This window comes from Lysobacter spongiicola DSM 21749, from assembly GCF_900167055.1.
Lineage (GTDB): Bacteria > Pseudomonadota > Gammaproteobacteria > Xanthomonadales > Xanthomonadaceae > Novilysobacter > Novilysobacter spongiicola.
Map to the genome: position 1 here is coordinate 1 of NZ_FUXP01000014.1, position 56621 is coordinate 56621.

General features: G+C 66.7%; 51 protein-coding genes and 2 pseudogenes (1 of these 53 running past the window's edge). 10 read left to right on the top strand and 43 right to left on the bottom strand.

The genetic code is table 11. The annotated features are described in order from the left end of the window. Together B5D37_RS12755 and B5D37_RS12760 are read right to left on the bottom strand one after the other, a co-directional pair. The coding region (locus B5D37_RS12755) for a leucine zipper domain-containing protein (RefSeq protein WP_143814316.1) at positions 1-215 on the bottom strand (215 nt) is incomplete at its 3' end. Positions 216-298: 83 nt separating this feature from the next. Beyond that, positions 299-1642, bottom strand: a complete 1344-nt coding sequence (locus B5D37_RS12760) for a formimidoylglutamate deiminase (RefSeq protein ID WP_078759126.1) — start codon at positions 1640-1642, stop codon at positions 299-301. A 53-nt stretch (positions 1643-1695) separates the two neighbouring features. On the opposite strand from B5D37_RS12760, the gene hutI reads away from it, so the two are divergent. Beyond that, entirely contained in the window at positions 1696-2934 is a 1239-nt protein-coding gene (hutI, locus tag B5D37_RS12765) for an imidazolonepropionase (protein WP_078759184.1), read from the top strand. Between the two features lie 2 nt (positions 2935-2936). Here hutI and B5D37_RS12770 read toward each other — a convergent pair whose 3' ends face one another. From B5D37_RS12770 to B5D37_RS12780, 3 genes are all read right to left on the bottom strand, one after another. Beyond that, a complete protein-coding gene (locus tag B5D37_RS12770; protein ID WP_078759127.1) occupies positions 2937-3650 on the bottom strand; it encodes a hypothetical protein in 714 nt (237 codons plus the stop codon). A gap of 113 nt (positions 3651-3763) precedes the next feature. Then, positions 3764-3946: a 30S ribosomal protein THX gene (locus B5D37_RS12775; RefSeq protein ID WP_078759128.1), complete on the bottom strand. Its 183-nt coding sequence runs from the start codon at positions 3944-3946 to the stop codon at positions 3764-3766. A 91-nt stretch (positions 3947-4037) separates the two neighbouring features. Next, complete coding sequence (locus B5D37_RS12780) at positions 4038-4448, bottom strand: MerC domain-containing protein (RefSeq protein ID WP_078759129.1); 411 nt, start codon at positions 4446-4448, stop codon at positions 4038-4040. A 75-nt stretch (positions 4449-4523) separates the two neighbouring features. Between B5D37_RS12780 and B5D37_RS12785 the strand changes: the two genes are divergently transcribed. Further along, entirely contained in the window at positions 4524-6731 is a 2208-nt protein-coding gene (locus B5D37_RS12785; protein ID WP_078759130.1) for a TonB-dependent receptor, read from the top strand. A 161-nt stretch (positions 6732-6892) separates the two neighbouring features. Here the strand turns inward: B5D37_RS12785 and B5D37_RS12790 are convergent, their stop codons facing one another. Both B5D37_RS12790 and gltX read right to left on the bottom strand, forming a co-directional pair. Further along, on the bottom strand, positions 6893-7378 hold the full coding sequence (locus B5D37_RS12790) for a transcriptional repressor (RefSeq protein WP_078759131.1): 486 nt from the start codon (positions 7376-7378) through the stop codon (positions 6893-6895). A gap of 23 nt (positions 7379-7401) precedes the next feature. Then, positions 7402-8808 (bottom strand): glutamate--tRNA ligase, encoded by a 1407-nt coding sequence (gene gltX / locus B5D37_RS12795; protein WP_078759132.1) that lies wholly within the window; start codon positions 8806-8808, stop codon positions 7402-7404. A 205-nt stretch (positions 8809-9013) separates the two neighbouring features. On the opposite strand from gltX, the gene lpxH reads away from it, so the two are divergent. Continuing rightward, positions 9014-9769: a UDP-2,3-diacylglucosamine diphosphatase gene (gene lpxH, locus B5D37_RS12800; protein WP_078759133.1), complete on the top strand. Its 756-nt coding sequence runs from the start codon at positions 9014-9016 to the stop codon at positions 9767-9769. 115 nt (positions 9770-9884) lie between these two features. Here lpxH and B5D37_RS12805 read toward each other — a convergent pair whose 3' ends face one another. The 8 genes from B5D37_RS12805 to B5D37_RS12840 all read right to left on the bottom strand — a co-directional run bounded on the left by B5D37_RS12805 (position 9885) and on the right by B5D37_RS12840 (position 20339). Next, the gene (locus B5D37_RS12805; protein WP_078759134.1) at positions 9885-10709 is read right to left on the bottom strand and encodes a ferritin-like domain-containing protein; all 825 of its coding nucleotides are present in this window, start codon (positions 10707-10709) and stop codon (positions 9885-9887) included. A gap of 150 nt (positions 10710-10859) precedes the next feature. Further along, a complete protein-coding gene (gene purF, locus B5D37_RS12810) occupies positions 10860-12329 on the bottom strand; it encodes an amidophosphoribosyltransferase (protein ID WP_078759135.1) in 1470 nt (489 codons plus the stop codon). A 3-nt stretch (positions 12330-12332) separates the two neighbouring features. Next, positions 12333-12896 (bottom strand): CvpA family protein, encoded by a 564-nt coding sequence (locus tag B5D37_RS12815; protein ID WP_078759136.1) that lies wholly within the window; start codon positions 12894-12896, stop codon positions 12333-12335. A 19-nt stretch (positions 12897-12915) separates the two neighbouring features. After that, entirely contained in the window at positions 12916-13911 is a 996-nt protein-coding gene (locus B5D37_RS12820; RefSeq protein ID WP_078759137.1) for an SPOR domain-containing protein, read from the bottom strand. A 90-nt stretch (positions 13912-14001) separates the two neighbouring features. Further along, positions 14002-15279 (bottom strand): bifunctional tetrahydrofolate synthase/dihydrofolate synthase, encoded by a 1278-nt coding sequence (gene folC, locus B5D37_RS12825; protein WP_078759138.1) that lies wholly within the window; start codon positions 15277-15279, stop codon positions 14002-14004. Positions 15280-15318: 39 nt separating this feature from the next. Next, positions 15319-15960 carry a histidine phosphatase family protein gene (locus B5D37_RS12830; protein ID WP_078759139.1) on the bottom strand — a complete coding sequence of 214 codons (642 nt, stop codon included), beginning with the start codon at positions 15958-15960 and terminating at the stop codon, positions 15319-15321. Positions 15961-15965: 5 nt separating this feature from the next. Next, positions 15966-18056, bottom strand: coding sequence for a S46 family peptidase (locus B5D37_RS12835; RefSeq protein ID WP_200809253.1), 2091 nt, complete (start codon positions 18054-18056; stop codon positions 15966-15968). A 102-nt stretch (positions 18057-18158) separates the two neighbouring features. After that, positions 18159-20339 (bottom strand): S46 family peptidase, encoded by a 2181-nt coding sequence (locus B5D37_RS12840; protein ID WP_078759140.1) that lies wholly within the window; start codon positions 20337-20339, stop codon positions 18159-18161. Between the two features lie 157 nt (positions 20340-20496). Between B5D37_RS12840 and tdh the strand changes: the two genes are divergently transcribed. Then, positions 20497-21519 carry an L-threonine 3-dehydrogenase gene (tdh, locus tag B5D37_RS12845; RefSeq protein ID WP_143814318.1) on the top strand — a complete coding sequence of 341 codons (1023 nt, stop codon included), beginning with the start codon at positions 20497-20499 and terminating at the stop codon, positions 21517-21519. Between the two features lie 112 nt (positions 21520-21631). Then, a complete protein-coding gene (gene kbl, locus B5D37_RS12850) occupies positions 21632-22825 on the top strand; it encodes a glycine C-acetyltransferase (protein WP_078759142.1) in 1194 nt (397 codons plus the stop codon). A 93-nt stretch (positions 22826-22918) separates the two neighbouring features. Here the strand turns inward: kbl and B5D37_RS12855 are convergent, their stop codons facing one another. The 8 genes and pseudogenes from B5D37_RS12855 to acnD form a co-directional block, all read right to left on the bottom strand. Continuing rightward, positions 22919-23215, bottom strand: coding sequence for a hypothetical protein (locus tag B5D37_RS12855; RefSeq protein WP_143814317.1), 297 nt, complete (start codon positions 23213-23215; stop codon positions 22919-22921). A 134-nt stretch (positions 23216-23349) separates the two neighbouring features. After that, positions 23350-24078 (bottom strand): pseudouridine synthase, encoded by a 729-nt coding sequence (locus B5D37_RS12860; RefSeq protein WP_078759143.1) that lies wholly within the window; start codon positions 24076-24078, stop codon positions 23350-23352. 76 nt (positions 24079-24154) lie between these two features. Continuing rightward, positions 24155-24607 (bottom strand): annotated as a pseudogene (locus B5D37_RS14960) (OmpA family protein); the annotation flags it as partial. 708 nt (positions 24608-25315) lie between these two features. After that, on the bottom strand, positions 25316-26401 hold the full coding sequence (locus tag B5D37_RS12870; RefSeq protein ID WP_078759145.1) for an OmpA family protein: 1086 nt from the start codon (positions 26399-26401) through the stop codon (positions 25316-25318). Between the two features lie 181 nt (positions 26402-26582). Next, positions 26583-27719, bottom strand: coding sequence for an OmpA family protein (locus B5D37_RS12875; protein WP_078759146.1), 1137 nt, complete (start codon positions 27717-27719; stop codon positions 26583-26585). A gap of 182 nt (positions 27720-27901) precedes the next feature. Further along, the gene (locus B5D37_RS12880) at positions 27902-29350 is read right to left on the bottom strand and encodes a bifunctional 2-methylcitrate dehydratase/aconitate hydratase (protein ID WP_078759147.1); all 1449 of its coding nucleotides are present in this window, start codon (positions 29348-29350) and stop codon (positions 27902-27904) included. A gap of 66 nt (positions 29351-29416) precedes the next feature. Beyond that, positions 29417-30601 (bottom strand): 2-methylaconitate cis-trans isomerase PrpF, encoded by a 1185-nt coding sequence (gene prpF / locus B5D37_RS12885; RefSeq protein ID WP_078759148.1) that lies wholly within the window; start codon positions 30599-30601, stop codon positions 29417-29419. 56 nt (positions 30602-30657) lie between these two features. Then, positions 30658-33270 carry a Fe/S-dependent 2-methylisocitrate dehydratase AcnD gene (gene acnD, locus B5D37_RS12890; protein WP_078759149.1) on the bottom strand — a complete coding sequence of 871 codons (2613 nt, stop codon included), beginning with the start codon at positions 33268-33270 and terminating at the stop codon, positions 30658-30660. Positions 33271-33470: 200 nt separating this feature from the next. Between acnD and B5D37_RS12895 the strand changes: the two genes are divergently transcribed. The 3 genes from B5D37_RS12895 to B5D37_RS12905 all read left to right on the top strand — a co-directional run bounded on the left by B5D37_RS12895 (position 33471) and on the right by B5D37_RS12905 (position 37512). Then, complete coding sequence (locus B5D37_RS12895; protein WP_078759187.1) at positions 33471-34499, top strand: Vgb family protein; 1029 nt, start codon at positions 33471-33473, stop codon at positions 34497-34499. Positions 34500-34607: 108 nt separating this feature from the next. Continuing rightward, on the top strand, positions 34608-36659 hold the full coding sequence (locus B5D37_RS12900) for an NADPH-dependent 2,4-dienoyl-CoA reductase (protein WP_078759150.1): 2052 nt from the start codon (positions 34608-34610) through the stop codon (positions 36657-36659). Between the two features lie 394 nt (positions 36660-37053). Continuing rightward, a complete protein-coding gene (locus B5D37_RS12905; RefSeq protein ID WP_078759151.1) occupies positions 37054-37512 on the top strand; it encodes a cell wall hydrolase in 459 nt (152 codons plus the stop codon). A gap of 49 nt (positions 37513-37561) precedes the next feature. Here the strand turns inward: B5D37_RS12905 and B5D37_RS12910 are convergent, their stop codons facing one another. From B5D37_RS12910 to prpB, 3 genes are read right to left on the bottom strand one after another with little or no spacing between them, the layout of a single operon-like run. Then, positions 37562-38029 carry an ion channel gene (locus tag B5D37_RS12910; RefSeq protein WP_078759152.1) on the bottom strand — a complete coding sequence of 156 codons (468 nt, stop codon included), beginning with the start codon at positions 38027-38029 and terminating at the stop codon, positions 37562-37564. A gap of 2 nt (positions 38030-38031) precedes the next feature. Then, entirely contained in the window at positions 38032-39180 is a 1149-nt protein-coding gene (prpC, locus tag B5D37_RS12915; RefSeq protein WP_078759153.1) for a bifunctional 2-methylcitrate synthase/citrate synthase, read from the bottom strand. Between the two features lie 20 nt (positions 39181-39200). Beyond that, a complete protein-coding gene (prpB, locus tag B5D37_RS12920; protein ID WP_078759154.1) occupies positions 39201-40085 on the bottom strand; it encodes a methylisocitrate lyase in 885 nt (294 codons plus the stop codon). Positions 40086-40203: 118 nt separating this feature from the next. Between prpB and B5D37_RS12925 the strand changes: the two genes are divergently transcribed. Continuing rightward, positions 40204-41322: an acyltransferase family protein gene (locus B5D37_RS12925; protein WP_078759155.1), complete on the top strand. Its 1119-nt coding sequence runs from the start codon at positions 40204-40206 to the stop codon at positions 41320-41322. Here the strand turns inward: B5D37_RS12925 and B5D37_RS12930 are convergent. The 4 genes from B5D37_RS12930 to B5D37_RS12945 all read right to left on the bottom strand — a co-directional run bounded on the left by B5D37_RS12930 (position 41303) and on the right by B5D37_RS12945 (position 46045). Further along, positions 41303-43000, bottom strand: coding sequence for a glycosyltransferase family 39 protein (locus B5D37_RS12930; RefSeq protein WP_159447401.1), 1698 nt, complete (start codon positions 42998-43000; stop codon positions 41303-41305). The genes B5D37_RS12925 and B5D37_RS12930 overlap by 20 nt on opposite strands. A 75-nt stretch (positions 43001-43075) precedes the next feature. Beyond that, positions 43076-44062 (bottom strand): malate dehydrogenase, encoded by a 987-nt coding sequence (locus B5D37_RS12935; RefSeq protein WP_078759188.1) that lies wholly within the window; start codon positions 44060-44062, stop codon positions 43076-43078. A gap of 69 nt (positions 44063-44131) precedes the next feature. Beyond that, positions 44132-45337: a pyridoxal phosphate-dependent aminotransferase gene (locus B5D37_RS12940; RefSeq protein WP_078759157.1), complete on the bottom strand. Its 1206-nt coding sequence runs from the start codon at positions 45335-45337 to the stop codon at positions 44132-44134. Between the two features lie 207 nt (positions 45338-45544). Further along, the gene (locus tag B5D37_RS12945) at positions 45545-46045 is read right to left on the bottom strand and encodes a peptidylprolyl isomerase (protein ID WP_078759158.1); all 501 of its coding nucleotides are present in this window, start codon (positions 46043-46045) and stop codon (positions 45545-45547) included. Between the two features lie 140 nt (positions 46046-46185). On the opposite strand from B5D37_RS12945, the gene typA reads away from it, so the two are divergent. Next, positions 46186-48015, top strand: coding sequence for a translational GTPase TypA (typA, locus tag B5D37_RS12950; RefSeq protein WP_078759159.1), 1830 nt, complete (start codon positions 46186-46188; stop codon positions 48013-48015). Positions 48016-48114: 99 nt separating this feature from the next. Here the strand turns inward: typA and B5D37_RS12955 are convergent. The 13 genes and pseudogenes from B5D37_RS12955 to rplF form a co-directional block, all read right to left on the bottom strand. After that, a pseudogene (locus tag B5D37_RS12955) lies at positions 48115-49499 on the bottom strand (class II 3-deoxy-7-phosphoheptulonate synthase). A gap of 91 nt (positions 49500-49590) precedes the next feature. Continuing rightward, entirely contained in the window at positions 49591-50091 is a 501-nt protein-coding gene (locus tag B5D37_RS12960) for a disulfide bond formation protein B (protein WP_200809255.1), read from the bottom strand. A gap of 129 nt (positions 50092-50220) precedes the next feature. After that, the gene (rplQ, locus tag B5D37_RS12965) at positions 50221-50595 is read right to left on the bottom strand and encodes a 50S ribosomal protein L17 (protein WP_078759161.1); all 375 of its coding nucleotides are present in this window, start codon (positions 50593-50595) and stop codon (positions 50221-50223) included. A gap of 46 nt (positions 50596-50641) precedes the next feature. Then, the gene (locus B5D37_RS12970) at positions 50642-51640 is read right to left on the bottom strand and encodes a DNA-directed RNA polymerase subunit alpha (RefSeq protein WP_078759162.1); all 999 of its coding nucleotides are present in this window, start codon (positions 51638-51640) and stop codon (positions 50642-50644) included. Positions 51641-51699: 59 nt separating this feature from the next. Beyond that, positions 51700-52329 carry a 30S ribosomal protein S4 gene (rpsD, locus tag B5D37_RS12975; RefSeq protein WP_078759163.1) on the bottom strand — a complete coding sequence of 210 codons (630 nt, stop codon included), beginning with the start codon at positions 52327-52329 and terminating at the stop codon, positions 51700-51702. Between the two features lie 14 nt (positions 52330-52343). Then, positions 52344-52736, bottom strand: coding sequence for a 30S ribosomal protein S11 (gene rpsK, locus B5D37_RS12980; RefSeq protein ID WP_031373814.1), 393 nt, complete (start codon positions 52734-52736; stop codon positions 52344-52346). A gap of 10 nt (positions 52737-52746) precedes the next feature. Further along, positions 52747-53103 (bottom strand): 30S ribosomal protein S13, encoded by a 357-nt coding sequence (gene rpsM, locus B5D37_RS12985; RefSeq protein ID WP_078759164.1) that lies wholly within the window; start codon positions 53101-53103, stop codon positions 52747-52749. Between the two features lie 388 nt (positions 53104-53491). After that, positions 53492-54853 (bottom strand): preprotein translocase subunit SecY, encoded by a 1362-nt coding sequence (secY, locus tag B5D37_RS12990; protein WP_078759165.1) that lies wholly within the window; start codon positions 54851-54853, stop codon positions 53492-53494. A 7-nt stretch (positions 54854-54860) separates the two neighbouring features. Further along, entirely contained in the window at positions 54861-55298 is a 438-nt protein-coding gene (rplO, locus tag B5D37_RS12995) for a 50S ribosomal protein L15 (RefSeq protein ID WP_078759166.1), read from the bottom strand. A 4-nt stretch (positions 55299-55302) separates the two neighbouring features. Beyond that, positions 55303-55503 carry a 50S ribosomal protein L30 gene (gene rpmD, locus B5D37_RS13000; protein WP_078759167.1) on the bottom strand — a complete coding sequence of 67 codons (201 nt, stop codon included), beginning with the start codon at positions 55501-55503 and terminating at the stop codon, positions 55303-55305. Beyond that, positions 55496-56029, bottom strand: a complete 534-nt coding sequence (gene rpsE / locus B5D37_RS13005; protein ID WP_078759168.1) for a 30S ribosomal protein S5 — start codon at positions 56027-56029, stop codon at positions 55496-55498. Before rpsE ends, rpmD begins: the two co-directional genes overlap by 8 nt. A gap of 157 nt (positions 56030-56186) precedes the next feature. After that, complete coding sequence (gene rplR, locus B5D37_RS13010; protein ID WP_078759169.1) at positions 56187-56540, bottom strand: 50S ribosomal protein L18; 354 nt, start codon at positions 56538-56540, stop codon at positions 56187-56189. Between the two features lie 29 nt (positions 56541-56569). Then, positions 56570-56621, bottom strand: partial view of a 50S ribosomal protein L6 gene (gene rplF / locus B5D37_RS13015; RefSeq protein WP_078759170.1) — the 3' portion only. It continues 476 nt past the right edge of the window; 52 of the gene's 528 nt are visible here — the last part of the coding sequence; its start codon lies off the right edge, out of view — the gene reads right to left on this strand; its stop codon occupies positions 56570-56572.

Genomic DNA, 56621 nt, shown 5'->3' on the forward strand with positions numbered 1-56621 from the left:
GCTGTCGCGTGGGGACAGTGCCGCGGTCTCGAGGATCGATCGGTTAACCCGCCCGAACCTTCTTCCTTGAACCGTTTCAGCCACTTGTACGCTGTTCGAACGCTCACGCCGGCGGCGTGTGCGGCTTCTTCCACGCGCAGGCCCTGAATCAAGATGCGGTCCACGAGCAGGGCTCGACCGCGAGGGCTAAGGCGGGCATGTTTATGCAGGTTCATCCGGGGCTCCTGGAGGGGTGGCTGATTCGCACCTCCAGTCTTCCGGGACCACCCCGGATGAACAACCTACTGAGAGATCACATCTAGTCCGCCAGCAGGCGCTCCATCGCGGCACGATAGTTGTGCGCGACCAGGTCGCTGCGATAGTGCCGGCCGTTGTCGACCACGCACTTGCCGCCCACCCACGCCTCGCGCACCAGCGGTCGGTTGCCGCTGAAGACCCAGCGATCGATGGCATCTTCGTCCTGTGCGCCTGCAAGCTGCGCGGCGGCGACATCCAGCACCAGTGCATCCGCGTATTCGCCTTCGTAGAGGCCACCGATCGGATGGCCGGTGGAATCGCCGGCACTGCTGGCCACGTGGTGCAGCAGGCTCTCGCCGACGCTGGGGAAGCGCTCGGTGGCCGCGATGTTGCGTCGGCGGGTTACCAGTCGTTGGCCGTATTCCAGCCAGCGCAGTTCCTCGACCGGTGACACAGAAATGTGCGAGTCCGATCCGATGCCCCAGCGCCCACCGGCATCGAGGAAGTCGCGCAGGCGGAACAGCCCGTCACCCAGGTTGGCTTCGGTGGTGGGGCAGATGGCGACCGTCGCGCCGCTTGCGGCCACGCGGCGCACTTCAGCGTCGTCCAGGTGCGTCGCATGCACCAGCGTCCAGAGGGGCCCGACGTCCGCTTGGTCGAGCAACCACTGCACCGGTCGGGCGCCGCGCCGTTCCACGCATTCGTCCACTTCTGCAGTCTGCTCGGCGATGTGCACGTGGATGCGGCTGTCCGACGGCAGCGCCGCGAGCACTTCGGTCATCGCCGCCTCCGGCACCGCGCGCAGGCTGTGCAGCGCGCAGTCGACCCGCACCAGCGGTCCTTCCTCGTTGCGCAGCGCGTCCAGCAGGCGGAGATAGCCTTCCACGTCGTGGCCGAAGCGCTTCTGCCGCTCGCCCAGCGCGCGGCCGTCGAAGCCACCCGTCATGTACAGCACTGGCAGCAGGGTCAGGCGGATGCCGGTTTCACGGGCCGCGGCCACCAGCGCGCGGGACATCGCCGCCGGATCTTCATACGGCTTTCCGTCCGGCGCGTGATGGAGGTAGTGGAACTCGCACACGGTGGTGTATCCGGCTTCGAGCATCTCCGCGTACAGCTGCGCGGCGACGGCGTGCAGCGTCTCGGGCGTGAACCGCGCCGCGAAGCGGTACATGGTCTCGCGCCAGGTCCAGAACGAGTCGGCGGGGTTCGTCTGGCGCTCGCCCATGCCCGCCATCGCCCGCTGGAAGGCATGCGAATGCAGGTTGGCGATGCCGGGCAGCACGCGCTGGTCGGTGGTGCCGCCATGGCGGCCGGCGGTGATGTGGCCATGCGCATCGACGTCGAGCTTGACACCGTCCTGCCAGCCGTCGGGGTGCCAGGTCCTGGCGTTTGGAATCGTCCTCATGGGGCCATTGTCGCGTGGCCGGCGTGAAATCGGCGACCGCCTACAATGGCCCGATGGCGAACGAGTCGAACAACAAGTGGGACGGCATCATCGTCGGCGCCTCGCTGGCGACGCTGGATGCCGACAGCGGCTACGGCGGGATCGAGGATGGTGCGATGGCCTGGCGGGGCGGCTGCATCGCCTGGGTTGGCCGCCGCCGCGACCTGCCCGGGGCGCCCGAGGAGTTGGCACGGGAGGTTGTCGAAGGCGATGGCTGGATCACCCCAGGCCTGGTCGACTGCCACACCCACCTGGTCTTCGCCGGCGACCGCGCACGTGAGTTCGAGATGCGGCTGCAGGGCGCGAGCTACGAGGACATCGCACGGGCCGGTGGCGGCATCCTCTCCACGGTCCGCGCCGTGCGCGAGGTGGACGAGGACGAGCTGCTGCGACAGTCCCTGCCACGGGCGCTTGCCCTTCTGGCGGACGGCGCCACCACGCTCGAGATCAAGTCCGGCTACGGCCTGGACTTCGACAATGAGCGCAAGATGCTGCGCGTGGCGTGCCGGATCGGTGAGCAGCTCGGGGTAACGGTCCGCACGACCTACTTGGCGGCGCATGCGTTGCCGCCGGAGTTCGCCGGCCGCGCCGACGCCTACATCGACGAAGTGGTGGCCTGGTTGCCACGGCTGCACGACGAGGGCCTGGTCGACGCGGTCGACGCCTTCTGCGAAGGCATCGGTTTCGACCCGGCGCAGACGCGCAGGGTCTTCGACGCAGCGCGTGCGCTCGGATTGCCGGTGAAACTCCACGCCGACCAGCTGAGCGACCTGGGCGGTGCCGGGCTGGTGGCGGAGTTCGGAGGCCTGTCGGCCGACCACGTCGAACACACCAGCGCCGACAGCGTCCGCGCCATGGCCGCTTCGGGCGCGGTCGCGGTGTTGCTGCCCGGCGCCTTCCATGTCCTGCGCGAGACAACGCTGCCACCACTGGACGCCTTCCGGGAGCACGGCGTGCCGATGGCCCTAGCGACCGACTGCAACCCCGGCACCTCCCCACTGCAGTCGATGCGCCAGGCCATGCAGCTCGCCTGCACCCACTTCAGGCTGACCCCGGAGGAGGCGCTGCGCGGTGCCACCGTCCACGCCGCCAAGGCGCTGGGACTCGACGACCGCGGGGTACTCCGCGTCGGCCAGCGCGCCGACTTCGTGCAATGGGCGATCCGCCACCCATCCGAACTGGGGTACTGGCTGGGGGGGCGGTTGGCGCGGGCGGTGTATGCCGGGGGCCAGCGACACCTACGCTTCGACTGACACTATTGCCGTAGTGACTCGGGGGTAATTTTTCCCGAGACCTCACCCTGATCATCAAGGAACTCGATGGAGGAAGTTCCATCGCGCTGCACTGCGAGGCGCAGCCTCGGACGGCCCTCTCCGTCACGCAACATCACCAGCGCCTCGCCTTCGCCGCGCCGCCCCAAGAACACACGCTCGGCGAATCCCTCGCCCAGTTCCGCTATCAGTGCTTCGCGTTCAACTTCCCCCAGACTCTCGATTTCCTGGAACTTGCGAATGGACTCGATGGACGATTCCTCGCTACGATCGTTGACCGTGAGGCCAGCCTGGTAGTTCTTTCCGTTCTCGATGTGATTGAGAACCGTCACCTGGTCCTCTTCGAACCTGTCCATGCTCAGGTGCACGAAGTGTTGTACGGATCCGTCGGGTTTGCGACGACCGGCGAAGGCAAGCCCACCATTCTCGGTGCCTTCATCATTGAAGAACACGATGCCTGCGGCCCCCCGGTCGTGTTTGAATTCCTCGCCCTTCATGATCAGACCAGGGAACTGCTCACGGTTCGACACCACCATGCGAAGGGTCCCGTCGGGCTCGCGCACGTTTATGCGCTGCACGTCGATGACATCGAATTTCTGGCTGCGTACCCCGGTCGCGCCCGTCAGCAGGACGACGCCCAGCCCGATGGTCAGTGCACCCGCCCAGGCAAAGAGCAGGCGATTGGAATCGACCTTCATCCGGAACCTCCGTTTCTCGTGGGAGGCTGCACCTTACCCACGGGCTCAGGGCCCGGCAACGAAAAAGCCCCGCGACAGGCGGGGCTTTTTTCACCGACCGTAGCGGGCCGGGATTACTCCTTGACGACGGTCTTCTTGGCGACCTTCTTGGCAGGCGCCTTACTCGCGGTCTTGGTGGCCTTCTTCACCACCGGCGCGGGGGCTGCCCCGGTCGTCTTCGTCACGGTCTTGCGGGCGTTGCCGTAGCTGGAGTTGAAACGCTTGCCCTTGGCGGTCTTGCGGTCGCCCTTGCCCATGGTCTTGCTCCCAGATGGTTCGATCGATGTGCGCTCGCACAAAACGGCGCGAATAGCAGCCTAGATTAGCACGCCAGTCCGCCCCGAAGCATCAATGGGCGCACCCGGCGTCATGGACGTGGCCGTGGTTCAGGCGCAGGTTGATGACGTGGCCAAGGCCGACCAGCGTCCCGCCGAGCGTCATCGCGACGGCATGCGGCACGACCGACTCGTGCAGTGGCGGGTACAACACCCCCACCCACAGGATCAGCAACCCCGGAATCAGCAGCCACAGCGCCCGCGCCGCGCCGTGCCGCCGGTAGCCCCACACGAGGCTGCCAAGCCCCAGCAGGGTCGCAAACACCACGAACGCCTGCTCGAGCCCGGCGCTGGCCAAGGCCACCATGCCGACGGACGGCAACAGCGCGATAGCGACGGGCAGGAGCGCGCAGTGCAGCGCACAAATGATCGAGCCGTAGGCGCCGACCCGGTCGAACAGATTGCGCCTGGAAGATGGAGACATGACTTTCGGGGGGCTGGACACGAGATCGTTATAATATAACATTCCGTCTCCTCCGCAACCTCTTGCCCCTCGGACATGGCCCAAGCAACCCTCCCGCATCACCTGCCACTGTTCCTCGCGTTGTCACTGGCGGTGCATGTCGCCCAGGCCGCCGAGCCGGCCCAGTCCAACCCGCACGACCATGACCCGGTCGACCTGGCCGCGGTCGAGGTCCGCGCCACCCCGTTGCGCGGCACCGCGGACGATCTGGTGCGACCGGTGGAGGTGCTTGCCGGCGCCCGCCTCGAAGCCGCCAAGTCCAATTCGCTGGGCGGAACGGTCGACAAGCTGTCCGGCGTGCAGTCGTCCTATTTCGGGCCTGGCGTTGGCCGCCCGATCATCCGGGGCTTCGATGGGGCCCGCGTGCAGGTGTTGAGCGATGGGCTGGGATCGGGCGACGTGTCGACGGTGAGCGTTGACCATGCCGTGTCCATCGAGCCGTTCCTGGCCGAGCAGATCGAAGTGTTGAAGGGGCCGGCCACGTTGCTGTACGGCAGCGGCGCCATCGGTGGCGCGGTCAACGTGGTCGACGGCAGGGTGCCCGAAGCGGCCACCGCCCAACCCCTGCAAGGACGCGCCGAGCTTCGCGGCGGCACCGTCAACGACCAGCGCACCGGGATGTTCCGGCTCGACGGCACCTCGGCATCCGGGAACGTCGTATTCCACTTCGACGCACTCCACCGCGAAACCGGGGACTACGACATCCCCGGCCATGCCGAGAGCGCGCGGCTGCTGGCCGAGGAAGGCGAGACGCCGGAACCCGGCACCGGGGGCACCCTGGCCAACAGCAGCGTGCGTACCGACAGCGCCGCGCTCGGTGTGTCCTGGGTCGGCGACCGCGGGTTCGTCGGCGTCGGCTACAGCCTGTTCAACAACCGCTACGGGGTGCCGGGCCACGCGCACGAGGAAGCACACGACCACGATCACGACGACCACGATGATCACGACGACGACGACCATGCCGACGAGGCGCTGCACGGCGAGGAAGGCGTACGCATCGTGATGGATCAGCGCCGCACCGAACTGCGCGGCGGGCTGGACCGGCTGGGGCCTTTCGAATCGCTGCGGGCCAAGCTGGCCCGCACCGAGTACACCCATACCGAATTCGAGGATGGCGAGGTCGGCACCGTGTTCGACAACACCAGTACCGAGGCGCGGGTCGAGCTGGTGCACCAGCCGATCTCGGGCTGGGATGGCGCGTTCGGGGTGCAGTGGTCGCAGCGCGAGTTCCTCGCCGTGGGCGACGAGGCCTTCGTCCCGGGATCGGAAGCGCGGGACCTGGGCGTGTTCTGGATCGCCGAGCACGGCTTCTTCGAAGACCGGACGCAACTGGAGATCGGACTGCGGCACGACCGCAACGAGGTCGACGTCGCGGACGGCGCCGCCATTGGTCCCGACCGTGACTTCGACACCACCAGCCTCTCCGCCGCCCTGCGCTGGAACCTGAGCGACGCGGCCCACCTTTCGTTCGGACTGGATCGCGCCCAACGCTCCCCCACCGCCGAGGAGCTGTACTCCAACGGCCTGCACGTGGCCACCGGCAGCGTCGAACTGGGGGACCCGGACCTGGAAGTCGAGACTGCCAACCGTACCGAGATCGGCGTGCATTGGCACAACGGCCCGCTGGAACTTGCGGCGTCGATCTGGCACGTGCGCTACGACGACTTCGTCTACCTGGCCGAAACCGGCATCGACGAAGGCGACGGCCCGGTACGTGCCTGGACCCAGCAGGACGCAAGGTTCGATGGAGCCGAAGCCTCGCTCGACTGGACCTTCATCGAGAACCGGACGGGTGCGTGGGCACTGCGGGTATTCGGGGACGTGGTGAAGGCGGAACTCGATGGCATCGGCTCGCGCGACATCGATGTTGCGGTCCCGCACGGCGACCATGCGCACCACTACGAGGTGTCGCTGCCGAACAGCGGCAACCTGCCGCGCATCGCCCCTGCCCGGGTGGGAGGCGAACTTCGCTGGGAAACCGCCGCTTGGCGTGCCTCCGTGGGCGCGGTCCGCTATGCCGAGCAGGAAGACGTGGCCGAGTACGAGACGGTGACGCCGGGCTACACGCTGGTGGATGCGCACCTCGCCTGGCATCTGGACACGCCGGGCGGGAACGCGGTCGAGGTGTTCGTCGACGGGAGCAACCTGCTGGACGAAGAGGCGCGGCCGCACACCTCGTTCCTCAAGGATCTGGCGCCACTCCCGGGCCGTGGCATCGAGTTCGGGATCCGCGGGTTCTTCTGATGGCTGGCCCCTGCGACGGCGCGGTCGCCGCAGGGGTCAGCGGCTGGCGCTCCTGGTGAACCTGTAGGAGCGGCTTCAGCCGCGATCGTGAACCATCATGGGATCCGATTCCGTGATCGCGGCTGAAGCCGCTCCTACAACAGCGGTTACGAGCGCGGGGTTCAGCCGGCCTTCGCGCACTCCGCGCACAGGCCATGCACTTCCAGCGTCTGCGCCTGTGGGACGAAGCCCAGCGCGCGGGCGCGGATGTCCAGCGACTCCACCACCTGCCGGTCCTCCAGCTCGGTCGCCGAATGGCAGCGGTCGCAGATCAGGAACGGCACGGCGTGCTGTTCGCCGCCGGGATGGTGGCAGCCGACGAAGGCGTTGATCGACGTCAGCTTGTGGATGAAGCCGTGCTCGAACAGGAAATCGAGCGCGCGGTACACCGTCGGCGGCGCCGCGGCATCGTGGGTGGCCTTCATCAGGTCCAGCAGCTCGTAGGCCTTCACCGGCCGCTCGGCGTCGGCGATCAGGCGCAGGGCGTGCGCACGGATCGGTGTCAGGCGAAGCCCGCGCTTGTCGCACACGCGCTCGACCTCGCTGACGAATGCGTCGGCATCGTGCACGTGGTGCAGCGGATCGGTGCAGGCGTGGTCGTGGCTCATGGTCCGGGCCTCATGCCCCTGATCTAGTTCCCTTCGGGGATCTTTGCAAGCGCGGCATCGATGCGGGCCAGCGCCTGCTCGCGGCCGGCGAGGTACACCGTATGGGAGATATCCGGGCTGACCTGGGTCCCGGTGATAGCCACGCGCATCGGCTGGGCGACCTTGCCCATGCCGAGTTCGAGCGCAGCGGCGGTGTCGTGCAGGGCCGCATTGATCGCTTCGGCGTTCCACTCCGGCAGGTCAGCCAAACGACCGCGTGCGTCGGCAAGCGGCGCCTTCGCGGCCGGCTTCAGGTGCTTGGCCACTGCCGCTTCGTCGTACTCGACCAGCGGCCCGAACCACACCGCGGCGCGCTCTGCCATCTCCTTGAGCGTCTGGACCCGATCGCGCAGGGCGACGACGACATCCGCCGGCGCCGGGCCGGCATCGAGGTCGTAACCCGCCTCTCGCAGGTGCCAGGCCAGGTGCGCGGCGACTTCGGCCGGATCATCGGCCTTCAGATATTGCTGGTTGAGCCAGCCCAGCTTGGCCGGATCCAATCGCGATGCCTTGGCGTTGACGTCCTTCAGGTCGAACAGCGACTTCATCTCCTCGATCGAGAAGATCTCCTGGTCACCGTGGGACCAGCCCAGCCGGACCAGGTAGTTGAGCAGCGCGTGCGGCAGGTAGCCGGCGTCGCGGTACTGCATCACGTCGGCGGCGCCGGTGCGCTTGGACAGCTTGGCCCCTTCCGGGTCGAGGATCATCGGCAGGTGGGCGAAGTGCGGGACTTCCGCGCCAAGCGCCTTGTAGATGTTGATCTGGCGCGGGGTGTTGTTGACGTGGTCATCGCCACGCACCACGTCGGTGATCCCCATGTCGAGGTCGTCCACGACCACCGCGAAGTTGTAGGTTGCGTAACCGTCGGACCTGAAGATCACCAGGTCGTCGAGTTCGCTGTTGGCGATCTCGATGCGTCCCTTGACCTTGTCGTCCCACGCCACCACGCCGTCGAGCGGGTTCTTGAAGCGGATGACCCGGTTCGGATCATCGCGATAGCCGGCGTCCTTGTCGCGATAGGCGCCGTTGTAGCGCGGCTTCTCGTTGGCGGCCATCGCGGCCTCGCGCATCGCCTCGAGCTCTTCCTTGGTTTCGTAGGCGTAATAGGCGTGGCCGGCCGCGACCAGCTGTTCGGCGACCTCGCGGTAGCGGTCGAGCCGATGGGTCTGGTAGATGGGGCCTTCGTCATAATCCAGGCCCAACCACTCCATCGCCTGCAGGATCGCGTCGATCGCGGCCTGCGTACTGCGTTCGCGGTCGGTGTCCTCGATGCGCAGGATGAATTGGCCACCGCGGCGACGCGCCTCCAGCCAGCAGTACAGTGCGGTGCGCGCACCGCCGATGTGCAGGTAGCCGGTGGGGCTGGGGGCAAAACGGGTGCGGCAGGTCATGCAGGCAGGCTCGTAACGGCAAGCCGGTGATTTTAGCCGGTGCCGGCGGCGCCTGCCGGACTTGGGGCACTTGTAGGAGCGGCTTCAGCCGCGATCATGGAATCGGCAAGGCCACGAAACATCAGATCGCGGCTGAAGCCGCTCCTACAAATGCGCTGACAACCGACCGGCGAGCGACCCCGTCCGCCGCGATTACAATTCCGCCATGACCACGCTCTTCATCTCCGATCTCCACCTCGACGCCGAGCGCCCCACCATCACCGAGCTGTTCGGGCGCTTCCTCCGGGAAGAAGCCCGGGGCGCGGATGCGCTCTACATCCTCGGCGACCTGTTCGAGGCGTGGGTGGGCGATGACGACCCGTCCGATACCGGCGCCTTCGTGGCCGATGCGCTGCGCGCGTTGGTCGAGGCAGGCACGCCGGTGGCATTCATGCATGGCAACCGGGATTTCCTGCTGGGCCAAGACTTCGCCCGGCGCGCCGGGATGTCGATCCTGCCCGACCCCAGCGTGGTGGTGCTGCACGGCAAGCCGGTACTGCTGATGCACGGTGACACCCTGTGCACGGGCGACGTCGCCTACCAGCAGTTCCGCACCCAGACGCGCGACCCTGCGTGGCGGAAGCAGTTCCTCTCGCAACCGTTGGCCGCCCGGCTCGCCTTCGCCCGGCAGGCACGTGCGGCCAGCATGGCGCACCAGCAGGGGCTGCAGGGCGAGGGGCGGATGGAGACCATCACCGACGTGGCACCCGATGCTGTGGGGCAGACGTTCTCCCGGTTCGGCATCGACACGTTGATCCATGGGCACACGCACCGTCCTGCGGTGCACGAGCTGGACGTGGACGGACGGCAGTGCCGGCGCATCGTGCTGGGCGACTGGTACGAGCAGGGCTCGGTGCTGCGCGTGGATGAAAAAGGGTTCCATCTGGAGTCCCTCGCTGCCGGGACTTCTCCGGCCCCGTAGGAGCGACGTCAGTCGCGACCTGTACATCGCCATCTGAACCCGCGGGGTCGCGACTGACGTCGCTCCTACAGGGGGAGGTCGGGGCTCCAATTGTCGATCGCGGCTGAAGCCGCTCCTACAACTTCCGTTCGCGGGTGAAGGCCTCCAGCATCGCGAGCTCTTCGTCGTCGAAGCCGGCCCGGCTGCGGGCCTCCATGTTGAACGGGCCATACAGCACGGCGCGCGCGTACTCGCCCAGCAGGCTGCGAAAAGTGGGGCCGGGCTCCACGCCGGCGCGTTCGCAGTACCAGCGGAACCAGCGCGAGCCGGCGGCGACGTGCGCGACCTCTTCGCGCAGGATCACTTCGAGTATCGCCACGGTGGTCTCGTCACCCATCGACCGGAGCTTGTCGATCATCCCCGGCGTCACGTCGAGCCCGCGCGCCTCCAGCACCCTCGGCACCAGTGCCATGCGCGCCAGGCCGTCGTGCGCGGTCTTCTCGGCCATCTCCCACAGGCCGTTGTGGGCATCGAAGTCGCCGTATTCGTAGCCCAGTTCCCGCAGGCGCCCGCGCAACAGTTCGAAGTGCCGCGCCTCGTCCTTCGCGACCCCCACCCAGTCGGCGTAGAACGCCTCGGGCAGGCCGCGGAAGCGGTAGACCGCATCCCAGGCGAGGTCGATGGCGTTGAATTCGATATGGGCGATGGCGTGGATGAACGCCGCTCTGCCCTCGTCGGTACCCAGGCCGCGCTTGGGCAGGTCGCGCGGCGACACCAGCCGAGGCCGCGCGGGACGTCCCGGCATGCGGATGGGCTCGGGTGCCGGAGCGTCGGCCGGAACCTGGAGCTCACCGCGGGCGAAGGCCGCTACCGCGGCGAAGGTCGCTTCGACCTTGGCTTCCGGCGTCGCGGCGTCCAGGCACTTACGGGCGGTGTCGAACAGGGAGCTGGGCATGGTCATCCGATCGATGGAACTCCTTGATTCGAGCCCACTACCGGGCTCCTGTAGGAGCGGCTTCAGCCGCGATCGGAAACCGGCACGGGCACACGGTTCCGGATCGCGGCTGAAGCCGCTCCTACATTTGCGCGCAGCCGGGCAAATACCGCAGGCCTACCCGCCGCGGCGGGTGTTCTTGGCGTCGTCCGAGCGCAGGCGCTTGATGCGCTCGAAGTAATCGGCCTCGGCACCGGTGACGTAGTCGCCGTTGAAGCAGGACGAGTCGAAGAACTTGATGTCATGCTTCGGTCCCGCCACCGCGTGCTCCAGGTCCTCGATGTCCTGGTAGATCAGCCAGTCGCAACCGAGCAGTTCCTGTACTTCCTCCTCGGTGCGGTTGTAGGCGATCAGCTCGTCGGCGGTGGGCATGTCGATGCCGTAGATGTTGGGGTGGCGCACCGGTGGTGCCGCCGAAGCCAGGTACACCTTGCGGGCACCCGCCTCGCGTGCCATCTGCACGATCTGCCTGGAGGTGGTGCCGCGCACGATGGAGTCGTCGACCAGCAGCACCACCCGGTTGCGGAATTCCAGCGGGATCGGGTTGAGCTTGCGCCGCACCGACTTCGCCCGCTGCTCCTGGCCCGGCATGATGAACGTGCGGCCGACGTAGCGGTTCTTGATGAAGCCTTCCCGGTACTTGATGCCCAGCACGTGGGCGACTTCCAGCGCGGCGTCGCGCGAGGAGTCGGGGATCGGGATCACGGTGTCGATGTCGTGGTCCGGCCGCAGGCGCAGGATCTTCTCACCCAGCGTCTGGCCCATGCGCATGCGCGCCTTGTGCACCGAGATGTCGTCGATCATCGAATCGGGGCGGGCGAAGTACACGTACTCGAACATGCACGGCGTGTGCTTGCCCGGCTCCACGCACTGGCGCGCGTGCAACTGGCCGTCGGCGGTCAGGACCACCGCCTCGCCGGGGTTCACGTCGCGCACGCGGCTGAAGCCGAGCAGGTCGAACGCGACCGACTCGGACGCCACGGCGTATTCGTCGCCCGCCTCGGTGGTGCGCTTGCCCAGCACCAGCGGCCGGATGCCGTTGGGATCCCGGAAAGCCACCACACCCAGGCCGAGCACCATCGCCACCACCGCGTAGCCGCCGACGCAGCGCCGGTAGACGTTGGCTACCGCATCGAACGCGGCTTGCGGAGTCAGCGCTTTCTGCCCGTCCAGCTCATGCGCGAAAACGTTGAGCAGCACCTCGGAATCGGACTCGGTGTTGATGTTGCGCCGGTCCTGCTCGAACACTTCGCCACGCAGCGAATCGGTGTTGATCAGGTTGCCGTTGTGCGCCAGCGCGATGCCGAATGGCGAGTTGACGTAGAACGGCTGCGCCTCGTCGTCGCCCTCGCTGCCCGCGGTGGGGTAGCGGCAATGGCCGATGCCGATGTTGCCCCGGAGCAACCGCATCGACGCTTCGTCGAAGACGTCACTGACCAGGCCGTTGCCCTTCTGCACCAGCAGCCGCCGGCCATCGGCGGTGGCGATGCCCGCGGCATCCTGGCCGCGGTGCTGTAACACCGTCAGGCCGTCATAGAGCCGGGCTGCGACCTCGCTGTGGCCGACGATTCCGATAATGCCGCACATGGTTCAGGATCCTGTAGGTACGAGCTGTTGCGTTGGAAGATGATCGGGTGACAGCAGCGGTGTTTCGGTGCCGTGCCCGTGCAGATCGACTTGCGCCGCCACCCAGCCCGGCAGCCACGCGCTCAGCCAGGTGGCACCGGGCACGAACAGCGGCACCACCGGCGAGGACTGCCACGCCGCCTCGCGCGGCAGTTCGGTCAGGCCGAGCAGCAGCACGATCACGCAGGCGACGAACGCACCGCGTGCCACGCCCAGCAACAGGCCGAGCAGCCGGTCCAGCCCGGAGAGGCCGATCGAGTGCACCAGCTTGCGGACCAGCCAGCCCACCAGTCCGACTGCCAGCAGCACGACGATGAAACACAGCGCGTAGCCACCGAACAGCTGGCCGGCACTCGGCTCCCCGTCCACCGCCAGCATCAGCCCGACCGCGCCACCAAAATGGAATGCCGTCCACGCTGCCAATACCCAGGCTGCGAAGGAAGCGAGCACGCCGACGAATCCGCGCATCAGCCCGAACAGCGCGGATGCGCCGACGATTGCCACCAGTACCCAATCGACCGCACTCATCGCTTCGGCGTGACCGCCCTCACGGGTGCGAATGCACGAAGCCGTTGACGCCGAGTTCCGCGGCGGCACGGGCCTTCAAGCGCTCGGCTTCGGCGCGGTCGGCGACCGGACCCACCTGGACACGGTTCAATGGGCCGTTCTGCCCCTGGACGCGCTCGATGAAGGCAGATAGTCCCGCGGCACGGGCGCGGTCGCGCAACCTGGCCGCATCGGCTTCGTTGCTGAAAGCCCCGAGTTGCACGGCAAACCCGACGCCAGCCGCGGCCGGGGGGTCGGCCGGCGCGGATGGCGGGGCACTGGGCGCCGGCTTCGCAACAGGCTCGGCCGGTTCCGCGGCAGGCGTCGAAGCCGCCGGACGGGGCGCGGGTTCGGCCGGCATGGGCTCGGGAGCGCTCGGCGCCTCCTCTTGGGCAGCCGCCGGGGTGGCCGCGCCCGCCGAAGCGCGATCTGTGTCGAGCTCGTCATCCAGCGCTACCACGCGCGAGCCGACGTCGTCCCGCACGTGGGCGGCGCGCAGGCGCGCAGCCTCGGCGGTCGCGCGCGAGTCGTACGGTCCGATCCTGACCCGGTACAGCGTGCGGCCATCGACCAGCGTGGTTTCCTGGTAGCCCGGAAGCTGGGAGCCGCGCAGCGCGTCGACAACGCGCCGCGCATCGTCGGCGCTGGCATAGCTGCCGAAGCTGACGGCAAGGTCACCGCCTTCGACCGGGGGCGGCGTCATTTCGACGGCGTCGGCGCCGTCACGGGTATCAACAGTGGGCAGCGCACCTTCAGGCGCCTCGTCGCCACGCTCCATGCCGGCGCCGGTGACGCTGCCCGCCTGTCGGGCCGGCGGGGTCACGAGCGGTAGCTCGCGGGTCTCGAATCCTTCGGCCGGTGCATCCGGGACGTCCAGGGAGACATCCGACACGCCGCTTTCCGGCGCCGGCCCCTTGATCAGCATCGGCAGGAAGATCACCGCGATCGCGACCAGCACGGCGGCGCCGATCAGGCGCTGTTTCAGGGCGGGTTCCATCGGATATCGCATGCCTCGGCGGAGTGCCCGCGAATTATACCCTCGCAGCCCGGTGCGCCGGCTCTGACGCAGCGTCTGCCGGTGCGGCGTTCAGGCTCGCGGCGGACCGAACCGGGCCAGCACGGCGGCAGCGGTGTGGAACGACCCGAACACCAGCACCCGATCCCCGCTGTGAGACTCCGCGAGCACCGCATCCAGCGCGTCGCCGACGGTACGGTGGCGCGAACCGGCCGATGCGGCGCCCGACCCGAGCCGGTCGGCGAAGGCGTCCACGTCCATGCCACGCGGCGCATGCTCCTCGAGCCCGGCCAGGTGCCAGTGGTCGACCTCGCCCTGCAGCGCTGCGACCACGCCGGCCGCATCCTTGTCCGCCAGCGCCGCGTAGACGGCGAGGGTCCGTCCCGGTGCCGGCGATGCCTTCAGCCATGCCGCCAGCTCCCGGGCCGCCTGCGGGTTGTGGCCGACGTCCGCCACCACTTCCACGCCCGCCTGTTCGAACCGCTGGAGGCGGCCCGGCAGGCGAGCGCCCGCGATGCCACGGGCGATGGCGCCGTCGTCGGGGGACGACTCCAGTGCCCGCAGCGCGGCCACGGCCACCGCCGCGTTGCGCAGTTGCACGGGGGCCGGTAGCCGGGGGCGCGAAAGGTCGATCGAATACCCGACCTCGCGCCAGCGCCAATGGTGAGCCGGCGCGTCCTCGGGATCGGCCTCGAAGAAGAAGTCGCAGCCGATGCGGATGGCCGATGCGCCGATGAGATAGGCGTGGCGCAGCACGCTCGAGGGCGGATCGTCGTCCCCCAGTACCAGCGGCTTCCAGGCGCGGGCGATGCCGGCCTTCTCGCGCCCGATGAGTTCGCGGTCGCCGCCAAGGTAATCCTGGTGGTCCAGGTCGACCGTGGTCACCACCGAGACATCCGGCTCGACGATGTTGGTCGCATCCAGGCGGCCGCCGAGCCCCACCTCCAGCACCGCAAGATCCAGGCCTGCACGGGCGAACAGCCACAGCGCGGCCAGCGTGCCGTACTCGAAATAGGTCAGCGGCACCTCGCCGCGGGCCGACTCGACCGCTTCGAATGCCTCGACCAGTGCATCGTCGCCGACGTCGTGCCCCTCGATCCGGACGCGCTCGTTGTAGGCCAGCAGGTGCGGGGAGGTGTACGCGCCCACCTTCCAGCCGGCTTCCCGGGCGATCGCCTCGATGAACGCCACGGTCGAGCCCTTGCCGTTGGTACCGCCGACCAGCACGACCTGCCGCGCAGGCCGCCCAAGGGCAAGGCGGGCGGCAACCTCGCGCACGCGGTCCAGCCCCATGTCGATCGACTTGGGGTGTTGCCGCTCGATGAACTCGAGCCACTGGTCCAGGGTCATTGGCAGGCGCCGGTCGGAGTGGTGGGTACGATCGCGCGGCTACAGCGCGCGGTGCACGGCTTCGCCGAAGAACGGCGTGTGGTGGCTGCAGTCGTTCAGCCGCACCACCTCCAGGCGGTCCACGTCGGGCCCTTCCAGCAGGTTGAGGGTGGTCGGCGCCTGCCGGAACGTCCACAGGCGCCCGAGCGGAATGCCCAGCACGTGGCACAACAGCACCCGGTTGACGGCATCGTGGGCGACCACGAGCAGGGTCTGATCCGCCGCGAGGCCATCGGCCGCCCGGGCCAGCGCAGCCCATGCACGATCGAACACATGCTGCAGCGACTCGCCGCCGGGCATCAGCACCTCGTGCGGCGTGTCGCGCCATGCCTGCAGCAGGTCGGGGTCGCGCTCGGCGATCTCGGTCGCCAGCAGGCCTTCCCATGTGCCGTGGGCAATCTCCATCAGCCCCGCATCCGTGGCGAGCATTCCGCTGCGCTCGCCCAGGGCGAGCTCGGCCGTGCGCCGCGCCCGCCCCAGGGGCGAGGCGACGGCGCGATCGACCGGCAGGTCGCGCAGTCGCTCGCCGAGGGCACGTGCCTGCGCTTCCCCCACCGGCGACAGCGGGATGTCCGCCTGCCCCTGGTAACGGCCGGCGGCATTCCATTCGGTCTCGCCATGGCGGGCCAGGATGATCTTCATGGGTGCTATTCCTGCTCCGGCACCCCGAGTTCCTCCAGCACCTGCGGTGCCGGGAAGACCTCCTGCATCACCCAGCGCATGTAGCGCGCGTCGAGCGCGATCACGCGGGTCATGTCCGGATCGAACACCCAGTTCGAGCTCACGCTCTCCCAGTTCATGTCGAACACCAGCCCGACCAGCTCACCGCGGGCGTCCATCACCGGGGACCCGGAGTTGCCGCCGGTGATGTCCAGGTCGGCCATGAAGTTGACCGGCACCGTACCCAGCGCCTCGCTCGCCAGGCCGCCATGGTTGCCGGCGGCGATGGCATCGAGCTGGGCCTGCGGGGAGTCGAAGGGCTCCTCGCCGGTGTGCTTGGCGGCGATCTGATCGATCGTGGTGAACGGCGCCTGCCGTGTGCCGTCGGCCTTGGTGTAGCCCTGCACGTTGCCGAAGGTGATGCGCAGGGAAGAGTTGGCATCCGGGTACACGAAGCCGCCCTGGCTGGCCTTGTAATCGGCGACGGCCTGCAGGAACGCCGGGCGGGCGAGCAGCGCGTCACCCTGCCGCGCCTCGGCCTCCCGCTCCAGTTCAAGCAGGGTCGGCATCACCGCGACCGCGAACTGCAGCGCGGGGTCGTCACTGGTTTCGAAATCGGCCGGGTCCGCCTCCAGCAGGGCCAGCCGCTGGTCGAGGTCTCCGAGGCGGGTGCGGGCCAGCTTGTCGAGTGCGGCCTGCACGGCGGCTTCGTCGTCGCCACCCAGCCACTGGTCGATCGACTCCACGCGCTGGCTTTCCGGCAACTCGACATACTGGCGCAGCCAGTACTCCTGCAGCTGGCGGTCCATCGCCGGGTGGTAGCGCTTCTCCATCTGCCGCAGCGAGCCCTCGAAGCCCGGCAGGTCGCGCTGCTGGTAGCCCGGTTCGCGCTCGGCGTCCGGCTTGGCCTGTTCGATCGCCAAGCGGTAGAGGCCGGTGGCGGCACCGATCACGCCGGTGCGGCGCAGCTGGCCCAGCACCAGGTCGCGTTCGCGCGTGGCGCTCTCCGCCTCGTGCAACTCGAGCAGGCGCTCATGGGCAGCCAGTGCGGCTTCGCCCTCGGCGCCCTGCCCGCGGAGCCAGTCGAGCACGGCCGCTTCTTCGCGGTGCTTGGTGGCGCTGGCGTCGATGCGCTCGAAACCTTCGAGCTGCCCACCGTAGTTCTTCATCGCGTTGTGCCAGCCGCGCACGGTGCTGGCGTACTTGACCTCGATGTCCTCGTTCTCCGCCCCGGCGGCTTCCACCAGGCCCACGAGGTTCTCGTAGTGGCCCTTGAGCGTGGGATAGGTCCACTGAGCGGTCTCGTCGAATTCCGCCGCCAACGCATAGCGGGCAGTGCGGCCGGGGTAGCCGGCGACCATCACGAAGTCTCCCGTCTCCAGCGGACGCGAGGCGATCTTCAGCCAATGCCGCGGCTCGTACGGCACGTTGTCCTCGGCGTACGCGGCAGGCTTGCCGTCCGGCCCGACGTACGCGCGGTAGAACGTGTAGTCGCCGGTATGCCGCGGCCACATCCAGTTGTCGATATCGCCGCCATAGCTGCCGATGCTGTTGGGCGGCGCATGGACGAGCCGGACGTCCTTGATCTCCAGGTTCTTGAACAGCCTGTAGGTGTTGCCGCCGGAGAAGCTGTAGAACTGGCAGCGGAAACCTTCCTCCGCCTCGCAGTCGGCCACCAGCTGTTTCTCGATCGCCTCGAGCGCCTGCGACCGGCCTGCGGCATCGGGCGCGGCGGCGATGGCGGCCTTGACCTGCGCGGTGACGTCGCGGATCGAATCCAGCGCGTAGATCCGCGCATTGGGACCGGCGGAGAGCTCCTCCGACAGGTCGGTGGCGTTGAAGCCCTTGTCGATGAGGTTGTTCTCCGGCGTGGAGTTCAGCTGGATCGCGCCGTACGCGCAGTGGTGGTTGGTCACCACCAGCCCGCGCGGGGACACGAAGCTGGCGGTGCATCCGCCCAGCGACACCACCGCGCCCATGGGATCACCGGTGAGGTCGGCCAACTGCTCCGGGGGCAGTTCCAGGCCGGCCTTGCTCAACGGGCCTGCGATTTCGGGCAGTTGCTGGGGCACCCACATGCCCTCGCCCGCCGCGGCGGAACCGGTGACGCCTGCCAGCGCGATGGCGGTGGCCAAGATCGAATGACGCATGGTGTGCTCCTGGAAGTCCAACGGGCGAGTTTAGCGCGCAGCCGGGGCCATCGACGGGCCCTCTACCGGCAGGTTCATCTCCTCCAGCAGGTGCGGCGCGGGGTAGACCTTGTCCATCAGCCAGCGCATGTAGCGCATGTCCACGTGGATGGCCCGCTTGTAGCGTGGGTCGAACTTCCAGCTGGCGCTGACCGCTTCCCAGTTGCTGTCGAAGTTCAGCCCCACCAGTGCCCCCCGGGCATCCAGCACCGGGGAGCCGGAGTTGCCGCCGGTGGTATCGAGGTTGGTCATCATGTTGACCGTCTGCGTGCCCAGGGCGGGATCGGCGGTCGGACCGAAGTCGCCCGCGGCGATCGCTTCCCGCAGGCGCAGCGGCGCGTCGAACGGCGCCTCTCCGGTGTGCTTCTCCATGATCCCTTCAACCGTGGTCAGGGGCAGGTAGCGCACCCCGTCGCGCGGATCCATCGTGCTGACCTGGCCATAGCTGACGCGCAGCGTCGAATTGGCATCGGGATAGACGGGCTGGCCCTGGGATTCACGATGGCCGATCAGCGCGCTCATGTACGAGGGCCGCAGGCGCAGCAGTTCCCCGTCGCGCTGTTTCTCTTCGTCCTCCAGGCGCAGCAACGCCGGCTGCAGGCGGGCGGCGGCCTGCAGCAACGGATCGTCGCTCCCCGCCACTTCGGCCGGCGCCGCCCCGAACATGCGCAGGCGTTCGTCCTCCGCGTCCAGCGCGGTACCGGCATACAAGGCGTCCACCCTGGTGCGGATCTGGTCGGCGGACCCGCCAAACACCGCCTCCAGCTCCGGGACCCGTTGCGCGTCCGGCAGTGCGGCGTGCCGCTCCAGCAGGTGCACCATCACAGCCTTCTCGACGTCCTCCGCGTACCGGCGCTGGACCTGTCGCAGGCCGCCCTCGATCAGCGCCTCGTCACGCTGCTGGTACCCCGCCTCGCGCTCGGCGTCGGGCTTTCCGCGCTCCAAAGCGAGCCGCTGCAGGCGCAGGGCGGAGGCGAACAACTGCGGAAAGCGGCGGAGCGCGCCCAGCACCTGGTCACGCTCCCGGCTGGCACGGGCCCCGTCGAGCACACCCTCCAGGGCCTCGATGTCCTGGCGGGTGGCCTCGTTATCCGCGTGTGCCGCCAACCAGTCCAGCATGGCCTGCTCATCCGCCCGGCGACCGGCCACCGCATCGCTGCGGCGCAGCCCTTCAAGCTCGCCCGTTGCACGTTTCAGCCCGTTCTCGAGGCTCGCGAGGGTGGAGGCGTAGCTGACCTTCGCCGCCGGATCGCTGCCGATCGCGGCCTCGATGGTGTCGATCAGGCTCCTGTAGAGGTCGGCCCGCTCCGGCAGGGTCGATTCCACCTGCTCGGCGAACTCGGAGGCGGTGCGGTGGCGGTAGGTCGTGCCCGGGTAGCCGGCCAGCATCGCGAAGTCTCCCGACGCCACCGGCGAGGTCGCGACCTGCAGGTGCGCGGGCGGCACGTAGGGCACGTTGGCGGGGGAATGGTCGGCCGGGCTGCCGTCGGGCGCCACGTAGGCACGCAGCAGGGTGAAGTCGCCGCTGTGGCGCGGCCACATGAAGTTGTCGATCTCGCCGCCGTAGCTGCCGATGGCGTCGGGTGGCGCGTACACCAGCCGGATGTCGCGGAGCTCGAGCTGGGTGACGAGGTAGAAGTCGGTGCCGTAGTTCATGTTTGCGACGCTGCAGCGGCGTCCGGGCACCTGCTCGCATTCCGCGACGGCCGACTTGGATGCCGCATCCACGGCATCGAAATAGTCCCGGCCACGCTTGCCGCGTGCGTCGGCGAGGATGCGGTCGGTGATGCGGTCGAAGCCGGTGGTCACCCTTACGCGGAAATCGGGGTTGGCCGGGAGCTCGTCCCCTCGCTGGCCGGCGATGAAGCCCTCGCCGATGAGGTCGCGGTCGGCACTGGAGTTGTACTGGATCACGCCGAAGGCGACGTGGTGGTTGGTCAGCACCAGACCCTCGCCGGAAACGAAGGCGCCGGTTCCGCCCCCCACGCGGACGACCGCGTTCATCGGCGCCCGGGTGAGGTCGGCCAGGTCGGCGGGGTCGCCCTCGAAGCCGGCTTCGCGCAGCTCCGCGGCGATCTCCGGCAGCTGGGACGGCATCCACATGCCTTCGTTGGCGTTGGCCGAAGCGGCGACTGCGAGGCTCAGGGACACGGCGATCAGGCGTGGTCGCATGGAGGGTTCCGGAAGAGAAGGAGTCGGCTGAACATAGGCGAAGCAGCCAGCACCGGCAATTGCCCGGAACCGGATGACTCACGAAGCCGGTAGGGACCGCCGCGTATACTTTGCGGCGAATTTTTCGCATTCGAGCGACCTCATGACGCAAACGACGATGAAGGCCCTGGTGAAGCGCGAGGCCGCCAAGGGCATCTGGCTGGAGGACGTCCCGGTGCCCTCCCCCGGCGCCAACGAAGTGCTGGTCAAGGTGGAGAAGACCGCCATCTGCGGCACCGACCTGCACATCTACCTGTGGGACGAGTGGAGCCAGCGCACCATCAAGCCCGGTCTGGTCGTCGGTCACGAGTTTGTCGGGCGGGTGGTCGAGCTCGGACCCGGAGTCACCGGCTACAAAGTGGGCCAGCGCGTCTCGGCGGAGGGACACATCGTCTGCGGCCACTGCCGCAACTGCCGCGCGGGCAAGCAGCACCTTTGCCCGAACACCATCGGCATCGGCGTCAACCGCGATGGCGCGTTCGCCGAATATATCTCGATGCCCGCCTCCAACCTGTGGCCGATCCCCGACCAGATCCCGGGTGAACTGGCGGCCTTCTTCGACCCTTACGGCAACGCGGCGCATTGCGCGCTGGAGTTCGATGTGGTCGGTGAAGACGTGCTCATCACCGGTGCCGGCCCCATCGGCATCATCGCGGCGGGCATCTGCAAGCACATCGGCGCACGGAATGTCGTGGTCACCGACGTCAACGACTACCGGCTCAAGCTCGCCGCCGACATGGGCGCCACCCGCGTGGTCAACGTCGCCAACACCTCGCTGAAGGACGTCATGGCCGACCTCCACATGGAAGGCTTCGACGTCGGCCTGGAGATGAGCGGCAACCCGCGCGCGTTCAACGACATGCTCGACTGCATGTACCACGGCGGCAAGATCGCGATGCTCGGCATCATGCCCAAGGGTGCCGGCGCCGACTGGGACAAGCTCATTTTCAAGGGCCTCACCGTGCAGGGCATCTACGGCCGGCGCATGTACGAGACCTGGTACAAGATGACCCAGCTGGTGCTCAGCGGATTCCCGCTGGGCAAGGTACTGACCCACCAGCTGCCGGTCGAGGAGTTCCAGCAGGGCTTCGAGCTGATGGAATCGGGCAAGGCCGGCAAGGTCGTGCTGAGCTGGACCTGACCGTGGCACCGATCCGCGCTGTAGGAGCGACGTCAGTCGCGACCCACTGACCGGTCGACTCCAGCGCGCTCGCGACTCACGTCACTCCTACACAACCCTGCAAGGACCTCCCATGTCACTGACCGAACGCTACAAGGAAGACCTCAAGTCCATCCGCGACGCCGGCCTGTTCAAGCAGGAGCGCATCATCACCAGCCCGCAATCGGCGGAGATCACCCTGGAAGACGGCCGCAGCGTGCTCAACTTCTGCGCCAACAACTACCTGGGGCTTGCCGACCACCCGGACATCATCGCCGTGGCCAAGGAAGCGCTTGATACCCACGGATTCGGCATGGCGTCGGTGCGCTTCATCTGCGGCACGCAGGACCTGCACAAGGAGCTTGAACAACGGATCTCGAAGTTCCTGGGCACCCAGGACACGATCCTCTACGCCGCGTGCTTCGACGCCAACGGCGGGTTGTTCGAGCCGTTGCTGGGGCCGGAGGACGCGATCATCTCCGACGCGCTCAACCATGCCTCGATCATCGACGGCGTACGGCTGTGCAAGGCGAAACGCTTCCGCTACGCCAACTGCGACATGGCGGACCTGGAAGCGCAGTTGCAGGCAGCGGACGCGGCGGGCGCTCGCACCAAGCTGATCACCACCGACGGCGTGTTCTCGATGGACGGCTTCATCGCGCCGCTGGACGAGATCTGCGCGCTGGCCGACAAGTACGGTGCCCTGGTGCACATCGACGACTGCCATGCGACAGGCTTCGTGGGACGCACCGGCCGCGGCGCGGCCGAGGTCAAGGGCGTGCTGGACCGGATCGACATCTTCACCGGCACCCTCGGCAAGGCGATGGGCGGGGCGATCGGCGGCTACACCTCGGCCAGGAGCGAAGTCATCGAGCTGCTGCGCCAGCGCTCACGGCCGTACCTGTTCTCCAACTCGCTGCCGCCCCACGTCGTGGCCGCCGGAATCAAGGCTTTCGACATGCTGGTCGAGGCGGACCACCTACGCGAACAACTGTCGCAGAACACCGCCTACTTCCGCGAACGCATGACGGCGGCCGGTTTCGATATCCGGCCCGGCGTCCATCCGATCGCTCCGGTCATGCTCTACGACGCGCCGCTGGCGCAGAAGTTCGCGGAACGCCTGCTCGAGGAAGGAATCTACGCGATCGGCTTCTTCTTTCCGGTCGTGCCGCAGGGCCAGGCGCGCATCCGGACGCAGATGTCGGCCGCACATACGCGCGAGCACCTGGACCGGGCCATTGATGCGTTCACCCGGATTGGCCGGGAACTGGGAGTGGTGGCCGCCTGACGGCCGGGGCATCACCCCACATCAAGAACCCGGCCGGAGCCGGGTTCATCGAATGTTCTCCGTACGCCCTGCACCCCCGGCGGGGGCCCAGCGTTACTTGTCCTGCAAGGCCTCGGTCACCGGCGGCGCCCCTTCGACCGGAGCCGCGGCACCCTTGGCAACGCGGACCCCGCGTGCCTTCATCCAGGCATCGAACTCGTCGGCGCTCATGCGCTTGCCGTTCTGTTCCATGTTGAAACGCCACGGCGTGTTGTCGTGCTCGGTCTTCGGCGCATACGTGGCCGCATCAACGATGGCGGGTTCGGCCGCCGCAGGCGCCGCCTCGGTTGCGAATGCCGCAGGAGCCAACAGCGCCGACAACAGCGGAACCGCAAAAAAGTACTTCCCCATGACTCACCTCCCCTAATGACGGATGAATTGTAGGTGACGAAAAGGGCCTGTGGGTGACGCAAAGGGTGAGCGGCGCCACATTCCTTGAAAGACGGAGCGCCGCGCTGAACCCGGTCAGTCACCTTCCGCCGGACTCACCGCCCCGCTGGCAGGAGCCCAGCGACTTCCCCCGCGTCCAGTCGCCGCCATCCTCCTTTCGGCACATCCCCCAGCTGCAGCCCCCCCACCGCGACCCGTACCAGCCGCAAAACGCCCACTCCGTGCGCCTCGAGCAGGCGCCTGATGTGCCGGTTCCGGCCTTCGTCCAGTACCACCTCAAGCCAGCTGTTGCGCTCTCCGGCCCTCAGCAGACGCACCGCCTTCGCGTGCAGATGCCCCCCCCCTGCATCCAGGCCAAGCCGCATCGAGTTCAACAGCTCGGCATCGGGCAGGGTGTCCACCTGCACGTGATAGGTCTTGTCCGGCCCCACGGCGGGGTCGGTGATAGAGGCAGCCCACTCCGGATCGTTGCACAACAGCAGCAACCCCTCGCTGGCCTTGTCCAGCCGGCCCACGGGGGCGAGCCATGGAAGCTCCGCATCCTCCAGGCAGCGGTAGACGGTGTCGCGCCCCTTCTCGTCGCTGACGGTGGTAACCAGCCCCCGCGGCTTGTTGAGCATTACGTAGCAGCGCTCGACCTCGACCGCGCTTCCGTCGAGCTCGAGCCTGTCACGGCCCTGGACGACCGGGTGTTCCGGGTCGAGGACCACGCGGCCATTCAACTTGACGCGCCCCGCCCTCACCCGTTTCGCGGCTTCGGTCCTGGAGCAGATGCCAAGTTTGGAAAGCGTCCGGGCAACGCCGTGGCGACGTGGAGGGGTCATGGCAGGCAGCGTAGAAGAACGGTGCACATGCGGAAGCCCGGCGCAGAGCCGGGCTTCCCTTCATGCAGACGGCCGATCAGTTCTGGATATTCAGTTCAGTGCGGCGGTTCTCCGCCCTGCCTTCCGGGTCGTCCTTGCCATCCGGGGTTTCATTGGGAACCAGCGGACGCGATTCGCCGAACCCGACCGGTCCGATCAGGCGCGACTCGTCGATGCCCTGGGCCACCAGGTAATCGTAGACGACACGCGCCCTGCGCTCGGAGAGCTTCTGGTTGTAACCGGCATCGCCGCGTGAGTCGGTGTGGCCGGCCACTTCGACCGTGAGGGACGGATGCCGGCGCAGGATCTCGGCCGCCTCGTCCAGTACCGACTTGGCGCTGTCGCCGAGGGTGGCGGCATCGTAGGCGAAGGTCACGCCTTCGAGATCGATCGATACCGGCACCGGGCAGCCATCCGGACCGATGGTCTGGCCTGCCTCCGAATCCGGGCACTGGTCGAGGCAATTGATGATGCGATCGCCGTCGTCATCACCGCGGTCCCCCTCGGGGGTCGGACAGTTCTGTGCCAGCGGCACGGCCGGCTGACCCGTGGCCACCCGCACGCCGCGCTGCTTCATCCAGGCGTCGAACTCATCCGCCGACATGCTCTTGCCGTCCTGCTGCATGTTGAAACGCCAGGGCGTGTTGTCATGCTCGGTCTTCGGCACGTACGGTGCTGCGCCCGGTGAACCGGCAACGGGTTCGCCACCCGCCTCGGTCGGTGGCGTCGGCGCAGCCGGGCTGGACGGAGTCGCAGACGTCGCGGGAGCGGGAGCTTGCTCCGGCGTCGCGGGAGACGGCTGCCGCTCCGCCGGTGCCGGCGATTGCTGCGAAGACTGTTCCTGCTGGGATACGGGCGGCTGTATGGCTGGCTGTTCCCACGGTGGCGTCACCGGCTGCGGTTGAACCGCGACGTCACCCGTTCCTGTCGCCTGCGGGGTAGGCGCGGCCGCCTCCTGCGTCGCGCCGGTGGCGGAACAGGCGGACGAAGCAAGCATTACACCGGTGGCGACGGCGATCGATCTCAGCAGGCCCATGGGGTCTCCGGTTGGGGGAAGGTTCCGCAGTATAGGGTGGCCGGCAGGTGGAGCATGAACCGGTTGATCACTCCCAACATGGCCGCAGATCGCAAAAAAAAGCCCGGCCGAAAGGCCGGGCTTTGGACATGCGGGCCGGCCCGAAGGCCGACCGGTGCATGCTCAGTTCTGCACGTTCAACTCGGTGCGGCGGTTGGTCTCGCTGCGGCACTCCGGGTTGGTCTGCGGGGTCGACTCCAGCGGACGGCTCTCGCCGTAACCGTTCGGACCCACCAGGCGGTTGCTGCCGATGCCGTTGCTGGTCAGGTAGTCATACACCGCATTGGCGCGACGCTCCGACAGCGACTGGTTGTAGGCGTCCGAACCGCACAGGTCGGTGTGACCGGCGACCTCGACGTTCAGGTCGGGGTAGCGCTGCAGGATCTGCACCGCCTCGCTCAGGATCGCCACCGCATCCGGACGCAGGGTCGACTTGTCGAAGTCGAAGTTCACGCCCTTCAGGTCGATCGACACCGGCACCGGGCAGCCGTCCGGACCGATGGTCTGGCCAGCCTGCGAGTCCGGGCAACGGTCGTCGCAGTTGTTGACGCCGTCACCGTCGTCATCCAGGTCTGCGCAGTTCGGAGCGGCCGGGGCCGGCGCCGGGGCTACCTCTGCCACCGGCTCCGGACCCAGCGGCACGACCACGCCAACCGAGGCGAGAATGTCTCCGAACCAGTCCTTGTCCGTGGCGGCCACGCTCTGGTCATCGAAATCAGCGCGGTACGCAAGCTCGGTGCGGATGCCTACGCGGCCCACGTCACCCTGCATACCAAAGCCCGCCTTGGCAGCGAAACTGCCGTCTTCGCGCTCGCCCGGGGAATCGGGGCTCGGGAAGGCATCGTACTCTTCCTCCGAGCGCTGGTAACCCAGCCCCATCACTGCATAGGGATTCCAGCTACGGCCTTCGCCCAGGAAGTGGCGACGCAGGTCCAGGGAGATGCCGTATTGACTCCAGTTCAAGTCCGCGTCGGCGTCCATGGAAGGGTTCTGGTAGTTCAGTTCGCCGTCGAGCGACCACTCCGGGCTGATGAAGCGACCCACGCCGAAGGTGGCGAACGGAGCATCCTCCGTCCCCCGGTCACTGGCCTGGAAGTTCATGCCGGTTCCGGCGGCGATGTACCAGCGGTCGTCAAACTCTTGTGCATTGGCAGCCGAAGCGAATGCCAGACCGGCCAGCATCGCGGTGCTCAATAGACGGATCTTCATCTGTGTCACTCCATGTAATGGGGAACGGCAAGCAAAGAGGAACCGACGAGGACCTGTTCGTAGCTCGCCTGTTCACAGCCGAGGATCATACACATTTGTGAATGCCGCCCGACAGCGTCCGCGCGGCAAAAAAAAGAGCCCGGGATCACCCGGGCTCCTTTGTTACTGCCAGAACGATGGATCAGTTCTGCACGTTCAACTCGGTGCGGCGGTTGGTTTCGCTGCGGCACTCCGGGTTGGTCTGCGGGGTCGACTCCAGCGGACGGCTCTCGCCGTAACCGTTCGGACCCACCAGGCGGTTGCTGCCGATGCCGTTGCTGGTCAGGTAGTCGTACACCGCGTTGGCGCGACGCTCCGACAGCGACTGGTTGTAGGCGTCCGAACCGCACAGGTCGGTGTGGCCGGCGACCTCGACATTCAGGTCGGGGTAGCGCTGCAGGATCTGCACCGCCTCACTCAGGATCGCCACCGCATCCGGACGCAGGGTCGACTTGTCGAAGTCGAAGTTCACGCCCTTCAGGTCGATCGAGACCGGTACCGGGCAGCCGTCCGGACCGATGGTCTGGCCAGCCTGCGAGTCCGGGCAGCGGTCGTCGCAATTGTTGACGCCGTCGCCGTCGTCATCCAGGTCCGCGCAGTTCGGAGCAGCCGGGGCCGGGGCCGGGGCGACCGGCGCAACAGGCTCCGGTCCCAGCGGCACGACCACGCCGACCGAGGCGAGGATGTCGCCGAACCAGTCTTCGCCGTCATCACGCGGTTCGCCGTCTTCGAGGTAGGCGCCGATGCTGTCATCGTCCGCATGCGCACGATAGGCGAGTTCGGTACGGACCTTCACGCGGCCGACGTCGCCCTGCACACCAAAGCCGAGCTTGCCGGCGACGCTGCCGTCTTCACGCTCGCTCGGCGCACCGTTGCGCTCGAAACGTGCCGGCAACAGCGGGTTGGAAGGATCGAACTCCTCCTCGGAGCGCTGGTAGCCCAGACCCGCCACGACGTACGGGTTCCAGCTGCGGCCGTCAGCAATGAAATGCCGACGCACGTCGAACGAGATCCCGTACTGGCTCCAGTTCAAGTCATCGTTGCGATTGCTGCTGGGGTTCTGGAAGTTGAGTTCACCATCCACCGACCAGTTCGGGTTGATGAACTTGCCGACGCCAATCGTGCCGAACGGGGCGTCATCCGTACCGCGGTGGTTGTCCTGGAAGTTCATGCCAGCACCGGCGGTGACGTACCAGCGATCATCGAATTCCTGCGCGCTGACCGAACCGGCCAGACTCAGGCCACCCACGAGGGCGGCGCAGAGGAGGTTCTTATTCATATGTATCTCCTTGTTGAAACTGTTGGGGGAAACCGCATCTGCGTGATTCCAAACCGGGTGGACGGCCGCCTGGGGTGGACGCCATCCGCGGCAGGTTAGGTTCGCGCCTGTGAAGAGCCTGTTAACGATGGACTAACAACCGTCGAAAAGTTCCGCACCGCCAATTCTCGCATATCTCGCATTCAGGTTCGGAGCATCTCCATCAGCTCCGTAATCCGAAGAGCCTCCAGCCTCGCCGGATTTGCCGCCAGGTCCATCAAACGGTCGGCATTCCCGGCCGGCAGTCGCATCCGCATGGCCTTCTCGAATTTCGCCATGAGCACCGGGATGCCCTCGTCCCGGCGACGTCGGTGGCCGATCGGATAATCGATCGACACCCTGTCGGTGCTGCTGCCGTCCTTGAAGAACACCTGGACCGAGTTACCGATGAAGCGTTTCTCCGGATCGAAGTAGTCCCTGGTGAACTGCTCGTTCTCCGTGACGGACATCTTTTCCCGAAGCGCGTCGATCCGCGGGTCGGCTGCGACCGCGTCGGAGTAGTCGTCAGCGGTCAGGCGACCGAAGATCAGCGGGACGGCTACCATGTACTGGATGCAGTGGTCTCTGTCCGCGTAGTTGTGGAGCGGCCCGGTCTTGTCGATGATCCGCGCGCCCGCCTCCTGGGTCTGGATCTCGATGCGCTCGATGTCGTCGATGCGATCGCGCACTTGCTGGTGCAACTGCATCGCGCACTCCACCGCCGTCTGCGCGTGGAACTCGGCGGGAAAGCTGATCTTGAACAGCACGTTCTCCATCACGTAACTGCCGAACGGCCGCTCGAATTCGAAACGCTTGCCGTTGAAGGCGATGTCGTAGAAGCCCCATGTCGGCACGGTCAGCGCACTGGGATAGCCGACCACGCCCTTGACCGCGTTCAAGGCGTGGGTAACGGCGCGACGACAGGCGTCACCGGCCGCCCAGCTCTTCCGCGGTCCGGTGTTGGGGGCATGCCGGTAGGTCCGCAGGGCGCCGTTGTCGATCCAGCTGTGGGAAACGGCGGTCCAGATCGCCTCCCGATCGCCCCCCAGCATGTGCGTGGCCACGGCCGTGGACGCCAGCCGGACCAGGATCACGTGGTCGAGGCCGACCCTGTTGAATGAGTTCCTCAGCGCATAACAGCCCTGGATCTCGTGCGCCTTGATCGCATGGCCAAGCACGTCCTTCACGGTGAGCGCCTTGCCACCCGCTGCCTCGGCCTTGCGCCCGAGATAGTCGGCGAGCCCGAGAATCGCGCCGAGGTTGTCCGACGGATGGCCCCACTCCGCGGCCAGCCAGGTGTCGTTGAAGTCCAGCCAGCGGACCTGCACGCCGATGTTGTAGGCCGCCTGCACCGGATCCAGCTCATGGGAAGTGAAGGGCACGCGCGCGCCACCTTCCATGTCCGCGCCAGGTACCAGCGGCCCCAGGTGCTTGACGCACGCCTCGTGGTCCATGGCCAGGGCCGCGCACGCCAGCGAGTCCAGCAGCATGTAGCGCGCGGTGTCGTAGGCTTCCTTCGAATCAATGGTGTAGCCCGCGACGTAGTCGGCGATGTCGACCATCGGCTGGTCGGGGTCGGGGCGCGCCGTGGAGCGGATGTCGTGCTGGCCCATCGGTGATCCTCCAGGTGGCAGGACCGCCATTGTGGGCCCGGGCCCCTCCCGCGCCCTTGACCTGCCCTACACCGCGGGCAGTACCCGCACCGCCCCTTCCATCAGCACGCGTGCGCTGCGGCTCATCACCGCGCTGGTGACGGTCCATCGTCCGTCGACCTGCACCGCCCGCGCGCCGACGCGCAGGGTTCCAGAGGGATGCCCGAAGCGCACTGCATCGCGATCGCCGCCACCGGCGGCCGCGTGCACCAGCGTGCCCGGGATCGAGGCGGCGGTCCCGATCGCCACCGCGGCGGTCCCCATCATCGCGTGGTGCAGCTTGCCCATCGACAGCGCGCGCACCAGCAGGTCGATGTCGCTGGCGGCGATGCGCTTGCCACTGGACGAGGTGTAATCGGCAGGCGGAGCGACGAAGGCGACCTTGGGCGTGTGCTGGCGGGAGGCAGCCTGCTCGATGCGCTCGATCAGCCCCATGCGCACGGCGCCGTGTGCACGGATCGCTTCGAACCTCGCCAGCGCCTGCGGGTCGCCGTTGATCGCGTCCTGCAGCTCGGTACCGGTGTAGCCGAGATCGGCGGCGTCGAGGAAGATCGTGGGAATGCCGGCATTGATCATGGTCGCCCTGAGCGACCCCACCCCGGGGACCTCGAGCTCATCCACCAGCTGCCCGGTCGGGAACATCGCGCCACCGCCCTCGCCCTCGTCGGAGGGATCAACGAACTCCAGCTGGATCTCGGCCGCCGGGAAGGTCACGCCGTCGAGCTCGAAGTCGCCCGTCTCCTGGACCTGCCCGTCAGTCATCGGCACGTGCGCGATGATGGTCTTTCCGATGTTGGCCTGCCATATGCGGATGATCGCGGTGCCGTCGCGTGGCACCCGATCCGGGTCGACCAGCCCTGCATCGATCGCGAATGGCCCGACAGCGGCGCTCAGGTTGCCGCAATTGCCACTCCAGTCCACGAACGGCTGGTCGATGGACACCTGCCCGTAGAGATAGTCGACATCGTGGTCGGGCTTGCTCGACTTCGAGACGATGACGCACTTGCTGGTGCTCGAGGTCGCACCGCCCATGCCGTCGGTGTGCTTGCCATACGGATCGGGCGAGCCGATGACGCGCATCAACAGACTGTCACGCGCGGCGCCGGGCACCTGGCTGGCCTCCGGCAGGTCCTGGAGGCGGAAGAAGACGCCCTTGCTGGTCCCGCCCCGCATGTAGGTGGCGGGAATGCGGAGTTGCGGAGGATGTGGCATGTCGGATTACCTGGCGCTATCGGTGCAGTGATGGGTTGGCGCGGGCGTGGATGCGCCTACGCCACCTCCGCGGCTTCGAAGAAATCGTTGGCGAAGCGCTGCAGCACGCCGCCGGCTTCGTAGATCGACACTTCCTCCGCGGTGTCGAGGCGGCAGGTCACCGGCACCTCCATCCGCTCGCCGTCGCGGCGGTGGATCACCAGCGTCAACGCCGCGCGCGGGGTCGGGGTCCCAACCACGTCATAGGTTTCGGTGCCATCGATCCGCAGCGTGTTGCGGTCGGTGCCGGGCAGGAACTCCAGCGGCAGCACGCCCATGCCGATCAGGTTGGTGCGGTGGATGCGCTCGAAGCCCTCGGCGACGATCGCCTCCACGCCGGCCAGTCGCACGCCCTTGGCCGCCCAGTCGCGTGAGCTGCCCTGGCCGTAGTCGGCACCGGCGATGATGATCAAGGGCTGGCGGCGCTGCATGTAGGTCTCGATCGCCTCCCACATGCGTACCACCTCGCCTTCCGGCTCCAGCCGTGCGAGCGATCCCTGCCTCACCTCGCCGTGCTCGTCGCGCACCATCTCGTTGAGCAGCTTCGGATTGGCGAAGGTGGCGCGCTGGGCGGTGAGGTGGTCGCCGCGGTGGGTGGCGTAGGAATTGAAGTCCTCTTCGGGCACGCCCATCTTCGCCAGGTATTCGCCGGCGGCGCTGGAACGCATGATCGCGTTCGATGGCGAGAGGTGGTCGGTGGTGATGTTGTCCCCCAGCACGGCCAGCGCGCGCATGCCGCTCAATGCCCGCTCGCCTGCCAGCGCGCCTTCCCAGTAGGGCGGGCAGCGGATGTAGGTGCTTTGGGGCCGCCAGTCGTACAGCGGGCTGATCTTCTCGCCGTGCTCGACGACGAACTTGAACATCGGCTCGTAGACCTGGCGGAACTGCTCCGGCTTGACGCTGGTGGCGACGATCCGGTCGATCTCCTCGTCCGAAGGCCACAGGTCCTTGAGCGTGACCGGATTGCCTTCGGCGTCGTTCCCCAGCACGTCCTTCTCGATGTCGAAGCGCACGGTGCCGGCGATCGCATAGGCGACCACCAGCGGCGGCGAGGCGAGGAAGGCCTGCTTGGCGTAGGGGTGGATGCGGCCGTCGAAGTTGCGGTTGCCCGACAGCACTGCCGTGGCGTAAAGGTCGCGCTCGATGACCTCTTTCTGGATGGCCGGATCCAGCGCGCCGCTCATGCCGTTGCAGGTGGTGCATGCGAAACCGACGATGCCAAAACCCAGTTGCTCGAGCTCCGGCAACAGGCCCGCATCCTCCAGGTACAGCTGCACGGTCTTGGAGCCGGGGGCGAGCGAGGTCTTGACCCACGGCTTGCGGGTGAGGCCGCGTGCGTTCGCATTGCGCGCCAGCAGGCCCGCGGCGATCACGTTGCGCGGATTGCTGGTGTTGGTGCAACTGGTGATCGCGGCGATGATCACCGCGCCATCCGGCATCAGGCCTTCGGCCTCCTGCGCCCGCGCCGCTTCGAGGTTGCCTGCGATGCCACGCTCGGCCAGAGCGGACGTCGGAAGGCGACGATGTGGGTTGGACGGGCCGGCCATGTTGCGGGTGACGGTCGAGAGGTCGAATGACAGGCTGCGCTCGTACCGTGCATCCGCGAGGGCGTCGGCCCACAGCCCGGTGTGCTTCGCATAGGTCTCGACCAGCTTGACCTGTGCTTCGTCGCGACCGGTCAGGCGCAGGTAATCGATGGTGTTGTCGTCGATGAAGAACATCGCCGCGGTGGCGCCGTACTCGGGTGCCATGTTGGAGATGGTCGCGCGATCGCCCAGGGTGAGCGCGGACGCACCCTCGCCGCGGAATTCGAGATAGGCACCCACGACCTTCGACTGGCGCAGGAACTCGGTCAGCGCCAGCACCACGTCGGTGGCGGTAATGCCCGGCCCTGGCCGTCCAAGAAGCTCGACACCCACGATCTCCGGCAGGCGCATCCACGATGCCCGGCCCAGCATCACGCTCTCGGCCTCCAGGCCGCCGACGCCCACGGCGATCACGCCCAAGGCATCAACGTGCGGCGTGTGGCTGTCGGTACCCACGCAGGTATCGGGAAACGCCACGCCGTCGATTGCGTGCACCACGGGCGACATCTTCTCCAGGTTGATCTGGTGCATGATCCCGTTGCCCGGCGGGATCACGTCCACGTTGCGGAACGCCTTCTTGGTCCACTCGATGAAGTGGAACCGGTCTTCGTTGCGGCGGTCCTCGATGGCGCGGTTCTTCCCGAACGCATCGGGATCGAATCCACCGCACTCGACCGCCAGCGAGTGGTCCACGATCAACTGCGTCGGCACCACCGGGTTCACCTGGGCCGGATCGCCGCCACGCTGGGCGATGGCGTCGCGCAGGCCGGCCAGGTCGACCAGCGCGGTCTGCCCGAGGATGTCGTGGCACACCACACGGGCCGGGAACCAGGGGAAATCAAGGTCGCGGCGGCGCTCGACCAGTTGGGTCAGGTAGTCGGCCAACCGGTCCGGATCCGCCCGCCGCACCAGGTTCTCCGCATGCACGCGCGAGGTGTAGGGCAGCGTGTCGTAGGCGCCGGGCCTGATCGCCTCGACTGCGGCGCGGGTGTCGAAATGGTCTAGCGTGGTGCCCGGCAGCGGCTTGCGGAAGGCGGTATTCATGCGGATGGCGGGTCTCTTGCGAAAGGGAGCGGCGCGAGCGCGGGGCGCGGTGCCACCATCAGGGGAGGCACCGGAGACCAGGAGGCCTGGGGCCGCGGAAGCGCGGGAACCGTCATTATCGCATCCACGACAAGCGGTTACGATCGCCCTGCCGGGTCCGGCGTATGCTGGCCCGACTGCTCACCACGGGAGGAATGGAGATGAACCACCTGGTCTCTTCAAGCGCCGCGGTCGCCCTGCTGCTCACCCTGGCCACCCACGCCTGGTTCACCGGTGCGCAGGCGCAGGTCCCGTCAAAGCCTGCAGCCGATATCCAGGAATGGCAGGTCCCATGGCCGGATACGCGGCCGCGTGACCCCTACCTCGCACCGGACGGCCGGATCTGGTTCGTCGGCCAGGTCGGCAACTACCTTGGCGTATTTGATCCGGATACCGGGAGCTTCGAGCGCCACGACCTGCCCGCCGGCACCAAGCCCCATACGGTGGTGGTCGACCAGGAGGGCTTCCCGTGGATCGCCGGGAACGGCAACGGCACCATCCTCAGGTTCGACCCCGGCACTGGCGACTACACCACCCATGAGGTGCCCGAGGTCGCCGGAATCGAGAAGCGGGACCCGCATACCTTCAGCTTCGACGGTAGCGGCGGCATCTGGTTCACCATGCAGCGCGGCAACGCGATCGGCCGGGTCGACATGGACAGCGGTGAAATGCGGGTCGTCCCGGTGCCGACCAGCGGCGCGCTGCCCTACGGGATCCTCTCGACCGAAAGTGGGGGCGCCTGGGCCGTGTTGCTGGGGACCAACAGGATCGCCTCCGTCGATCCGGGCACCCTCGAGGTCACCGAGATCGAACTGCCGCGCGAGCAGGCACGCCCGCGCCGGATCGGCCTGACCGGCGACGGCCGGGTCTGGTACGGGGATTTCACCCAGGGCTACATCGGTGCCTACGATCCTGCCGATGGTACGTTCGAGGAATGGAAAACGCCGTCGGACCGGTCGGGTCCTTATGCGATGGCCACCGACGACCAGGGACGGGTCTGGTTCGTGGAAACCGGCCCGCAGCCCAACCTGTTGCAGGGCTTCGATCCCTCGACAGGTGAGTTCCTCCCTGCCACGCCGATCCCCAGCGGCGGCATGACCGTCCGGCACATGGTGTTCGATCCGGCGAGCAACAGCCTCTGGTTCGGCACCGATACCAACCGACTCGGCCGGGCCGTGCTGCCGGAGTAGCCTTCAACCAGCGCCGCCTCGCCCCGGCGGCCTTCCACACCGACCGCCGGTTGTGCCGGCACGCGGATCGCGGCATCTTGGGCGCTCCATACGCGAGCGTATTTACGAATGTCGGCCATCGCCCCGGACGCAGTCGCGCCCCATCCCCTCTACCCGAACCTGTTCGCGCCCCTCGACCTGGGCTTCTGCACGTTGCCGAACCGGGTGCTGATGGGCTCGATGCACACCGGACTGGAGGATCGCGCACGCGATTTCCCGAAGCTGGCGGCCTACTTCGCCGAGCGCGCAGCAGGCGGCGTGGGGCTGATCGTGACGGGTGGCTTCTCGCCGAACATCACCGGCTGGCTGAAGCCGTTTGGCGGCACGCTGACCTGGCCATGGGAAGTCGCACGCCACCGGCAGGTCACCCGCGCGGTCCACGACAACGGCGGGAAGATCTGCCTGCAGATCCTGCATGCCGGCCGCTATGGCTACCACCCGCTCCAGGTCGCGCCCAGCAGAATCAAGGCACCGATCAACCCGTTCACCCCTCGCGCCCTTTCAAGCCACGGCATCGAACGGCAGATCGCCGCATTCGTCCGTAGCGCGCGGCTGGCCCGCGAAGCCGGCTACGACGGCGTCGAGGTCATGGGCTCGGAGGGCTACCTGCTCAACCAGTTCACCGCGCCACGCACCAACCGCCGCGACGACCCCTGGGGCGGGGACGCCGCGCGGCGGATGCGGTTCGCGGTCGAGATCGTGCGGCGCATCCGCGAGGCTTGCGGGCCAGACTTCATCCTGGTGTACCGGCTTTCGATGATCGACCTCGTTGATGAGGGCCTGGCGTGGGACGAGGTGGTCGCGCAGGCCCGGGCGGTGGAGGCTGCCGGTGCCACGCTGGTGAACACCGGCATCGGCTGGCACGAGGCGCGCGTACCCACCATTTCCACCTCGGTGCCGCGCGGTGCGTTCAGTGGCATCACCGCCCGCCTCAAGCCCAAGATCTCGATCCCGCTGGTCACCACCAACCGGATCAACATGCCCGACGTCGCCGAGCGCATCCTCGCCGCCGGGGAGGCGGACATGGTGTCCATGGCACGGCCGCTGCTGGCCGATCCGAACTGGGTCACCAAGGCCCACGCCCGCCGCAGCGATGAGATCAACACCTGCATCGCCTGCAACCAGGCCTGTCTGGACCACGTGTTCCAGAACCGTACCGCCAGTTGCCTGGTCAACCCGCGGGCTTGCGCGGAAACCGAGCTCAACTACCTCCCGACCAGCACCCCCCGCAGGATCGCCGTGGTCGGGGCCGGCCCCGCCGGACTCGCATGCGCGACGATCGCGGCCGGACGCGGGCACCGCGTGACTCTGTTCGATGCCGCCTCGGAGATCGGCGGGCAGTTCAACCTCGCCAAGCGCATCCCGGGCAAGGAGGAGTTCCACGAGACCCTGCGCTACTTCGCGCGGCAGATCGAGCTGACCAGGGTGGAGCTGCGCCTGGGGAAGCGGGTACAGGCCAGCGAACTTGCGGGTTTCGACCGGGTCGTGGTGGCGACCGGCGTGGTGCCCAGGGCGGTCGACTTCCCGGGCGCCGAGCACCCGCGCGTGGTCGGCTACCTGGATGTCCTGCGCGGGGATGTGGAAGTCGGCGCTGAAGTGGCCATTGTGGGAGCCGGTGGTATCGGATTCGACGTGGCCGAGTTCCTCTCCGAGCACGGCCCCTCCTCCACCCTGGACCCGGCGCGATGGCGCGCGGAGTGGGGGGTGGACCTGGAGTACACCGGCAATCGCGGAGGGCTGGTAGCGCGACGGCCGGAGCCTCCAGCTCGCAAGATCTGGCTCCTGCAGCGCAGCGCCGGCAGGCCGGGTACCCGCCTGGGTAAAACCACCGGCTGGATCCATCGCGCGACGCTGAAAGCCCGCGGGGTCGAGATGCTGGGGGGCGTGCAGTACCTGGGCTTTGATGAAACGGGGCTGCGCATCGCCCGGGAGGGTACGGAGGAGCTTCTGCCGGTGGACCACGTCGTCATTTGCGCGGGGCAGGAGCCGTTGCGGGCCCTGGGCGACGAGCTCCAGGCCCTCGGGCGCGAGGTGGACGTGATCGGCGGGGCCGACGTGGCCGCGGAACTTGATGCGAAGCGCGCAATCGCCCAGGGATGCGCTCTGGCGGCATCGCTCTAGGCGCAAATCGCCCTCTTGACGGCGACGCCAGCACCCGGCGTTCACCCGAAACTGAACAGGGTCAGGAGCCAAAAAAGGCGTACTGACGGGTCGAACAAGCCCGATGGGGCGCGGATTTTCGTGCCCGGCATCACATTCGACTCACTTTCCAGGCCCGACTGTCAACCGCGCTCATTCACCTGCCATTTATATAACTGCGGCTACCTTGCGCCAACTTTCCAGCCGCCACCCGCGGCAACCCACGCCGGCCACGCCTATCGCGTCAGCCGGCGAAGGGGCAAAGCGAGCCAAAGAGCCGCCGCCCTCCCCAGTACGCCATGCCGGTTGATGCCGGGTCGACTTCCTTCCACAGGAGGTGGCCCAGTGCGCCGGCGCAACGGAGCAAGGAGTCGAAATGAAACTCGCCTGGATCCTGTGGCTGGCTTCTGTACTGCCACCGCAAACCGCCGATTCGCTGTGCCTCAGCACAACGCTGTACCTCGAGGCCCGCAACCAGTCCACGCAGGGACAGCAGGCCGTCGCCGAGGTGGCCCTGCGTCGCCGCGACAGCGGCCTGTGGGGTGACAGCGTGTGCGAGGTCGTCACTGCCCGCAAACAGTTCGCGCCGACCCTGGTCTCGCCCAACACCCGCCTGAGCAATACCGAGGCGTGGGCGGAGTCGGTCACCATCGCGATGGAAGCGCAGCGCAACTGGGCGCTGCCTCCGGGCGAGCGCACGGAGATTGTTCCCGGCGCCAGCCACTTTGCGGCGCTGTCGATTGCCAGCCCCAGCTGGCGGAATGCCTACCAGGTGGCCACCATTGGCGACCACACGTTCCTGAAGGTCCAGAACCTCAAGCCGCGCGAATCCTGATTGCGCGGCCGGAACGAAAAAGCCCGCCAGCTGGCGGGCTTTTTCTTTTTCAGGACTGGCCGCTGTCGTCGCCTCCCAGCTTCCTGGACAGCCGGTTGTAGGTGAACGATGCCGACCAGGTGAGCATCAGCAGGCCGGCGATCGACTCCAGCGCCACCAGGAGCCGAATAGGGCCCGTCGGCATCAGGTCCCCTGCCATGCCGAGGGTGCTGTAGTTGATCGCGGAGAGATAAAACGCATCGGTCAGCGTCGCCGTCGCACCCTGCTCTCCGATCCATCCGCCCAGCGGCAACAGGGGGATGCCCCAGAAGCCGACCCCGTAGAGCAGGATGTGCACGATATGCAGGCTGAGCACCAATAGCACCGACAACACCAGACTGCGGCGGCGGGGCTTCCCGTTGCCGAAACAGAGGCGGTCGATCCACTGCAGTCCCTCGTGGTGGATCAGGACCGTGGCCGTCACCGTCACCAGGCCGACCACGGCCACCACCAGCAAGCCGAGCCAGCCGTCCTGCATGCTCAGCGGTCCCCTATCCCGACGTAATCGCGATCTTCCGGCCCGGTGTAGTTGGCACTGGGGCGGATGATCTTGCCGTCCTCACGCTGCTCGATGACGTGCGCGCTCCACCCGGTGGTGCGCGCGATCACGAACAGCGGGGTGAACATCGGCGTCGGGATGCCCATCATGTGGTAGGCCGAGGCGCTGTACCAGTCCAGGTTCGGGAACATCTTCTTGGTGTCCATCATCAGGTTCTCGATGCGCTCGGACACGTCGAACAGGACCTGGTTTCCACCTTCGGCGCACAGCTTGCGGCTGATCTCCTTGATGATGGGGTTGCGCGGATCGCCCACGGTGTACACCGGGTGGCCGAAGCCAATCACGATCTCCTTGCGCTCCATCCGGGCGCGGATGTCGGCCTCGGCCTCGTCGGCGGTCGAGTAGCGGCTGATGATGTCCATCGCCACTTCGTTGGCCCCGCCGTGCTTGGGTCCCCGGAGCGCGCCAATGGCCCCGGTGAGGCAGGAGAACATGTCCGAGCCGGTACCGGCGATGACGCGCGCGGTGAAGGTCGATGCGTTGAACTCGTGCTCGGCATACAGCACCAGCGACTTGTCCAGGGACTCGACATGCAGTTCGCTCGGTGGCTCGCCATGAAGCAGATGCAGGAAGTGCCCGGCGACGGTGTCGTCATCGGTTTCGACATCGATGCGGCGCCCGTTGCGGGTGAAGTGCCACCAGTACAGCAGCATCGAGCCGAAGCTGGCGATGAGCCGGTCGGCGATGTCCCGCGCCTCGGCGGCCGGATGGCCCTCGCGTTCGGGCAGTACCGTGCCGAGCACCGAGCACCCGGTGCGCATCACGTCCATCGGATGGGCATTGGCGGGCACCAGCTCCAGCGCCTCGGTGACGATGGCCGGCAGGCCGCGCAATCGGCGAAGCTTCGTGCGGTAGGCGTCCAGCTGCGACCGGGTCGGCAATGCGCCATGCACGAGCAGGTGGGCGACCTCTTCGAACGAGGACCGGGTCGCCAGGTCCTTGATGTCGTAACCGCGGTAGTGCAGGTCGTTGCCACTGCGACCCACGGTGCACAGGGCGGTGTTGCCGGCCGCGGTGCCCGAAAGGGCGACCGACTTCTTCGGCTTGGGCAGCGCGTTGTTCTCGCTCATTTGCAGCTCCTTGGTCTTCGTTACTTGTCGCCGGCGAACAGGGCGTCGAGCTTGTCCTCGTAGGCGTGGTAGCCGAGGAAGTCATAAAGCTCCGCCCGCGTCTGCAGGGTGTCGATGATGTTCTTCTGGGTGCCCTCGCGGCGCACCGTCTCGTAGAAGTGCAACGCGGCCTTGTTCATGGCGCGGTAGGCGCCACAGCAATACAAGGCGATGTCCACGCCTGCCTCGCGCAGCTCGTCGGTGGTGAAGAAAGGCGTGGAGCCGAACTCCGTCAGGTTCGCCAGGATCGGCACCTTCACCGCCTGCTTGAAGCGCCGGTAATCGTCCAGCGACTTCATCGCTTCCGGGAAGATCATGTCTGCGCCGGCCTCCACATAGGCCTGCGCACGCTCGATCGCCGAATCGACGCCTTCCACGGCCGCGGCATCGGTGCGCGCCATCAGCACGAAGCCCTCGTCGGTCCGTGCATCCACTGCCGCCTTCACCCGATCGACCATTTCACCCTTGGACACCACCTCCTTGCCCGGACGGTGGCCGCAACGCTTCTGGCCCACCTGGTCCTCCATGTGCACGGCGGCGACGCCCACCCGCTCGAACGAGCGGACGGTGCGGGCGATGTTGAACGCCCCGCCCCAGCCGGTGTCGATGTCGACCAGCAGCGGCATGCCCGTGGCATCGACGATGCGACGCGCGTCAGTGAGCACGTCTTCCATCGTGCTGATGCCCAGGTCGGGCATGCCCAGGGAGTTGGCGGCCACGCCGCCACCGGACAGGTACAGCGCCTTGTAGCCGACGCGCCTGGCCATCAGTCCGGCATAGGCGGTAATGGCGCCCATCACCTGCAGTGGGGATTCTTCGGCTACGGCGGCGCGGAATCGCGCCCCGGCGGAATGTTGCGAAGCCATGGTGTCTCCGGTCACGCGATACGAAGCCACCATTCTAGCCGAGCTGCCGTCGCGGCCTCCTCCTGCAGCACCGCCCGGGCCGATGCTGGGATAGCATCTGCCGGCAAAGGAGCAGTACATGACGGACCACCGCCCCACCTACCTGCCTATCCAGGCGCTGCGTGCCGGCGCCGCGTTGCTGGTGGTGCTGTTCCACCTGAGGATCGTTGAGGCAAGGTTCGGCTCCGGGGAGCCGTTGCTGCCCGGAGCGATGCGCTTCGCCGATGCCGGCGTCGACATCTTCTTTGTGATCTCCGGTTTCGTGATGGCGACGGTGGCATCTGGCCGCTACCGCTCCGTCCCCAATGCCGGACGGTTCCTGGCGCGTCGTGCGTGGCGGGTGCTCCCGCCGTACTGGATCTACACCTCGCTGGTCGTGGTACTGATGCTGGTCGCACCCGGCATCGCCAACTCCTCGTACCAGGACCAGAGCATCCTGGCGTCCTACCTGCTCTGGCCACAGCACCAGTTGCCGGTACTCACGGTGGGCTGGACGCTGATCCACGAGATGTACTTCTATCTCGTGATGGCCGGTGCCCTCGCCTTCCTGCAGGAGCGGCACATGCCCCTCTTCCTGTTGGCCTGGGCTCTGGCGGTGCTGGTGGCCCATGCCGCTCTCGGGGCGCGGCCACCCTGGCTCGCCTTGGCGTCCAACCCGATGACCCTGGAGTTCATCGCCGGCGCCTTCGTCGGCCTGTACTGGCGACGGATGCCGGAGCGCACCGCTGGCACCTGTGCCGTACTCGGGGCCGTCGCGCTGGTCGCCGCGATAGTCGTCCTCGACCGCCGGGTCGACGCCGACGTGCTGCCCCCTAGCCTGCGAACGCTGGTGTTCGGCCCCGCCGCTGCGCTGGTCGTACTCGGGCTGCTCGCGGCGCGACGCCGTCCCGAGGGCGCGATGGGCCGCTGGCTGACGCTTCTTGGCGACAGCTCGTACTCCCTGTACCTGTCGCACGTGTTCGTGGTGTCCGCCGCTGGCCGGCTCTGGCAGGTGAGCGGGTTCAACCAGAGCGGATGGCAGCACCTGGTCTTCATCGTGGTGACGGTGATCGCGTGCGTGGCGGCCGGAATTTCGTCGTGGCGATGGGTGGAGCGACCGTTGCTGGGATTGCCGCGGTCATTGCGGCAGTGGCCGCTTCCTGCCCGCATGGCCCCAACCAAACCCGGCGACGAACACGCTAACGGCGCGATTCCGTGACCAGATAGAGATCAACGTACTGCGGTTCATGGTGGCGCAGTTCGCCTGCTCCACATTGGGAGGCAGCCGACACGTTCGTTCGCTGCGAGGCAATCGAACGCGGCATCCACGTCTGTTCGATTGAAGATCCCAATTTAGCCGGGCAGTAGCGCCCCACCTGTTCTACTGAGAGCTTTCCTTCCCTCTTCATTTGGAGCAGATTCCTGCTCCAGTCCTTCCGCTTGGGCTCATCAAGGAAAGGACCGTGACCCAACACCAGATAGGGAGGTATCAGATCCCTGGCTTCGGGCTGGAAAAACCTACCCTTGCGATCAGCCCCCTCCGCCAGCGCACCGGAGAGGCGTTCCTCGCCACCGGGCAGGACCGGCACCAACAAGGCGCGACAACGGCCAAGATCGGCGTTCCAGCCACTTGCCACGTCATACAGGGGAACACCCGGAAATCGCCGGGCGGCGTCACGGCGGGCGAGGAGGAAGGCTTCCTTCGCGCCGGCGGCATAGATCAGCCCACGGTCTGCCCACATTGAGTAGGGAGCGCTCAACAACCAGACTGAAAGCACGGCTGCGGCAATCGGCCCCACCCACCGGAAACGGGCTGCCCCGGCGAAAGCGATGTGTCGCACCAGGTCCGCGGCGAGAATGGCGGCCGGGATGATGGCCGGTGCGTAATAGCGCTCCTGCATGACCGCTGGCCGGTACTCGGTCAGCGAGACGGACCCGAGGGTGAAAGCCAGCAGCGGCCACGACCAGCCAAACACCACGACCAGCCAGCCCAGCGCGCCCGTATGCGGCAGGCGGCCCGAATGCCAAGCCCGGGCCAGGTGCAGCGAGGACAAGCCTGCAAGCAGGAACAAGCCTTTGGTGACCGGACTGAGGATCGCGCGAAGGGTGCCGAGGCGGGCGATCGGGTCCAGCCCCTGTGCCTGCGTGTAGGCCTGCATGTCGTGGGGCGTAGACAGGCTCAGGAGACTGGAATACCAGTGGCCTGCCGTCAGCCGGAAGACCGCCGCCTCGACCACCAACACAGCGGCGAACCCCAAAAGAAGCGCCGTGATGACCGGGAGGATCCGGGAAGCACCCCGCCGCCACGACGCCAGCGCTATTACCACGACCGGCACCACCAGCAGAACCAGCCCGCTCTCCTTTATGGTCAACGAGGTCGCCATGGCGCCACCAACCCCCGCCGCCAGAAGAAGCTCCCTGCGCCACCCTGCCCCCACCTCCACGGCCTCCAGCCAGAGGACGAGTAGCAGCAATGCCAGCACGATGAAGAATGTTCCGGCAATATCCGGGAGCATCGCCCCCGCATACAGGAACAGCACTGGCTGCGCCGCGGCCAGCAGCATCGCCAGCGCCGCGCCGGCGCGCGGCAAGAGGCGCCTGGCGAGGAGATAGCCGGAACAGCCGGTACCCACGAAGAACAACAGATACGGGGCCGCCAACAGGTCGGCTTTCCAGCCGAAGGCGTGGAAGAGCGCCGCCGGCAGCAGGAACATCACCCTTCTTTCGGCAAGTGACGCCGTCGAGATCGGTTCGCCCACAGCGAGTCGGATCGCCCCGAGCATGTATCGGGTGTCGTCACTGCAGTAGAGGCCGGTGAAGTAGTAACCACCGACCAGCAAGAACACCATTCCAACGGCAGCCAGAAGCCAACCGTCCTGCACGAAACGCTTTGACATCGCCATCCCTGACAAAGAAGCCGCGCGCGCGACCTGACCCGGCGGTGCCGCGATGGGCACCGCCCGCTCTACGGCTCAGCCCAGCAGGTGGGCCACGCCGGCGCGCTCTTCCTCGAGCTCGGCCAGGGTCTTGTCCATCGCCTTGCGGCTGAACTCGTCGATCTCCAAGCCTTGCACGCGGGTGTACTCGCCGTTCTCGGTGGTGACCGGCACACCGTAGATGATGCCTTCGGGAATGCCATAGCTGCCGTCAGACGGCACGCCCATGGTCACCCACTCGCCGTTGCTGCCCAGCACCCAGTCGCGGATGTGGTCGATCGCGGCGTTGGCAGCGGAAGCCGCCGAGGACAGACCCCGGGCTTCGATGATGGCCGCACCGCGCTTGCCAACCTTCGGGATGAACTCGTTGGCGTTCCAGTCGGCGTCGTTGACCTTGTCCTTCAGGGACTGTCCGTCCACGGTGGCGAAGCGGAAGTCCGGATACATGGTCGGGCTGTGGTTGCCCCACACCACCAGCTTCTTGATATCGCCGACCTTGACGTCCGCCTTGTTGGCCAGCTGGCTCAGCGCACGGTTGTGGTCCAGGCGCAGCATCGCGGTGAAGTTCTTCGCCGGCAGGTCAGGGGCGGACTTCATCGCGATGTAGGCATTGGTGTTGGCCGGGTTGCCGACCACCAGCACCTTGACGTCGCGGCTGGCGACCTTATTCAGCGCCGCGCCCTGCGCGGTGAAGATCTTCGCGTTCTCAAGCAGCAGGTCCTTGCGCTCCATGCCCGGGCCACGCGGACGGGCGCCCACCAGCAGGGCGATGTCCGCGTCCTTGAACGCCACTTCGGCATCGTCGGTGCCGACCATGCCGGCCAGCAACGGGAATGCGCAATCCTCCAGCTCCATCATCACGCCCTTGAGCGCGGCCTGGGCCTTCTCCATCGGCAACTCGAGCATCTGCAGGATGACCGGCTGGTCCTTGCCGAGCATTTCGCCCGAAGCGATGCGGAACAGCAGGGAGTAGCCGATCTGGCCGGCAGCGCCGGTGACGGCAACGCGGACTGGGGTCTTCATGGGGGAGCCTCCGGGCTTTTCGATGGAGCTGTCCACGGCGAGCGCCATGGACGGCTGTTTCAGTAGGGATCAGACCAGTTCGGCAAAGAACTCGCGGAACCGGTCCATGCCTGGCGCCAGTTGCGGCGTCGGGCAGGTGTAGCTGATGCGCAGTGCGCGCGGCTCGCCGAATGCCGAGCCGGGTACGCAGGCGACACCCTTCGTCTCGAGCAATGCACTGCAGAAATCGACGTCGTTATCGATCTTCAGCCCGCTGGGGCCATGGGTCTTGCCGAAAGCCGAGCTGATGTCGGGGAACACGTAGAACGCACCCTGCGGACGGGGGCAGACGATGCCGGGGATCGAATCCATCACCTCCATCACCTGGTCGCGCTTGGCCTGGAACTCTGCGCATTTCGCGTCGGGTACGTCCTGCGGGCCCGACAGCGCCGCGACCGCGGCGGCGTTCACCACCTCCGGCAGGCTGGTGATGTGGTTGGAATTCATCGTCACCACGGCCTGGGCGACCACTTCCGGACCGGCCAGGAAACCCACCCGCCAGCCGGGCATGCCATAGGTCTTGGACAGGGAGTCGACAAAGATCACCCGGTCCTTCAGTTCCGGACGGGCATGCAGGAAGTTGTGGTAGCCGACGTCGTCGAACACCATCCGGTTGTAGATGTCGTCGGTGATGATCCAGGTATCGGGGTGCCTGGCGATGACATCCGCCAGCGCAGCGATCTCCTGCTTGTCGTAGACCATGCCCGTCGGGTTGGACGGGTTGTTGAACAGGAACACCCGTGGCTTTTTCGCCAGTGCGGCATCGAGCTGCACGGGGGTGAGCTTGTAGTCCTGCTCCGGTGGGCACGGCAGCAGCTCGACCCGCGCATTGACGATCTCCGCGATGTCCAGGTAGCTGGTCCAGTACGGTGTCGGGAAGGCGATGACGTCGCCCTCGTCGAGCAGTGCCTCGGCCAGGTTGTAGAGCACGTGCTTGGCGCCGACCCCGGTCGAGAGGTTCGCACGCGTATAGCCGGTCAGGCCGATCTTTTCGATGTGCTGGAGGAAGGCATCCAGCATCGGTTCGGCACCGCGGTTGCTGCCGTACTGTCCGCTGTCATCGGCCAGCGACCGGCGCGCGGCCTCGTAGACGTGCTCGCCCGGAAGGAAGTTGGGCACGCCGATCGAGAAGCTGATGATGTCGCGGCCTTCGGACTTCAGGCGCTTGGCCTTCTCGGCAATCTGCATGATCGCGCTGGGCTTGGCGCGACCGATGCGCCGGGCGAGCTGGGGCATCGTGGTGACCTCGGTGGAGATGCATTGGGGACAGCCGGGACGCCATGCGACCCGGCCGGATGGTTCGGAAAATAGTACCACGTGAAACTAATTCGGCCGCGGCTCCGCGGCCCTCTGTAGGAGCGGCTTCAGCCGCGATCGGCAAGCGTCACGCGGAACCAGCCAAGGATCGCGGCTGAAGCCGCTCCTACAGGAACGCGGGGGGTACTACGCCTTGGCGTCGAGGGTCTTGTTCCAGTCGGCGACCCGGTCGGCCCTGGCCGCAAGGGCAGCGTCGACATCGCCTTCCAGCTTGACCGACTTGATCTTGTCGCCCTGCTTGATGCTGTCGACCACGTCCATGCCCTCGGTCACCTTGCCGAACACCGTGTGCTTGCCGTCCAGCCACGGGCACGGGACGTGGGTGATGAAGAACTGGCTGCCATTGGTGCCGGGGCCGGCATTAGCCATCGAGAGCACGCCACGCTCGTGGCTGAGGCCGTTGCCGGTCTCGTCCTCGAAACGGTAGCCGGGGCCGCCGGTGCCGCTGCCCTGCGGGCACCCGCCCTGGACCATGAAGTCATTGATCACGCGGTGGAAGTTCAGGCCGTCATAGAAGCCGCGCCGGGCGAGGTTGGCGAAATTGGCGACGGTCAGCGGCGCCTTTTCAGGCTCGAGCTGTACTTGGATCGGGCCGCGCTCGGTATCGAAGGTGGCGGTCAGGCTCATGGGAACTCCAGCTGTGGGGGAAAAATGAACACGTAGCGGCCAATTCTATCCCAAGCCTCGTGCGTCGCCGCTCGCCCCCACTCTGCCTATATACTGGTCGACTTCATTTCAGAAAAGCGGCGCCCTCGGCGCCTTTCCCCATGTCCATCGAACGCCTGCGCAATATCGCCATCGTCGCCCACGTCGACCACGGCAAGACCACCCTCGTCGATTGCCTGCTCAAGCAATCCGGAACGTTCAGCGAACGCACGGTCACGACCGAGCGGATGATGGACAGCAACGATCAGGAAAAGGAGCGTGGCATCACGATCCTGTCCAAGAACACCGCCATCAACTGGAATGGCAACCGCATCAACATCGTCGATACCCCGGGACACGCCGACTTCGGTGGCGAGGTCGAGCGGGTGCTGTCGATGGTGGACTCGGTGCTGATCCTGGTCGATGCAATGGATGGGCCGATGCCGCAGACGCGCTTCGTGACCCAGAAGGCGTTCGCGATGGGCTTCAACCCGATCGTGGTCGTCAACAAGATCGATCGCCCCGGCGCACGGCCGGACTGGGTGATCGACCAGGTCTTCGACCTGTTCGACAAGCTCGGTGCGACCAACGAGCAGCTCGACTTCCCGATCGTCTACGCCTCGGCGCTGCACGGCTACGCGAGCCTGGACGACAGCGCACGCGACGGCGACATGACCCCGCTCTACGAGGCGATCATGAAGCACGTGCCGCCGCCGACGGTGGACCCCGAGGGCCCGTTCCAGATGCGCATCAGCCAGCTGGACTACAACAACTTCGTCGGCCTGATTGGCATCGGCCGCATCCAGCGCGGCACGGTGCGCACCAACATGCCGGTGAGCGTGGTGGACCGGCACGGCAAGAAGCGCCAGGCCAAGGTGATGCAGGTGCTGGGGTTCATGGGCCTGGAGCGCGTGGAAGTCGAAGAGGGCAAGGCCGGCGACATCCTCGCTCTGTCAGGCATCGCCGACCTGTCGATCTCCGACACCGTCTGCGCGCTCGACACGCCCGAAGCGCTGCCCGCCCTGACGGTGGACGAGCCCACCATCAGCATGACGTTCCAGGTGAACAACTCGCCGTTCGCGGGGAACAAGGACCGTAGTGGCGGCAAGTTCATCACCAGCCGCCAGATCCGCGAGCGACTGGAGCGCGAAACGCTGCACAACGTCGCACTGAAGGTCGAGGAAGGTTCGGACCCGGACAAGTTCCTGGTCTCCGGCCGCGGCGAGCTGCACCTGTCGGTGCTGATCGAAACGATGCGCCGCGAGGGCTACGAGCTCGCCGTGTCGCGCCCGGAAGTGATCATCAAGGAAATCGACGGCCAGCTGATGGAGCCGATCGAGCAACTGGTGGTCGATGTCGAGGAAGTGCACCAGGGCGGTGTGATGGAGAAGCTTGGCATCCGCAAGGGCCAGCTGAAGAACATGGAGTCCGACGGCAAGGGACGCGTGCGGCTGGATTACATGATCCCGGCGCGCGGCCTGATCGGTTTCCAGAACGAGTTCAAGACGCTGACCCAGGGCAGCGGCCTGCTGTTCCACGTCTTCGACCATTACGGCCCGAAGGAACAGGGCACCATCGCCAAGCGCATCAACGGCGTGATGATCTCCAACGCCGCCGGCACCACCCCCGCCTACTCGCTGGGGCCGCTGGAGGACCGCGGCAAGCTGTTCGCCGCCGAGGGTGACCATGTCTACGAGGGACAGCTGATCGGCCTCCACTCCAAGGACAACGACCTGACGGTCAACGCCATCAAGTCCAAGCCGCTGACCAACATGCGCGCCTCGGGCAAGGACGACGCGATCAAGTTGACCCCGGCCATCAAGCACACGCTTGAGCAGGCGCTGGATTTCATCGAGGACGATGAGCTGGTTGAGGTCACGCCGAAGGAAATCCGCCTGCGCAAGAAGCACCTCACCGAGACCGACCGGAAGCGCGCGAGCCGCGGCGGCTGATCAGTTACGTGAACTGGTCGCCCGGCGTTACCGCGCCGGCTGGACACGAAAAAGCCGCCCATCGGGCGGCTTTTTCATTGGGAAGGACCGCGAAAACCTTCAGCCGGCGGCGGTCAGGCGAGCCTGCTTGCGCACGATCAGCATCGCCACCTCCAGCGCCTGTTCGTAGTTCAGCCGTGGATCGACGGTTGAATGGTAGGCGCGCTCCAGGTCGGTCTCGGTCAGCTCGCGGGCACCGCCGAGGCATTCCGTCACATCCTCGCCGGTCAACTCCAGGTGCACACCACCCAACCGGGTCCCGGCCGCCGCATGCAGGTCGAACGCCTGCTCGAGCTCGCTGCCGATGTTGTCGAAGCGACGGGTCTTGAACCCGTTGCCCGTGGCTTCGGTATTGCCATGCATCGGATCGCACACCCACAGCACCCTGCGCCCATCCCGCCGCACCGCGTCAAGCAGCGGTGGCAGGCACTCGGCAACCTTGGTGGCCCCCATGCGGTGAATGAAGGTCATCCGTCCCGGCTCGTCCCGGGGATTCAGCACGTCCATGACGCGCAGCAATTGATCGGCCTTCACCGAAGGACCCACCTTGATCGCGATCGGGTTCCGGATCCCGCGGAAGTACTCGACGTGGGCACCTTCGACGTCCGCCGTCCGCATCCCGATCCACGGGAAGTGTGTGCTCAGGTTGAACCAGCCCCAATGGCGCGGCACCTCACGGGTCAGCGACTCCTCGTATGGCAGCAACAGTGCCTCGTGCGAGGTATAGAAGTCGACCCGGTTGAGGTTGTGCACCTCCTCGCCGGACAAGGTTTCCATGAACCTGACCGCATCGCCGATCGCATCCACCATCCGGCCGTACTCGGCGGCCAGCGAGGAGTGGCCGACCCAGCTGAGGTTCCAGTACTCGGGATGGTGCAGGTCGGCGAAGCCGCCATCGATCAGCGCCCTCACGAAGTTCATCGTCATGGCCGAACGCGCATGGCCTTCACCATCCTGCGCGGATCCGGCCGGCGGGCCTCCGGATCGAAGGACGGTCCATTGACCATGTCCCCGCGATAGCTCGGCAGGGTGACGCCGCCGATGGTCTCGGTGTCGGCAGAACGCGGCTTTGCATACTGCCCCGCAAAACGACCCACCCGGACCACCGGCTTCCTGAGCCCGTGCACCAGCACAAGGCTCATCTGCAACAGCACCTTCAGCCGGTTCGAGATGACCTCGGAGGAGCAGGCATCGAAGGTCTCGGCGCAGTCCCCGCCCTGGAGCAGGAAGCACTTGCCTTCCTGTGCGTCGGCGAGCTTCTGCTTGAGCGCAAGGATCTCCCACGAGGTGACCAGCGGCGGGAGATCCCGCAGCTCCGACAGGACGCCCTCCAACTCCGTCTGGTCGGGGTAGGTCGGCAACTGCAACGCAGCCCGGCCGCGCCAGGAGGTGGAACTCCAGCCGCTCGGCAGGTTGACGGGTTGCAGGTGGCGATCACTGGACATTGGCGCGGGCCGAAGATGTTGCGGAACAGCAAACCATCATCCACGCAGGGAGCGTCGACCGCAACGTCCGGCAGGATTGCTTCAGTCTTTCTCAGCTGCGCCGGAAGCCGGCATAGAGCGCCCAGGCGCCCAGCAGCACGAACCACACCAGGCTCCAGGCGGGCATCGACAGGCCCAGGAAGGCCCAGTCGACGTTCGCGCATTCACCCGACCCGGTCATCACCTTGCGCACGACGCCGGAGATCGGCATCGCTTCGAGCATGTAGTCGAGCCCCGGGCCGCAGGCAGGTACTTCGTCGGGTGGCAGGTTCTGCAGCCGCACGTGGTTGCCGGCAATCGCAATGCCGATCACCGATACCAGGCCGGCCAACACGCCATATCCCCGCCGCACGCCCTTCCCGGAAGGTCCGTGCAGCGCCCCCAGCAAGAACACGAGGCCCAAGGCGGCAAACGCGACACGCTGGAAGATACACAGGGGGCACGGCAACAGACCGCCGTAGAACTGCGTGTAGAGCGCATAGGCGAGGAGACCCGCGCAGGCCAGGAAGCCCAGCAGGAAGAACACCCGGAAGTTGCCGCGCTGGGCTTTGATGGTCGTCATGGGCCGACACGATACGAGCTTGCGCGCGCCCTGCCTAGCGGCCAACGCAAAAACCCCGGCTCGCTGGCCGGGGCTTCCACGATCTGTCGCTGACGCGGGAAAGCTCCCGCGCCGCCGGTCTTACTCTGCGGCCGCCTGCGGGCGGTCGACGAGCTCGACGTAGGCCATCGGCGCATTGTCACCCGCGCGGAAACCGCACTTGAGGATGCGCAGGTAGCCACCCGGGCGCTCGCTGTAACGCGGGCCGAGTTCGACGAACAGCGTACCGACGGCTTCCTTGTCCCGCAGGCGGGAAAAGGCGAGGCGGCGGTTGGCGACACCGTCCTTCTTGGCCAGGGTGATCAGCGGCTCCGCAACGCGGCGCAGCTCCTTGGCCTTGGGAAGGGTGGTACGGATCGCTCCGTGCTTGATGAGGGACGCGGCCATGTTGGTGAACATCGCATCGCGATGGGCACTGGTGCGGCTGAATTTGCGTCCGGATTTCTGGTGGCGCATGGTCTTGGTTCCTGAATGTCTGTTCTCGACAGCGGCAAGCCGCTGCTCAGCCCATCATGCCGTGCGAGGCGATTCCCGCGGGCGGCCAGTTTTCGAGCTTCATGCCGAGGGAAAGGCCGCGCTGGGCAAGCACTTCCTTGATCTCGGTGAGCGATTTCTTGCCGAGGTTCGGCGTCTTGAGCAGCTCGACTTCGGTCTTCTGGATCAGATCGCCGACGTAGTAGATGCTCTCGGCCTTGAGGCAGTTGGCCGAACGCACGGTGAGCTCAAGATCGTCGATCGGACGCAGCAGGATCGGGTCGACACCGCTGCTGGCCGGCTTCGCCGCACCGCGGTCACGGTGGGTGAAGTCGCCGAACACCGAGAGCTGGTCGCTGAGGATGTCGGCGGCGGTGCGCACGGCCTCCTCGGCATCAATCGTCCCGTTGGTCTCGATGTCGATGACCAGCTTGTCCAGGTCCGTACGCTGCTCGACGCGTGCCGCTTCGACCGAGTACGCCACGCGGCGGACCGGGCTGAAACTGGCGTCCAGCATGAGGCGACCGATGGTGCGGGTCTCCTCGTCCGGACGGCGACGGGCGGCGGCGGGCTGGTAGCCATAGCCACGCTCGATCTTCAGCCGCATGTCGAGCGCCACGTCCTTGGTCAGGTGGGCGATCACATGCTCGGTGTTGAGGATCTCGACGTTGTGGTCGGTCTTGATGTCAGCCGCGGTCACGATGCCAGGACCCTGCTTGTTCAGCGACAGGGTCGCCGACTCGCCGGTGTGCATGCGGATGGCGACATCCTTGAGGTTGAGCAGGACTTCGAGCACGTCTTCCTGCAGGCCCTCGACCGTGGTGTACTCGTGCAGCACGCCGTCGATCTCGACCTCGGTAATGGCGAAACCCGGGATCGAGGACAGCAGCACACGGCGCAGCGCGTTACCTAGGGTGTGTCCGTAGCCGCGCTCCAGCGGCTCGATCACGACCTTGGCGCGGTTGCCGTTGAGGCGTTCGATCTGGGGACCGCGGGGGCGCAGTACCTGATTGGCGGTAACCGTCATGTTGTGGCGTCTCCTGTGAGCTTCCGGCCGGGGGGCCGGAAGGCTCAAGAACAGATGGATTACTTCGAGTAGAGCTCGATGATCAACGCTTCGTTGATATCGGCCGGCAGGTCGGTGCGGTCCGGCACCGCCTTGAAAACACCGGCGAACTTCTTCGAATCGACCTCGACCCAGGACGGCGACAGGTCCATCTGCTGCGCGACGGTCAGCGACTCCTGGACACGGAGCTGCTTCTGCGCACGTTCGGACAGGGCGACGGCATCGCCGGCCTTGACCTGGTAGGACGGCAGGTTGACCGGCTTGCCGTTGACGGTCACGCCACGATGGGACACCAGCTGGCGCGCGGCCGGGCGGGTGACTGCGAAGCCCATGCGATAGACGACGTTGTCGAGACGCGTTTCCAGCAGCTGCAGGAGGATTTCGCCGGTGTTGCCACGCTTGGCGGCGGCCTTCTTGTAGTAGTTGCGGAACTGGCGCTCCAGCAGGCCGTAGATGCGCTTTACCTTCTGTTTTTCACGCAGCTGGTTGGCGTAGTCGGACAGCTTGCCACGACGGGCGACGGGACCGTGCTGGCCGGGCTTCTGCTCCAGCTTGCACTTCGAATCAAGCGCCCGGGCCGGGGACTTCAGGCCGAGGTCGACGCCTTCACGCCGCGAGAGCTTGCACTTGGGACCAATATAACGAGCCATTATTCTTCAGCTCCTCAGACGCGACGTTTTTTCGGCGGCCGGCATCCGTTGTGCGGGATGGGCGTCACGTCGATGATGTTGATGATCTTGTACCCGACGTTGTTCAACGAACGAACGGCGGATTCCCGACCCGGACCCGGGCCCTTGATGCGCACTTCCAACGACTTGACGCCGTAGTCGAGCGCAGCACGGCCTGCTTTCTCCGCCGCGACCTGCGCAGCGAACGGGGTGGACTTGCGCGAACCGCGGAAACCCGCGCCGCCCGAAGTCGCCCAGGACAGGGCGTTGCCCTGCCGGTCGGTGATCGTGATGATGGTGTTGTTGAACGAAGCGTGGACGTGGGCGATGCCGTCGGTGACGACGCGCTTGATCTTCTTCTTCGTCTTGGCTGCTGCTGGCTTGGCCATGATCTACCCCTTACTTCCTGATGGCCCTGCGCGGACCCTTGCGGGTGCGTGCATTGGTCTTGGTGCGCTGGCCGCGCAGCGGCAGGCCGCGGCGGTGGCGCAGGCCGCGATAGCTACCCAGGTCCATCAGGCGCTTGATCGACATGCCCACTTCGCGGCGCAGGTCGCCCTCCACGATGAACTTGCCGACTTCACCACGCAGGCGCTCGACTTCGGGCTCGGACAGGTCACGGATCTTCGTCGCCGAATCGACACCGGCGGTTTCGCAGATCTGCTTGGAACGGGTACGGCCGATGCCGTAGATACTCTGCAGCCCGACCCAGACGTGCTTCTGGGCAGGCAGGTTGACGCCCGCAATACGCGCCATAACGCGATCTCCAACTGGTTTGGCAGCCGGGCCCTGACAGTCCGGCAAGAGAACACTCGAATAGAGTGAATCGGAAATTATAACAAGGTCTCGGGTTCATAGGAAGCACCGCCGCGCCAAGGGCGCAGCGGTACCACGGCATGGGGAGTGTGCCCATGCTCCGGCGACGGGAATCGGACTGCCGGGACGGAACGGTGTCAGCCGCCTGCCCCGGCACCGCGCGCTACTCTGGCGCGCGGACCGGTCCGGACCCACCCGCGCGCGAGACGCCGCGCGAGTCGCCCTTCTGGGAACCCGGCGCTGTGTCCGGGGTTCCGCGATACTGCATCCGGCCATGTATCGGCCAGCGGTGACCGGACAAACGCCGGTCGATAGAAACGTCAGTCGATCAGGACCGGCCGGGAAGGCCGCCCCTGGATCCCTTCAGGTTCGCCTTCTTCAACAGGCTCTCGTACTGGTGCGACATCAGGTGGGCCTGGATCTGGGATATGAAGTCCATCACCACCACCACCACGATCAGCAGCGAGGTGCCGCCGAAGTAGAACGAAATATTCATCTGGCTGCGCATGATCTCCGGCAGCAGGCAGACAAGCACGAGGTAGGCTGCGCCCGCGGCGGTCAACCGGGTCAACACGCCATCCACGTAGTCGGCGGTGGCCTTGCCCGGGCGGATACCCGGAATCAATGCACCCGACTTCTTGAGGTTGTCGGCGGTCTCCTGCGAATTGAACACCAGAGCCGTGTAGAAGAACGCAAAGCCCGCGATCAGTCCGCCGTAGAGCACCATGTGCAGCGGTTCGCCCGGATTGAGCCACTGGCTCACCCTGAGCATGAAAGACGATGCGTCGCCCTGGCTGAACCACGCAGCGGCCGTCGCCGGGAACATCACGATGCTGGAGGCGAAGATGGCGGGAATCACACCCGACATGTTGAGCTTCAGCGGCAGGAACGAAGACTGGTTCATGTATGCGTTGCGGCCGCCTTGCCGCCGCGCATAGTTCACCGTGATGCGGCGCTGGCCCCGCTCGACGAACACCACGAAGTAGGTCACGGCGAGCACCAGAATGACCACGGCAAGCGCGACCAGCGTATTCATCTCCCCGTTGCGCACCTGCTCGAACATGCCGAGCGCCGCCGAGGGAAGCCCGGCCACGATGCCCGCGAAGATGATCAGGGAAACACCGTTGCCGATGCCGCGCTCGGTCACCTGCTCGCCGAGCCACATCAGAAACATGGTGCCGGCGGTCAAAGAGATCACGGCGGTCAGGATGAAGCCGATGCCGGGGCTGTATACCACCGGGATACCCTGGCTGGCGCCGCCGGCCTGCAGAGCGGTGGCGATTCCCCAGGCTTGGAACACCGCCAGCGGAATGGCGCCGAGGCGCGACCACTGGTTGATCTTGCGCCGGCCGGACTCGCCTTCCTTCTGGATCGCCTTCATGCTCGGCACGATCTGCACGAGCAACTGCATGATGATCGAGGAGGAGATGTAGGGCATCACATTGAGCGCAAACAGGCTGAAACGCTCGAGGGCACCACCAGAGAACATGTTGAACATGTCCACGATGGTGCCTTCCTGCGTTTCCATCAGCCGCAGCATCGCCTCGGGATTGACGCCCGGCACCGGGATGTAGCAACCGATGCGGTAGACGACCAGAGCGCCGAGTACGAACAGCAAGCGTTGGCGGAGCTCGGTGAACTTCCCGAGCCCGCCGCCCATGCCGGCCATTGCGTTGCCGCTTCGCGCCATGCGTGTGTTACTCCCCGACCTGGCCGCCGGCAGCCTCGACAGCGGCCTTGGCACCGGCCGTGGCAAGCACGCCCTTCAGTACAAACTTCTTGGTGAGCTCGCCCTTCGCGACCAGCTTGGCGCGCTTGGCGGTGCTCGGCACGAGCCTGGCCGCACGCAGCGCGGCGAAATCGACCTCACCGGCTTCGAGCTTGTCCAACTGGTACAGCATGACCTCGGCGGTATCGCCGGCGGTCTTGCTGCGGAAGCCGACCTTCGGCAGGCGGATGTGCATCGGCATCTGGCCGCCTTCGAACCCGGCGCGGATCTTGCCTTTGCCAGAACGCGCGAAAGAGCCCTTGTGGCCACGGCCGGCGGTCTTGCCGAGGCCGGAGCCGATGCCGCGACCGACGCGCTTGCGGTCTTCGCGGGCGCCCTCTGCGGGCTTCAGTGTGTTGAGACGCATGGTGTTACTCCTCGACCCGGACCAGGTAATGGACCTTGTTGATCAGGCCACGTACCTGGGGGCTATCCTTCAGTTCGCGCACGCTGTTGACCTTGTTCAGGCCGAGCGCGTGCACCGAGAGGCGATGACGGCCCTGCGTACCACGCAGGCCCTTGACCAGCCGCACCTTCACGGTGCCGCTCTTGTTGTCAGTCGTCTTAGCCATTGATCAGATCCTCGACCTTCTTGCCGCGCTTGGCCGCGATCTTGGCCGGCGAGTGCATTTCGGAAAGTCCGCGCAGGGTGGCGCGAACCAGGTTGATCGGATTACGCGAACCGACCGCCTTGGCCAGCACGTCCTTCACACCCACCGCCTCGAGCACTGCGCGCATCGCGCCGCCGGCGATCACACCGGTACCCTCGGAAGCCGGCTGCATGTACACGCGTGCCGCGCCGTGGCCCGACTTCACCGAATGCCACAGCGTGTTGTTGTTGAGATCGACGGTCTGCATGCTCTTGCGGGCATATTCCATCGACTTCTGGATCGCAACCGGCACTTCGCGCGCCTTGCCGTAACCGAAGCCGACCTTGCCGGCGCCGTCGCCCACCACCGTCAAAGCGGTAAAGGTGAACTGGCGGCCACCCTTGACGGTCTTGCTGACGCGGTTGACCGCGATCAGCTTCTCGATCATTCCGTCGTCCATCTCTTCACGGTTGCGGTCACGCCCCCGCGATTCACGTTCGTTAGCCATGTCTGTTCCTGGATGTGGAAAGGTTTCTTGCGGCTTGGCCGCTTATGGTTGTTGAGTGGATCGGGTGGATCGCGATGCGGGCAATCCCGCACCGCGCCCGGCGCACTCCGCGCCGGCGGATGGAACGGATGGACGGGGCTGGCCCCGCCATCGGCAATCAGAACTGCAAACCGCCTTCGCGGGCCGCGTCGGCAAGCGCCTTGATGCGGCCATGGTAGCGGTAGCCGGAACGGTCGAAGGCGACCTTCTCGATGCCCGCGGCCTTGGCCTTTTCTGCGATCGCCTTGCCCACCTTGACGGCGGCCTCGGCGTTCTTTCCGTTCTTCAGCCCTTCCTTCACGTCCGCCTGGGTGGTGGAAGCGGCCGCAAGGACCTTTGAGCCGTCGGCGGTGAAGACCTGCGCATACAGGTGCTGGCCCGTACGGAGCACGGACAGGCGCGGCACGCCGAGCACCCGGATGTGCGAACGGGTCGATTTGGCGCGGCGCAGGCGAGCGATGTTCTTGTTCATTGTCTGGTCCTCGAAAGCTGAAAGCCGGGTTAGGCCTTCTTGGCTTCCTTGCGAATGATGGTCTCGCCGGCGTACTTCACA

Coding starts and splice junctions, on each gene's coding strand:
- B5D37_RS12760 (WP_078759126.1), bottom strand. CDS start 1,642: ATGAGGACGATTCCAAACGCCAGGACCTGGCACCCCGACGGCTGGCAG.
- hutI (WP_078759184.1), top strand. CDS start 1,696: ATGGCGAACGAGTCGAACAACAAGTGGGACGGCATCATCGTCGGCGCC.
- B5D37_RS12770 (WP_078759127.1), bottom strand. CDS start 3,650: ATGAAGGTCGATTCCAATCGCCTGCTCTTTGCCTGGGCGGGTGCACTG.
- B5D37_RS12775 (WP_078759128.1), bottom strand. CDS start 3,946: ATGGGCAAGGGCGACCGCAAGACCGCCAAGGGCAAGCGTTTCAACTCC.
- B5D37_RS12780 (WP_078759129.1), bottom strand. CDS start 4,448: ATGTCTCCATCTTCCAGGCGCAATCTGTTCGACCGGGTCGGCGCCTAC.
- B5D37_RS12785 (WP_078759130.1), top strand. CDS start 4,524: ATGGCCCAAGCAACCCTCCCGCATCACCTGCCACTGTTCCTCGCGTTG.
- B5D37_RS12790 (WP_078759131.1), bottom strand. CDS start 7,378: ATGAGCCACGACCACGCCTGCACCGATCCGCTGCACCACGTGCACGAT.
- gltX (WP_078759132.1), bottom strand. CDS start 8,808: ATGACCTGCCGCACCCGTTTTGCCCCCAGCCCCACCGGCTACCTGCAC.
- lpxH (WP_078759133.1), top strand. CDS start 9,014: ATGACCACGCTCTTCATCTCCGATCTCCACCTCGACGCCGAGCGCCCC.
- B5D37_RS12805 (WP_078759134.1), bottom strand. CDS start 10,709: ATGACCATGCCCAGCTCCCTGTTCGACACCGCCCGTAAGTGCCTGGAC.
- purF (WP_078759135.1), bottom strand. CDS start 12,329: ATGTGCGGCATTATCGGAATCGTCGGCCACAGCGAGGTCGCAGCCCGG.
- B5D37_RS12815 (WP_078759136.1), bottom strand. CDS start 12,896: ATGAGTGCGGTCGATTGGGTACTGGTGGCAATCGTCGGCGCATCCGCG.
- B5D37_RS12820 (WP_078759137.1), bottom strand. CDS start 13,911: ATGGAACCCGCCCTGAAACAGCGCCTGATCGGCGCCGCCGTGCTGGTC.
- folC (WP_078759138.1), bottom strand. CDS start 15,279: ATGACCCTGGACCAGTGGCTCGAGTTCATCGAGCGGCAACACCCCAAG.
- B5D37_RS12830 (WP_078759139.1), bottom strand. CDS start 15,960: ATGAAGATCATCCTGGCCCGCCATGGCGAGACCGAATGGAATGCCGCC.
- B5D37_RS12835 (WP_200809253.1), bottom strand. CDS start 18,056: ATGTGGGTGCCCCAGCAACTGCCCGAAATCGCAGGCCCGTTGAGCAAG.
- B5D37_RS12840 (WP_078759140.1), bottom strand. CDS start 20,339: ATGCGACCACGCCTGATCGCCGTGTCCCTGAGCCTCGCAGTCGCCGCT.
- tdh (WP_143814318.1), top strand. CDS start 20,497: ATGAAGGCCCTGGTGAAGCGCGAGGCCGCCAAGGGCATCTGGCTGGAG.
- kbl (WP_078759142.1), top strand. CDS start 21,632: ATGTCACTGACCGAACGCTACAAGGAAGACCTCAAGTCCATCCGCGAC.
- B5D37_RS12855 (WP_143814317.1), bottom strand. CDS start 23,215: ATGGGGAAGTACTTTTTTGCGGTTCCGCTGTTGTCGGCGCTGTTGGCT.
- B5D37_RS12860 (WP_078759143.1), bottom strand. CDS start 24,078: ATGACCCCTCCACGTCGCCACGGCGTTGCCCGGACGCTTTCCAAACTT.
- B5D37_RS12870 (WP_078759145.1), bottom strand. CDS start 26,401: ATGAAGATCCGTCTATTGAGCACCGCGATGCTGGCCGGTCTGGCATTC.
- B5D37_RS12875 (WP_078759146.1), bottom strand. CDS start 27,719: ATGAATAAGAACCTCCTCTGCGCCGCCCTCGTGGGTGGCCTGAGTCTG.
- B5D37_RS12880 (WP_078759147.1), bottom strand. CDS start 29,350: ATGGGCCAGCACGACATCCGCTCCACGGCGCGCCCCGACCCCGACCAG.
- prpF (WP_078759148.1), bottom strand. CDS start 30,601: ATGCCACATCCTCCGCAACTCCGCATTCCCGCCACCTACATGCGGGGC.
- acnD (WP_078759149.1), bottom strand. CDS start 33,270: ATGAATACCGCCTTCCGCAAGCCGCTGCCGGGCACCACGCTAGACCAT.
- B5D37_RS12895 (WP_078759187.1), top strand. CDS start 33,471: ATGAACCACCTGGTCTCTTCAAGCGCCGCGGTCGCCCTGCTGCTCACC.
- B5D37_RS12900 (WP_078759150.1), top strand. CDS start 34,608: ATGTCGGCCATCGCCCCGGACGCAGTCGCGCCCCATCCCCTCTACCCG.
- B5D37_RS12905 (WP_078759151.1), top strand. CDS start 37,054: ATGAAACTCGCCTGGATCCTGTGGCTGGCTTCTGTACTGCCACCGCAA.
- B5D37_RS12910 (WP_078759152.1), bottom strand. CDS start 38,029: ATGCAGGACGGCTGGCTCGGCTTGCTGGTGGTGGCCGTGGTCGGCCTG.
- prpC (WP_078759153.1), bottom strand. CDS start 39,180: ATGAGCGAGAACAACGCGCTGCCCAAGCCGAAGAAGTCGGTCGCCCTT.
- prpB (WP_078759154.1), bottom strand. CDS start 40,085: ATGGCTTCGCAACATTCCGCCGGGGCGCGATTCCGCGCCGCCGTAGCC.
- B5D37_RS12925 (WP_078759155.1), top strand. CDS start 40,204: ATGACGGACCACCGCCCCACCTACCTGCCTATCCAGGCGCTGCGTGCC.
- B5D37_RS12930 (WP_159447401.1), bottom strand. CDS start 43,000: ATGTCAAAGCGTTTCGTGCAGGACGGTTGGCTTCTGGCTGCCGTTGGA.
- B5D37_RS12935 (WP_078759188.1), bottom strand. CDS start 44,062: ATGAAGACCCCAGTCCGCGTTGCCGTCACCGGCGCTGCCGGCCAGATC.
- B5D37_RS12940 (WP_078759157.1), bottom strand. CDS start 45,337: ATGCCCCAGCTCGCCCGGCGCATCGGTCGCGCCAAGCCCAGCGCGATC.
- B5D37_RS12945 (WP_078759158.1), bottom strand. CDS start 46,045: ATGAGCCTGACCGCCACCTTCGATACCGAGCGCGGCCCGATCCAAGTA.
- typA (WP_078759159.1), top strand. CDS start 46,186: ATGTCCATCGAACGCCTGCGCAATATCGCCATCGTCGCCCACGTCGAC.
- rplQ (WP_078759161.1), bottom strand. CDS start 50,595: ATGCGCCACCAGAAATCCGGACGCAAATTCAGCCGCACCAGTGCCCAT.
- B5D37_RS12970 (WP_078759162.1), bottom strand. CDS start 51,640: ATGACGGTTACCGCCAATCAGGTACTGCGCCCCCGCGGTCCCCAGATC.
- rpsD (WP_078759163.1), bottom strand. CDS start 52,329: ATGGCTCGTTATATTGGTCCCAAGTGCAAGCTCTCGCGGCGTGAAGGC.
- rpsK (WP_031373814.1), bottom strand. CDS start 52,736: ATGGCCAAGCCAGCAGCAGCCAAGACGAAGAAGAAGATCAAGCGCGTC.
- rpsM (WP_078759164.1), bottom strand. CDS start 53,103: ATGGCGCGTATTGCGGGCGTCAACCTGCCTGCCCAGAAGCACGTCTGG.
- secY (WP_078759165.1), bottom strand. CDS start 54,853: ATGGCGCGAAGCGGCAACGCAATGGCCGGCATGGGCGGCGGGCTCGGG.
- rplO (WP_078759166.1), bottom strand. CDS start 55,298: ATGCGTCTCAACACACTGAAGCCCGCAGAGGGCGCCCGCGAAGACCGC.
- rpmD (WP_078759167.1), bottom strand. CDS start 55,503: ATGGCTAAGACGACTGACAACAAGAGCGGCACCGTGAAGGTGCGGCTG.
- rpsE (WP_078759168.1), bottom strand. CDS start 56,029: ATGGCTAACGAACGTGAATCGCGGGGGCGTGACCGCAACCGTGAAGAG.
- rplR (WP_078759169.1), bottom strand. CDS start 56,540: ATGAACAAGAACATCGCTCGCCTGCGCCGCGCCAAATCGACCCGTTCG.